Source organism: Streptomyces sp. NPDC047002 (genome assembly GCF_040704505.1).
GTDB lineage: Bacteria > Actinomycetota > Actinomycetes > Streptomycetales > Streptomycetaceae > Streptomyces.
Genome location: NZ_JBEYWC010000014.1, coordinates 1 through 55437, shown reverse-complemented (window position 1 = coordinate 55437; position 55437 = coordinate 1). Strand labels below are relative to the sequence as shown.

At 72.7% G+C, this 55437-nt stretch carries 52 protein-coding genes, 1 tRNA gene, 2 pseudogenes and 2 riboswitches (1 of these 57 only partly in view); of the genes and pseudogenes, 20 read left to right on the top strand and 35 right to left on the bottom strand.

The window, feature by feature from the left end; genetic code table 11:
* Positions 1-356, bottom strand: the beginning of a protein-coding gene (locus AB0910_RS15665; protein ID WP_366745136.1) for a TetR/AcrR family transcriptional regulator. It extends 367 nt beyond the left edge of the window; only the first 356 of its 723 coding nucleotides appear in the window; it begins with the start codon at positions 354-356; its stop codon lies beyond the left edge, outside the window.
* Between the two features lie 50 nt (positions 357-406).
* On the opposite strand from AB0910_RS15665, the gene AB0910_RS15660 reads away from it, so the two are divergent.
* Complete coding sequence (locus tag AB0910_RS15660) at positions 407-2005, top strand: FAD-dependent monooxygenase (protein WP_366745135.1); 1599 nt, start codon at positions 407-409, stop codon at positions 2003-2005.
* A 111-nt stretch (positions 2006-2116) separates the two neighbouring features.
* Here AB0910_RS15660 and AB0910_RS15655 read toward each other — a convergent pair whose 3' ends face one another.
* A complete protein-coding gene (locus AB0910_RS15655) occupies positions 2117-2695 on the bottom strand; it encodes a TetR/AcrR family transcriptional regulator (protein WP_366745134.1) in 579 nt (192 codons plus the stop codon).
* Between the two features lie 92 nt (positions 2696-2787).
* On the opposite strand from AB0910_RS15655, the gene AB0910_RS15650 reads away from it, so the two are divergent.
* Positions 2788-3813 carry an aldo/keto reductase gene (locus tag AB0910_RS15650; protein WP_366745133.1) on the top strand — a complete coding sequence of 342 codons (1026 nt, stop codon included), beginning with the start codon at positions 2788-2790 and terminating at the stop codon, positions 3811-3813.
* Between the two features lie 367 nt (positions 3814-4180).
* Here AB0910_RS15650 and AB0910_RS15645 read toward each other — a convergent pair whose 3' ends face one another.
* Entirely contained in the window at positions 4181-5413 is a 1233-nt protein-coding gene (locus AB0910_RS15645) for an ROK family transcriptional regulator (RefSeq protein WP_366745132.1), read from the bottom strand.
* A gap of 56 nt (positions 5414-5469) precedes the next feature.
* Here AB0910_RS15645 and AB0910_RS15640 point away from each other — a divergent pair, with 56 nt between their 5' ends.
* Together AB0910_RS15640 and AB0910_RS15635 are read left to right on the top strand one after the other, a co-directional pair.
* A complete protein-coding gene (locus AB0910_RS15640) occupies positions 5470-6582 on the top strand; it encodes a Gfo/Idh/MocA family oxidoreductase (protein WP_366745131.1) in 1113 nt (370 codons plus the stop codon).
* Positions 6579-7067 carry a heme-degrading domain-containing protein gene (locus tag AB0910_RS15635; protein WP_366745130.1) on the top strand — a complete coding sequence of 163 codons (489 nt, stop codon included), beginning with the start codon at positions 6579-6581 and terminating at the stop codon, positions 7065-7067. Before AB0910_RS15640 ends, AB0910_RS15635 begins: the two co-directional genes overlap by 4 nt.
* 180 nt (positions 7068-7247) lie before the next feature.
* On the opposite strand, the gene AB0910_RS15630 is transcribed toward AB0910_RS15635, so the two are convergent.
* From AB0910_RS15630 to AB0910_RS15615, 4 genes are all read right to left on the bottom strand, one after another.
* A complete protein-coding gene (locus AB0910_RS15630; RefSeq protein WP_366745228.1) occupies positions 7248-8105 on the bottom strand; it encodes a fumarylacetoacetate hydrolase family protein in 858 nt (285 codons plus the stop codon).
* A gap of 328 nt (positions 8106-8433) precedes the next feature.
* Positions 8434-9192 (bottom strand): YidC/Oxa1 family membrane protein insertase, encoded by a 759-nt coding sequence (locus AB0910_RS15625; RefSeq protein ID WP_366745129.1) that lies wholly within the window; start codon positions 9190-9192, stop codon positions 8434-8436.
* 214 nt (positions 9193-9406) lie between these two features.
* On the bottom strand, positions 9407-9772 hold the full coding sequence (locus AB0910_RS15620; RefSeq protein ID WP_366745128.1) for a DUF6412 domain-containing protein: 366 nt from the start codon (positions 9770-9772) through the stop codon (positions 9407-9409).
* Positions 9773-9983: 211 nt separating this feature from the next.
* Entirely contained in the window at positions 9984-10514 is a 531-nt protein-coding gene (locus tag AB0910_RS15615; RefSeq protein WP_366745127.1) for a helix-turn-helix domain-containing protein, read from the bottom strand.
* Between the two features lie 219 nt (positions 10515-10733).
* On the opposite strand from AB0910_RS15615, the gene AB0910_RS15610 reads away from it, so the two are divergent.
* Positions 10734-12098, top strand: a complete 1365-nt coding sequence (locus AB0910_RS15610) for an MFS transporter (RefSeq protein ID WP_366745227.1) — start codon at positions 10734-10736, stop codon at positions 12096-12098.
* Positions 12099-12284: 186 nt separating this feature from the next.
* Here AB0910_RS15610 and AB0910_RS15605 read toward each other — a convergent pair whose 3' ends face one another.
* Positions 12285-13796 carry a sodium:solute symporter family protein gene (locus AB0910_RS15605; protein ID WP_366745126.1) on the bottom strand — a complete coding sequence of 504 codons (1512 nt, stop codon included), beginning with the start codon at positions 13794-13796 and terminating at the stop codon, positions 12285-12287.
* Positions 13793-14005, bottom strand: coding sequence for a DUF3311 domain-containing protein (locus AB0910_RS15600; RefSeq protein WP_366745125.1), 213 nt, complete (start codon positions 14003-14005; stop codon positions 13793-13795). Before AB0910_RS15600 ends, AB0910_RS15605 begins: the two co-directional genes overlap by 4 nt.
* Before the next feature lie 95 nt (positions 14006-14100).
* Between AB0910_RS15600 and AB0910_RS15595 the strand changes: the two genes are divergently transcribed.
* From AB0910_RS15595 to AB0910_RS15580, 4 genes are all read left to right on the top strand, one after another.
* Positions 14101-15114 carry an SEC-C domain-containing protein gene (locus AB0910_RS15595; RefSeq protein ID WP_366745124.1) on the top strand — a complete coding sequence of 338 codons (1014 nt, stop codon included), beginning with the start codon at positions 14101-14103 and terminating at the stop codon, positions 15112-15114.
* Between the two features lie 91 nt (positions 15115-15205).
* Positions 15206-18340, top strand: coding sequence for a DUF3427 domain-containing protein (locus tag AB0910_RS15590; protein ID WP_366745226.1), 3135 nt, complete (start codon positions 15206-15208; stop codon positions 18338-18340).
* A gap of 91 nt (positions 18341-18431) precedes the next feature.
* Entirely contained in the window at positions 18432-19151 is a 720-nt protein-coding gene (locus AB0910_RS15585; protein WP_366745123.1) for a phosphoglycerate mutase family protein, read from the top strand.
* Positions 19152-19352: 201 nt separating this feature from the next.
* Positions 19353-19661 (top strand): hypothetical protein, encoded by a 309-nt coding sequence (locus AB0910_RS15580; protein ID WP_366745122.1) that lies wholly within the window; start codon positions 19353-19355, stop codon positions 19659-19661.
* A gap of 273 nt (positions 19662-19934) precedes the next feature.
* On the opposite strand, the gene AB0910_RS15575 is transcribed toward AB0910_RS15580, so the two are convergent.
* A complete protein-coding gene (locus AB0910_RS15575; protein WP_366745121.1) occupies positions 19935-21380 on the bottom strand; it encodes a DUF445 domain-containing protein in 1446 nt (481 codons plus the stop codon).
* A gap of 214 nt (positions 21381-21594) precedes the next feature.
* On the opposite strand from AB0910_RS15575, the gene AB0910_RS15570 reads away from it, so the two are divergent.
* Positions 21595-22992, top strand: a complete 1398-nt coding sequence (locus AB0910_RS15570; RefSeq protein ID WP_366745120.1) for an SGNH/GDSL hydrolase family protein — start codon at positions 21595-21597, stop codon at positions 22990-22992.
* Between the two features lie 36 nt (positions 22993-23028).
* Here AB0910_RS15570 and AB0910_RS15565 read toward each other — a convergent pair whose 3' ends face one another.
* The 4 genes from AB0910_RS15565 to AB0910_RS15550 all read right to left on the bottom strand — a co-directional run bounded on the left by AB0910_RS15565 (position 23029) and on the right by AB0910_RS15550 (position 26754).
* A complete protein-coding gene (locus AB0910_RS15565; protein WP_366745119.1) occupies positions 23029-23907 on the bottom strand; it encodes a DUF1707 domain-containing protein in 879 nt (292 codons plus the stop codon).
* Between the two features lie 85 nt (positions 23908-23992).
* Positions 23993-24997 carry an ATP-binding cassette domain-containing protein gene (locus AB0910_RS15560; protein WP_366745118.1) on the bottom strand — a complete coding sequence of 335 codons (1005 nt, stop codon included), beginning with the start codon at positions 24995-24997 and terminating at the stop codon, positions 23993-23995.
* Positions 24998-25058: 61 nt separating this feature from the next.
* A complete protein-coding gene (locus AB0910_RS15555; protein WP_366745225.1) occupies positions 25059-25823 on the bottom strand; it encodes an ABC transporter permease in 765 nt (254 codons plus the stop codon).
* Between the two features lie 130 nt (positions 25824-25953).
* Positions 25954-26754: an ABC-2 family transporter protein gene (locus AB0910_RS15550; RefSeq protein ID WP_366745117.1), complete on the bottom strand. Its 801-nt coding sequence runs from the start codon at positions 26752-26754 to the stop codon at positions 25954-25956.
* 285 nt (positions 26755-27039) lie between these two features.
* On the opposite strand from AB0910_RS15550, the gene AB0910_RS15545 reads away from it, so the two are divergent.
* The gene (locus AB0910_RS15545) at positions 27040-29556 is read left to right on the top strand and encodes a transglycosylase domain-containing protein (protein ID WP_366745116.1); all 2517 of its coding nucleotides are present in this window, start codon (positions 27040-27042) and stop codon (positions 29554-29556) included.
* Positions 29557-29668: 112 nt separating this feature from the next.
* Here AB0910_RS15545 and AB0910_RS15540 read toward each other — a convergent pair whose 3' ends face one another.
* The 3 genes from AB0910_RS15540 to AB0910_RS15530 form a co-directional block, all read right to left on the bottom strand.
* On the bottom strand, positions 29669-29992 hold the full coding sequence (locus AB0910_RS15540) for a multidrug efflux SMR transporter (protein WP_366745115.1): 324 nt from the start codon (positions 29990-29992) through the stop codon (positions 29669-29671).
* A 33-nt stretch (positions 29993-30025) separates the two neighbouring features.
* Positions 30026-30099: riboswitch (guanidine-III (ykkC-III) riboswitch) on the bottom strand.
* Positions 30100-30111: 12 nt separating this feature from the next.
* On the bottom strand, positions 30112-30414 hold the full coding sequence (locus AB0910_RS15535; protein WP_345648904.1) for a co-chaperone GroES: 303 nt from the start codon (positions 30412-30414) through the stop codon (positions 30112-30114).
* 106 nt (positions 30415-30520) lie between these two features.
* The gene (locus tag AB0910_RS15530) at positions 30521-30847 is read right to left on the bottom strand and encodes a DUF3618 domain-containing protein (RefSeq protein WP_366745114.1); all 327 of its coding nucleotides are present in this window, start codon (positions 30845-30847) and stop codon (positions 30521-30523) included.
* A gap of 195 nt (positions 30848-31042) precedes the next feature.
* Between AB0910_RS15530 and bcp the strand changes: the two genes are divergently transcribed.
* From bcp to AB0910_RS15515, 3 genes are all read left to right on the top strand, one after another.
* The gene (gene bcp, locus AB0910_RS15525) at positions 31043-31510 is read left to right on the top strand and encodes a thioredoxin-dependent thiol peroxidase (RefSeq protein ID WP_366745113.1); all 468 of its coding nucleotides are present in this window, start codon (positions 31043-31045) and stop codon (positions 31508-31510) included.
* Positions 31511-31624: 114 nt separating this feature from the next.
* Positions 31625-33127, top strand: a complete 1503-nt coding sequence (gene proP / locus AB0910_RS15520) for a glycine betaine/L-proline transporter ProP (protein WP_366745112.1) — start codon at positions 31625-31627, stop codon at positions 33125-33127.
* A 79-nt stretch (positions 33128-33206) separates the two neighbouring features.
* A tRNA-Leu gene (locus AB0910_RS15515) sits at positions 33207-33290 on the top strand.
* 75 nt (positions 33291-33365) lie between these two features.
* On the opposite strand, the gene rdgB is transcribed toward AB0910_RS15515, so the two are convergent.
* The 3 genes from rdgB to AB0910_RS15500 all read right to left on the bottom strand — a co-directional run bounded on the left by rdgB (position 33366) and on the right by AB0910_RS15500 (position 35217).
* On the bottom strand, positions 33366-33968 hold the full coding sequence (gene rdgB / locus AB0910_RS15510) for an RdgB/HAM1 family non-canonical purine NTP pyrophosphatase (protein WP_366745111.1): 603 nt from the start codon (positions 33966-33968) through the stop codon (positions 33366-33368).
* 168 nt (positions 33969-34136) lie between these two features.
* The gene (rph, locus tag AB0910_RS15505; RefSeq protein WP_366745110.1) at positions 34137-34871 is read right to left on the bottom strand and encodes a ribonuclease PH; all 735 of its coding nucleotides are present in this window, start codon (positions 34869-34871) and stop codon (positions 34137-34139) included.
* Between the two features lie 109 nt (positions 34872-34980).
* The gene (locus AB0910_RS15500) at positions 34981-35217 is read right to left on the bottom strand and encodes a PTS glucose/sucrose transporter subunit IIB (RefSeq protein WP_345648784.1); all 237 of its coding nucleotides are present in this window, start codon (positions 35215-35217) and stop codon (positions 34981-34983) included.
* A gap of 203 nt (positions 35218-35420) precedes the next feature.
* On the opposite strand from AB0910_RS15500, the gene AB0910_RS15495 reads away from it, so the two are divergent.
* Both AB0910_RS15495 and AB0910_RS15490 read left to right on the top strand, forming a co-directional pair.
* The gene (locus AB0910_RS15495) at positions 35421-36776 is read left to right on the top strand and encodes a PTS transporter subunit EIIC (RefSeq protein WP_366745109.1); all 1356 of its coding nucleotides are present in this window, start codon (positions 35421-35423) and stop codon (positions 36774-36776) included.
* Between the two features lie 198 nt (positions 36777-36974).
* On the top strand, positions 36975-38276 hold the full coding sequence (locus tag AB0910_RS15490) for a PTS transporter subunit EIIC (RefSeq protein ID WP_366745108.1): 1302 nt from the start codon (positions 36975-36977) through the stop codon (positions 38274-38276).
* Between the two features lie 106 nt (positions 38277-38382).
* On the opposite strand, the gene AB0910_RS15485 is transcribed toward AB0910_RS15490, so the two are convergent.
* Positions 38383-39135, bottom strand: coding sequence for an MBL fold metallo-hydrolase (locus AB0910_RS15485; protein ID WP_366745107.1), 753 nt, complete (start codon positions 39133-39135; stop codon positions 38383-38385).
* Between the two features lie 279 nt (positions 39136-39414).
* On the opposite strand from AB0910_RS15485, the gene AB0910_RS15480 reads away from it, so the two are divergent.
* Positions 39415-39876 carry a type II toxin-antitoxin system PemK/MazF family toxin gene (locus AB0910_RS15480; RefSeq protein WP_366745106.1) on the top strand — a complete coding sequence of 154 codons (462 nt, stop codon included), beginning with the start codon at positions 39415-39417 and terminating at the stop codon, positions 39874-39876.
* A 114-nt stretch (positions 39877-39990) separates the two neighbouring features.
* Here AB0910_RS15480 and AB0910_RS15475 read toward each other — a convergent pair whose 3' ends face one another.
* The 10 genes and pseudogenes from AB0910_RS15475 to clpS all read right to left on the bottom strand — a co-directional run bounded on the left by AB0910_RS15475 (position 39991) and on the right by clpS (position 47780).
* Positions 39991-40941, bottom strand: coding sequence for a cysteine synthase (locus AB0910_RS15475; protein ID WP_366745105.1), 951 nt, complete (start codon positions 40939-40941; stop codon positions 39991-39993).
* Positions 40941-41243, bottom strand: a complete 303-nt coding sequence (locus AB0910_RS15470) for a MoaD/ThiS family protein (RefSeq protein WP_366745104.1) — start codon at positions 41241-41243, stop codon at positions 40941-40943. The genes AB0910_RS15475 and AB0910_RS15470 overlap by 1 nt, the downstream gene beginning before the upstream one ends.
* A 169-nt stretch (positions 41244-41412) precedes the next feature.
* Positions 41413-41529, bottom strand: a complete 117-nt coding sequence (locus AB0910_RS15465; RefSeq protein WP_366745103.1) for a putative leader peptide — start codon at positions 41527-41529, stop codon at positions 41413-41415.
* Positions 41530-41598: 69 nt separating this feature from the next.
* Positions 41599-42453 (bottom strand): ABC transporter ATP-binding protein, encoded by an 855-nt coding sequence (locus AB0910_RS15460; protein WP_366745102.1) that lies wholly within the window; start codon positions 42451-42453, stop codon positions 41599-41601.
* A pseudogene (locus AB0910_RS15455) lies at positions 42450-43457 on the bottom strand (iron ABC transporter permease). The gene AB0910_RS15460 and the pseudogene AB0910_RS15455 overlap by 4 nt, the downstream one beginning before the upstream one ends.
* 116 nt (positions 43458-43573) lie before the next feature.
* Positions 43574-44578 carry an ABC transporter substrate-binding protein gene (locus AB0910_RS15450; protein ID WP_366745101.1) on the bottom strand — a complete coding sequence of 335 codons (1005 nt, stop codon included), beginning with the start codon at positions 44576-44578 and terminating at the stop codon, positions 43574-43576.
* A 55-nt stretch (positions 44579-44633) separates the two neighbouring features.
* Positions 44634-44729, bottom strand: a riboswitch (cobalamin riboswitch).
* 42 nt (positions 44730-44771) lie between these two features.
* On the bottom strand, positions 44772-45185 hold the full coding sequence (locus AB0910_RS15445; protein ID WP_366745100.1) for a M67 family metallopeptidase: 414 nt from the start codon (positions 45183-45185) through the stop codon (positions 44772-44774).
* Between the two features lie 81 nt (positions 45186-45266).
* Positions 45267-46763: an amino acid permease gene (locus tag AB0910_RS15440; protein ID WP_366745099.1), complete on the bottom strand. Its 1497-nt coding sequence runs from the start codon at positions 46761-46763 to the stop codon at positions 45267-45269.
* 115 nt (positions 46764-46878) lie between these two features.
* Positions 46879-47475 (bottom strand): DUF2017 domain-containing protein, encoded by a 597-nt coding sequence (locus AB0910_RS15435; RefSeq protein WP_366745098.1) that lies wholly within the window; start codon positions 47473-47475, stop codon positions 46879-46881.
* On the bottom strand, positions 47475-47780 hold the full coding sequence (clpS, locus tag AB0910_RS15430) for an ATP-dependent Clp protease adapter ClpS (RefSeq protein ID WP_366745097.1): 306 nt from the start codon (positions 47778-47780) through the stop codon (positions 47475-47477). Before clpS ends, AB0910_RS15435 begins: the two co-directional genes overlap by 1 nt.
* A gap of 245 nt (positions 47781-48025) precedes the next feature.
* Here clpS and AB0910_RS15425 point away from each other — a divergent pair, with 245 nt between their 5' ends.
* A complete protein-coding gene (locus AB0910_RS15425; RefSeq protein WP_366745096.1) occupies positions 48026-49354 on the top strand; it encodes a nicotinate phosphoribosyltransferase in 1329 nt (442 codons plus the stop codon).
* Positions 49355-49426: 72 nt separating this feature from the next.
* Positions 49427-50029, top strand: coding sequence for an isochorismatase family protein (locus AB0910_RS15420; protein ID WP_366745095.1), 603 nt, complete (start codon positions 49427-49429; stop codon positions 50027-50029).
* 69 nt (positions 50030-50098) lie between these two features.
* Here the strand turns inward: AB0910_RS15420 and AB0910_RS15415 are convergent, their stop codons facing one another.
* Both AB0910_RS15415 and AB0910_RS15410 read right to left on the bottom strand, forming a co-directional pair.
* Positions 50099-50512, bottom strand: coding sequence for a hypothetical protein (locus AB0910_RS15415; protein ID WP_366745094.1), 414 nt, complete (start codon positions 50510-50512; stop codon positions 50099-50101).
* Positions 50513-50637: 125 nt separating this feature from the next.
* Positions 50638-53028: an immune inhibitor A domain-containing protein gene (locus AB0910_RS15410; RefSeq protein WP_366745224.1), complete on the bottom strand. Its 2391-nt coding sequence runs from the start codon at positions 53026-53028 to the stop codon at positions 50638-50640.
* A gap of 457 nt (positions 53029-53485) precedes the next feature.
* On the opposite strand from AB0910_RS15410, the gene AB0910_RS15405 reads away from it, so the two are divergent.
* Positions 53486-53812: a hypothetical protein gene (locus AB0910_RS15405; RefSeq protein WP_366745093.1), complete on the top strand. Its 327-nt coding sequence runs from the start codon at positions 53486-53488 to the stop codon at positions 53810-53812.
* A 65-nt stretch (positions 53813-53877) separates the two neighbouring features.
* Here AB0910_RS15405 and AB0910_RS15400 read toward each other — a convergent pair whose 3' ends face one another.
* Together AB0910_RS15400 and AB0910_RS15395 are read right to left on the bottom strand one after the other, a co-directional pair.
* Positions 53878-54624, bottom strand: coding sequence for an RDD family protein (locus tag AB0910_RS15400; protein ID WP_366745092.1), 747 nt, complete (start codon positions 54622-54624; stop codon positions 53878-53880).
* Between the two features lie 100 nt (positions 54625-54724).
* Positions 54725-55276 (bottom strand): annotated as a pseudogene (locus tag AB0910_RS15395) (RDD family protein); the annotation flags it as partial.
* Positions 55277-55437 lie beyond the last annotated feature (161 nt).

Below are 55437 nucleotides of genomic sequence, written 5' to 3'. Positions count from 1 at the left end.
GGGTACCGCAGGTACTGGTCGCGGACCTGCCGGCACACGTCGCGCACCCGGTCGCGCCAGGCCGCGGGGTCGGGCTCCGGCAGGGCGAGCCCCGCGCACAACCGCCCGATCAGCAGCTCGTCGAGGTCGGCCTTGTTGACGACGTGGGCGTAGAGCGAGGCGGGTCCCGTGTCGAGCGCGGCGGCCACCCTGCGCATGGTCAGCGCCTCGTAGCCGTCCGCGGCGACGAGGTCGAGCGCGGTGTCGACGACCTGCTCGACGGTGATCGGGACCGCGCGGCGCCGCGGGGCACGGGTGGCCGCCGCCGCTCGATCCTGCGGCTGGTGGCGGGCCACGCGTCGCTCTCTCGGGTTCACCGCGCCACTATAACTTGACGCGAACACTGTTCGTATATAGAACAGTGTTCGTGACGAAGGAACGGAAGAAGACGGACGGCCGCCGGAGCGGGACGGCGCGGGACACGGACGTGACCGTGGTGGGAGCAGGGCCCGTGGGACTCCTGCTCGCGGCGGAGCTGGCGCTCACCGGGGCCCGGGTGCAGGTGCTCGAACGGCTGGCGGAGCCCGATCGGACGATGAAGGCCGGGTCGATCAACGTGCCGACGGCCGAGGCGCTGGACCGCCGCGGGCTGCTGGCCGCGGCGGAGCGCGTGCAGCGCGAGGCGTTCGCGCGGATGGCGCCCGCGGGGCCCGGCGCGGGCCGGGGAGGCAGCGGTCGGCCCGTGCCGGGGGCGCGGTTCACCGGGCACTTCGCAGGGATGCCCCTCGACCCGGCCCTGGTGGACTGGGCGGATCCGGAGATCGCCGCGCACGCGGCGGCCGCGGGCGCCCGGGTGGTGCCGCAGCGGGAGCTCGAGGAGCTGCTGGCGGCGCACGCCGGGCGGCTCGGCGTGCCGGTGCGCCGCGGGGTGGAGGTCACCGGATGCGAGGACACCGGCGACGGCGTACGGGTCGCCACCGGCGCGGGCGCGCTGGACACCGGTTGGCTGGTCGGCTGCGACGGCGGGCACAGCACCGTGCGGCGCCTCGCGGGCATCGGCTTCCCCGGCACCGGCCCGGAACTCTCCGGGTATCTGGCGCTCGCCGACCTCGCCGACCCCTCGGTGCTCGCGGAGGGCTGGGTGTGGTCGGCCGAGGGCGCGTACCGCTACGGGCCGCAGCCGGGCCGGGTGGTCACCGTGGAGTTCGGCGCACCGCCGGCGGACCGCGCGGCCCCGGTGTCCCTCCAGGAGGTGCAGGCCGCCCTGCGCCGGGTCTCGGGCACGGACGTCACGCTCACCGCGCTGCGCGGCGCGGCGACCCGCTGGAGCGACAACGCGCGCCAGGCGGCGGCCTACCGGTCGGGCCGGGTGCTGCTCGCAGGCGACGCGGCGCACGTGCACTCGCCGTTCGGCGGCCAGGGGCTCAACCTCGGGGTCGGCGACGCGGTGAACCTCGGCTGGAAGCTGGGCGCCGTGGTCGCGGGCCTGGCGCCCGAAAGGCTGCTCGACACCTACGAGGCCGAGCGCCGCCCGCTCGGCGCCTGGGTGCTCGACTGGACGCGGGCGCAGAGCGCGGTGCTGCGCGGGGACGCCAGGTCGGCCGCGCTGCGGGAGGTCGTGGGCGGCCTGCTGGCCACGGGTGACGGTACGACGTACGCGGTCAAGAAACTCTCAGGCGTCACCCAGCGCCTCGCCCTGCCGGGGGACCATCCGCTGGTCGGCGCCCTCACCCCCGACCTGTGGCTGGCGGACGGCTCGCGGCTGGCCGACCACGGCCACGGCGGCGGCTTCCTGCTGCTCGACCGCACACCGGACGGCGCGTTCACCCGCGCCGCCGCGGCGTGGCACGGGCGGGTACGCGCGGTCACCGACGCACCCGGCGCGCCGGCGGCGCCCGCGGCGCCCATCGGGGTCCTGGTGCGGCCGGACGGCGTCGTCGCCTGGGCCGCCGACCCCGGCGCCGAGGACGCCGCCGGCCTCGACGCGGCCCTGCACCGCTGGGCGGGCCGCCAGGCGACGGCGTAGCCCGCCACCGCCATCGCCGCGCACGGCGGCCCGGGCCCGGCGCCGCGCGCGTCGCACCCGGCGCCACACGCCTCGTGGTCGGAGTCTCCGGCGCTCGGCCGGTCGGAGCCTCTAGCGCTCGGCGCCGTAGCGGAGGCCGTCGATGAGCAGGGCGACCATCCGCTCGTCCGCCGTGCGGTCCTCGCCACCCGTGCAGAGGCGGGACACGGCGTGCAGCAACTCCATGGGGGCGACGTCCCCGCGGACGCGGCCCGCGCACGCCGCCGCGTCGAGCAGGGTGCGCAGCGCGGGCTCGAAGCGCTCCTGGAAGTACGCGGGCAGCGGCTCGAACGCGGGGTTGCCCGAGTGCAGCGCCGCGGCGAGGCCGCGCTTGGTGCCGACGAACCCGGTGAACCGGTGCAGCCAGCGGGTGAGCGCGTCGAAGGGCTCGCACTCGGCGGCGAGCACGGCCGCCTCGGCCGCGCAGGCGTCGACCTCGTGCCGGAAGACGGCCGAGACCAGGTCGGAGCGCTCGGGGAAGTGGCGGTAGAAGGTGGCGAGGCCCACCCCTGCCCTGCCGGTGATCTCCCGCACCGGGGCGTCCACACCCGAGGTGAGGAAGACCTCCCGGGCCGCGGCGACCAGCGCGTCGATGCTCCGCTGCGCGTCGGCGCGCACGCGCCGCGTGCGCTCGGGTGGGGGCGCGCCCATGAGGACCCTCCGCTTGCTAAGTGAGAAGCCGTTCCGTATCGTCTAACCGAGAAGACGTTCCGCTTATGCGATCCTAGCACCGGAGGACAGCGATGAGGTATCGCACGCTCGGCCGCACCGGCATCCAGGTCAGCCCGTACTGCCTGGGGGCCATGATGTTCGGGGCCATCGGCAACCCGGACCACGAGGACGCGGTCCGCATCATCCACAGGGCCCTCGACTCCGGCATCAACTTCGTGGACACGGCCGACGTGTACTCGCAGGGGGAGTCGGAGGAGATCGTCGGCAAGGCGCTCAAGGGCAGGCGGGACGCGGTCGTGCTCGCCACCAAGGTGAACGGCGCCATGGGCGACGACCCCAACAGGCGCGGCACCTCGCGGCGCTGGATCATGACCGCGGTCGAGGACTCGCTGCGCCGCCTGGGCACCGACCACATCGACCTCTACCAGGTACACCGGCTCGACCCCACGGTCGACATCGAGGAGACCCTCTCGGCCCTCACCGACCTCGTGCGCAGCGGCAAGGTGCGCGCGATCGGCTCCTCGGCCTTCCCCGCGTCGGCGATCGTGGAGGCCCAGTGGGTTGCCGAGTCCCGGGGGTTCGAACGCTTCCGCACCGAGCAGCCCGCCTACTCGATCCTCGACCGCGGCATCGAGCGCGAGGTCCTGCCGGTGGCGCAGCGCTACGGCATGGGGGCGCTCGTGTGGAGCCCGCTGGCGCAGGGCATGCTGACCGGCCGCTACCGCAAGGGCCGGCCCGCGCAGACACACCGCGGCGGACTGTTCAGGCACTACACGGACGAGCGCCGCCTGGACGCCGTCGAGCGGCTGATCCCGCTGGCCGGGCAGGCGGGCCTGAAGCTGACGCACCTGGCGATGGCGTTCGCGGTCGCCCACCCCGGCGTCACGTCGGCCATCATCGGACCGCGCACCATGGAGCACCTGGACGACCTGCTCGCGGGCGCCGACATCACCCTCGACGACGCCCTCCTCGACGAGATCGACGCGGTCGTCGCCCCCGGCACCAGTGCGGGCGAACTCGACATGGCCTACACACCCCCCGAGCTCCAGCACGCGCCGCTGCGCCGCCGCCCCCGCGAAGAACGCCCGGCCGCCTGAGCCGACGCGCGGAGGGTCGACGGCCCGGGGCTCCGCAGGGGTTACGGGGCGGCGGCCCAGGACCGGCGCCCGCCGCCGAGCGCGCGCCGCCGAGCCGTCGGGCCGTTCGGGCCGTTCGGACCGCTCGGACCGCTCGGACCGCTCGGGCCGTCGGGCCGCTCGGGCCGCTCGGGCCGTCGGGCCGCTCGGGCCGTTCGGGCCGTTCGGACCGTCGGGCCGCTCGGGCCGTTCGGGCCGCTCGGGCCGTTCGGACCGTTCGGACCGTCGGGCCGCTCGGGCCGTTCGGGCCGCTCGGGCCGTTCGGACCGTTCGGACCGTCGGGCCGCTCGGGCCGTTCGGGCCGTTCGGGCCGTTCGGGCCGTTCGGGTCAGCGCAGGCGGTGGCCGAACAGCGGGGCGAGTACGAGGTGGGCCGCGCCCTCGGCGACCGGGCGCGCCCCGGCCTCGACGGCGGTGACCGGCACGGCACCGGGGGCACGCCCGGCGGGCCGCCCCGCAAGCACCGCGGCGACCCCTGCGGTGAACCGCTCCCGGTGCGCGGCGACCGTGCGCCCGCCGAGCACGACGCGGTCGATGTCGAGCAGCTCGACGAGGTTCGCCGCGCCCTCGCCCAGCACCCGCGCGGCCTCACCGAGGTCGCCGCGCGCGACGGCGGCCAGGCACAGCGCCTCAAGGCAGCCCCGGTAGCCGCAGCCGCAGGGCGGGCCGTCCAACTGGACGACCTGGTGGCCGAACTCGCCCGCCCCGGTCCGCGCGCCGCGGTGCAGCGCGCCGTCGAGCACCAGACCGGCGCCGAGCCCCGTACCGAGGTGCAGATACGCGAACGAGCCGCCACCGCCCCCCGGTGCGGCGAGCCCCAGCGCCGCCGCGTTGGTGTCCTTGTCGAGCGCCACGTGCAGCCCCAGCCGCTCGGCGAGCGCGGCCCGCAGCAGGAAACCGTCCCACTGCGGGAACCCCGTCACCCGGCCGGCCGTCCCGGCCGCGTGGTCGAGCGGCCCCGGCATGGCGACCCCGACCCCGAGCACCCCGCCCGGCGCCCCAGGACCGTCCGGGCCCGCCCGTTCCGCCGGTCCCGGCCGCGCCGCGGCCCGCACCTCCGCGACCCGCCGCACCGCGGCGGCCAGTACCTCTCCGGGCGGCGCGCCGAGGTCGAGCGGCCCCGCGGCGGCGGCCACCGGCCGGCCCGCGAGGTCGACCAGGACGGCCGTGGCCTCGTCCCGGTCCAGGTGCAGGCCGACCGCGTGCGCGGCGCCGGGGACGAGGCGCAGGACCGTGCGCGGCTTGCCGCCCGTGGAGGCGCGGAAGCCCGCGTCCGCCGCGAGCCCCTCCGCCCGGAGCCTCGCGGTGATCTTGCTGACGGCCTGCGGGGTGAGGCCCGTGCGCTCGGCGAGCTCCAGCCGACTGATGCCCTCGTCCGCCGCGGCGCGCAGCAGGCCGAGCACCAGGGCGGTGTTGTGCCCGCGCAGCACCGGCAGATTGGCGCCCGAGGCGGGCGGCTTAGCCGCTGCGGGGCCCGCGGGCCCGGGCACCGCGGGCCCTGCGGCGGCGGGCTCGGGGCCAGGGCCGCGCCGGGCGGGCTGGTGGGGATCCGTGCCGTTCATCGCCGCCATTCTCCCGCGCTCTTGCACTTTGGCAACAGCGTTGCTTAAGTGGAACCATGACTGGCAGCATGACCGGCACATCCGACCGCCCCCTCAGGGTCGGACTCGTGGGGTACGGCCTCGCGGGTTCCGTCTTCCACGCACCGCTGATCGCCGCCACCGAGGGCCTCGCCCTCGACACGGTCGTCACGTCGAGCGAGGAGCGCCGCGCCCAGGCGCGCGCCGAGTTCCCCACCGTGCGGTTCGCCGCCTCTCCCGACGAGCTCTGGCAGCGCGCCGACGAGCTGGACCTCGTCGTCATCGCCTCGCCGAACAAGACCCACGTGCCCCTCGCCACCGCGGCGCTCGAATCCGGCCTGCCGGTCGTCGTCGACAAGCCGGTCGCGGGGACGGCCGCAGACGCCAGGGCGCTCGGCGCGCTCGCGGCGGAGCGCGGGCTGCTGCTCTCCGTCTTCCAGAACCGCCGCTGGGACAACGACTTCCTCACCCTCAGGAACCTCGTCGACGCCGGTGATCTCGGCGAGGTGCAGCGCTTCGAGTCCCGCTTCGAGCGCTGGCGCCCGCAGCTCAAGGGCGGCTGGCGCGAGTCCGGCGCCCCCGAGGAGATCGGCGGCCTGCTCTACGACCTGGGCAGCCATGTCGTCGACCAGGCGCTCACCCTGTTCGGCCCGGTGCGCCTCGTCTACGCGGAGTCCGACGTGCGCCGCCCCGGCGCCGAGGCCGACGACGACACCTTCTTCGCCCTCACCCACACCTCGGGCGTCCGCTCGCACCTCTATGTCAGCGCCACCACCGCCCAGCTCGGCCCGCGCTTCCGCGTCCTCGGGTCGACCGCGGGCTTCGTGAAGTACGGGCTCGACCCCCAGGAGTCCGCCCTGCGCGAGGGCCGCCGCCCCGGGGCGGCCGGCGACGCGCCCTGGGGCGTGGAGCCCGAGTCCCAGTGGGGCAGGCTCGGCGCGGGCGAGTCGCCGCTGACCGGCGGCGGCACGCCCGTACCCACGGTCCACGGCGACTACCCCGCGTACTACGCAGCCGTCGCCGCGGCCCTGCGCGACGGCGGCGCGCCGCCCGTCACTGCGGAGCAGGCCGCGGCGACCCTGGACGTCCTCGAAGCCGCGCGCCGCTCCGCGCGCGAGGGCACCGCCGTCCGGCTGGAGGCCACCGCATGAGCCCCGCGCCCGCCCGCAAGGAGCTGCCCTCCGCCGTCGAGTTGGAGGCCGAGGCCGCCGACCTCGTGCTCCCACGCTTCGGCCACGACGAGGCATGGCGCCTCGGCTCGCTGCTGGTCGAACTGGCCCGCGCCCGGCGCGCCCCGGTGGCGATCGACATCCACCAGGGCGCCCAGCAGCTCTTTCACTGCGCGCTGCCCGGGTCGAGCGCCGACAACGACGGCTGGATCGAGCGGAAGCGCCGCGTCGTGGAGCGCTACGGCGCCGCATCGCTGCTGGTGGGAGCCCGCTTCCGGGCCAAGGGCCAGACCTTCGAGGAGTCCTCCCGGCTCGACCCGGCCCACTATGCGGCCCACGGCGGCTGCGTACCGCTCGTCGTCGGCGGCGCGGGCATGGTCGGCACCGTCACCGTCTCCGGCCTCCCGCAGGCCGAGGACCACGCACTGGTGGTGGAGGCCCTGCGCACCCTGCGCGCCGAACTCTGAAGACCCGCGCCCCGTCTCACGCCGCGCCGCCCCGGCCGACGCCCCCACCGGCCTCCGGTCGCGCGAGCCCGGTGGGACGCGGTGGGCCCGGTGGGACGCGGTGGGCCCGGTGGGACGCGGTGGGCCCGGTGGGACGCGGTGGGCCCGGTGGGCGCCCTGGGCGGGGCGCCCGCCGGGCGGTCAGGCGTCCTTGAACTGCTGGCGCTGCCTGCCCAGTCCCTCGATCTCCAGCTCCACGACATCGCCCGAGCGCAGATAGGGCTTCGGCTCCGGCTGGCCGAGCGCCACCCCCGCGGGCGTGCCAGTGTTGATGACATCGCCCGGGTAGAGCGTCATGAACTGGCTGACGTACCGGACGATCTCCGCGACGGGGAAGATCATGTCGGCGGTCGTGCCGTCCTGCCTGGTCTCGCCGTTGACGCTGAGCCTCAGCGAGAGCGCCTGCGGGTCGGGCACCTCGTCGGCCGTCACCAGCCAGGGGCCGAGGGGGTTGAACGTCTCGCAGTTCTTGCCCTTGTCCCACTGGCCGCCGCGCTCGATCTGGAACTCGCGCTCGGAGACGTCGTTGGACACGGCGTACGCGGCGACATGCCCGAGCGCCTCCTCCGCGGACTCCACGTACCGCGCGGTCCTGCCGATGACGACGGCGAGTTCGACCTCCCAGTCCGTCTTCACGCTCTTGCGCGGGATGAGGACCGTGTCCTCGGGTCCGACCACGGTGTCCGCCGCTTTGAAGAAGATGATCGGCTCGGACGGCGCCTGCGCGTTCGTCTCGCGGGCGTGGTCGTGGTAGTTGAGGCCGATGCAGACGATCTTCCCTATGCCGGTGAGCGGCGCGCCGGTCCGCTGCCCGCCTTCGAGCACGGGCAGCCCGCCTCCCGCCGCGGCGGCCCGGATGCGCTCAAGGGCCGCGTCATCGGCGAGGAGCGCGCCGTCGATGTCGGAGACGAGGCCCGACAGGTCCCGCAGGGTCGTACCGTCCTCGTCGAGCAGCGCGGGGCGCTCCGCACCCGCCGTACCGACACGCAGCAGCTTCATCGTTCCTGACTCCTCTTGGTCGAGCTGATCGAACTGGTCGAGCTGGTCGAACTGGCAGAGCTGGTCGAACTGGTTGAACTGGCGGGACCGGCCGGACCGGTCGGGCCGGCCCTGACCGATGGCACCGATGGCACCGACGGCACCGACGGCACCGGTCAGGTCGGGGGCCCGGTCCTGCCGGCGGGTGCGGCGGCCGGCAGGACCGGGCGGCCCCTCCCGTACAACCGGGCAATCCTTCCCATACATCGGATCTCTCCGCAAGGCCGCGTCTCACAGCCCGGTCACCGACGCGCCCGGCGCCGGGGCGGGACCGCCCCCGCACCGCCCGCTACACGGGGGCCGCGACCGCCCGCCGCGGCGCCTCCCGCTGGAGCAGATACCGCTCCGCCGCCGTCCACACCGTGCTCGTCACCACGTACAGCGCGGCGGCGAGCGGCACGACGGCGACCGTGACCAGGGTGAAGAAGGACAGCAGGGGCATGAGCCGCATCGCCCCGGCGACGGCCCCCGAGCCGGGGACCGAGGCGTCGACGAGCGGGGCCGCACCGGCCTGCTGCCGCCTGGCGCGCACGGCGCCGAACGTGGCGACCGCGCCGATGATCACGAAAAGCGCGGCATACACCAGGCCCGCCGGGCCGAACGGCCCGCCGCGCGCGAGGGCTTCGCTCCAGCGGTCCCCGAGGGGCGCGCCGAGCAGGGAGTGGCCGAGCAGTTCATTGGGACGTCCTCCGATCTCCGAGCTGTAGAACACGCGGTACATCAGGTAGAAGGCGGGCAGTTGCAGCAGCATCGGCAGGCACCCGGCGAGCGGGGAGACCTGCTCCTCCTCGTAGAGCCTCGTCGTCGCGCGCTGGAGCTTCTGCGGGTTCTTCGCATGGGTGCGGCGCAGCTCGGCCAGGCGCGGCGCGAGCTCGGCCCGCGCCCGCTGCGCACGGGCCGAGGCACGGGAGAGGGGGTGGGCGGCGAGGCGGACGAGGACGGTGAACAGGACGATGGCGACGGCCACCGCCGAGCCGTGGAACAGCGGCCCGAGCGGGCCTGCGAGAGCGTCCACCAGGCGGGCGAACGCGGAAATGATCGTGGACAAGGCTGTGCCCTCCGAGGGTCACGTCGAACCGGGCGAACCGGCCACGGACCGAAGTCGAACCGGCGTGGATGCGGCGTGACGGCCGGCGCGGGCAGCAGTCGTGCGCGGGCAGGCGGGCGGGCCCCTGCCCCCTCGCCTCGGGGTGGCGCACCGTGTGCCACCGGCGGAGACGGAGGAGGGGCGGGATCCGCAACGCCCGGCGCGAATGCCGGAGTTACGCGGCCGTCGGAGGGCGGCGGCCGGGCGCTCGGGGGCGGGTGCGCCCCCTGGCGTCGGGATCCCGCTGGGGAAGGAACGCGGTGCGTATCGCGCGGTCGCGCATGGCCGTGCGCACCCGGTGGCGCGGCACCGGCGGAGCCGTCCGGGCGGCGGCGACCACGCACAGCGCGAGCGCGACGCAGGCGGCGGCGGTCGCGGCGACCGCAACGGCCGAGGGCATCAGGAGGCCGGGCGAGGACAGCAGTATCTGGGCGAGCACCAGGAACACCAGGGCTCCGGACCACAGTCCGGACGACCGCACGCCACGCCGCGCGGAACTCTCCGCGCCCGCGCGGGACACCCGCGCCACCGATCGGCGCATCAGCACTCACCTCCCCCTTCCGGACCGGCACTTCGGACCGCCGCTCGGACTACCGCCCGGGCCGGCGATCCGGCGTGCCGCTCTCAGACTGCCACGGGCTTCAGACTGCCACGAGGGGGCCGCGGCCGTTTCCCGGGCCCTGTCTTCTTGGACACGCGCCGGCCGGAAACGTCACGCACCCGCGGCAACCGCATCCCCCTCGCCGGCTGCCCTACCCGCGCTCGACGTCGAGCCGGGTGAGGAGCCTGTGGGGCCGCAACAGGGCCCGGCTCACCGGGTTCTCCGGCTCCGGGTCGAGGTCGCGGCCCGGCACGAGGAGCACGTCCTCGACCGGCACGACGCGCCCACAGGCCGTGCACTGCCCGTGCGGGTCGAGCTGCGCGCCGCAGTCCGCGTGGACGAAGGAGCGCAGCGTCGGCACCCCGTCCACGTGCGCGGTCCCCCACGTGCCGAGCGACAGCAGGACCGGCCAGAGCGCGACCCCCCGCTCCGTCAGGACGTACTCGTCGCGCGGGGGCGACTCCTGGTACCTGCGCCTGTCCAGCACGCCCGCCTGTTCGAGGGCGCGGAGCCGCGCGGCCAGCACGGCGCGCGGGATGCCGAGGTGGGCCAGGAAGTCGTTGTACCGCGTCACGCCGTAGAAGGCGTCCCGCACGACCAGGAGCGTCCAGCGCTCGCCGATGACCTCAAGGGCGCGGGCGATGGAGCAGTGCTGCTGCGCGTAGTCCTTTCCCAGAGCCATGGCACCCACCCTACTCTCCTAGGTTCATTCATCGAACCTACCGTGTTACGGTCGTTCCGTTCGAAGGTTCGTTGAACGAACTCACAGCTCCCGTCCCCGGGCCCCTGTCACGGAGGCACAGCCATGCCCCGCCCTTCCGACCCCGTCACCACTGACGCCACTGACACCGCCGCCGTCACCGCCGCCACCCGCCCCCAGGAGGCCGCCGAGGGCAGGACCATGGCGCACCCCGGTGTCTCGCCGAACGCCCGCGGCACCCTGATCGCCACCCTGGCCGCGACCTTCGTGGCGCTGATGGGCTACACGGCGCCGCTGCTCACCGTGCCGGCGCTCGCCACCACCTTCCACACCTCGCTGTCGGCCCAGGCGTGGCTGCTCAACGGCACCCCGCTAGGCCTCGCCGCCCTGCTGCTGGTGGCCGGGGGCCTCGCCGACGACTTCGGCAGGCGCAGGGTGTTCCTCGCCGGGACCGTGACGCTCGCGGTCACCACGGCCCTCAGCGGCCTCACCGACGACACCCTCCTCTTCACCCTCACCCGCGTCGCCCAGGGCGCGGCGAGCGCGGCGATCCTCGCGACCAGCCTCGGCCTCATAGCCCACGCGTTCCCCGCGGGCCCCGCCCGCCTCAGGGCCACCGGGGCCTGGGGCGCCACCGTCAGCGGCGGCATCGCGCTCGGCCCGCTCCTGGCCGCCGCACTGAACGGTTTCGGCTGGCGCGTGCTCTACGCGGTGCTCGGCGTGGCCGCCCTCGCCGCGGGCGGCTACGCGTCCCGCGTCCTCTCGGAGTCGCGCGCGCCGCACCGCGCCCGCCCCGACCTGCCGGGCGCCGCGGCGCTCGGGCTCGCCTTCACCGCCCTGCTCACGGCGCTCACCCTGGGCCGCAACGGCTGGCTGTGCCCGTCCGTCCTGCTGCTCCTCGCCGCGACGGCCGCCCTGCTCGGCGTCTTCGCGCTGATCGAGCGGCGCACGGCCGCACCGCTGCTCGACCTGGGGCTGCTGCGGCACGCGCCGTTCCAGTCGTCGGTCATCGGGGCGCTGTTCACCGGGCTCGCGGTGATCGGGTTCTTCAGCTACCTGCCGGTGGTCGTGGAGGGCGCACTGCGCCTGTCCGTCCTCCAGACGGCGTGGATCGTACTGCTGTGGGCCGGGACCGCGGCGGTCGTCGCGTACCAGGCGAAGCGCCTGCACGCGCGGTTCGCCGTGCGGCACCAGATGGCGGCCGGGTTCCTCCTGCACGCCGTCGGCATCCTCGGCATGCTGGGCGCGGTCGGCGCGCTGTCCGAGGCGCGGCTGCTGCCCGGCGTGTTCGTCGCGGGGCTCGGCAGCGGGTTGCTGAACGCCGCGCTGCCCAGGCTGTCCGTCGAGTCGGTGCCCGCGCTGCGTACCGCGATGGGCTCGGGCGCGAACAACACGGCGCGCTACATCGGCTCGTCCGCGGGTGTCGCGCTGACGCTGGCGCTTGTCACATCGGCGGGCACCGCCGCCCACGGCCTGGACATCGCCATCGCGGTGATGGCCGGGGTGTCCGTGCTCGGCGCCCTGCTCGTCGTGGCGCTGCGCGGACGCGGGGCCGCGGCGGCCTGAGCGGCGCCGGCGGCGACGCGGGCGCCCCGAAGGTGGGCCCGCGGGACCTGGCCCCGCGAGCCCCCCGGTGGCGGCCGCCCCGACCAGCCGGGAGTCCTCCCACGGCGGGTGCCCCGACCCGGCGGGCGCCCCGACCCGGCAGCGGCCGCGACAGGACCCCACCGCCGCGCCGGGCGCCCGCCCGGCCTACGCCGCCTCCGCCCCGCCCAACCCGACCCCGTCGTCGGCGAGCACCTCGGCGTCGGGGCGGGTGTCCGTCGCTGCGGATGCGGCGCCGGCCCCCGCGTACGTGAGCGAGAGCGCCACCAGCAGGTTGGCGGCGAGCCCGACGATGCCCGCGTTCACGCCCCACACCGGGTCGTGGCCGCCGAAGACCAGCACGCACACCAGCGCCACTCCGGCCGCGAGGCCGCCGAGCCCCGCGACGAGCGTGAAGCGCCGCCACACCAGCCCCAGCAGCACCATCGGCAGGAGCTGCGCCATCCCCTCGTAGCTGATGAGCGACAGCCGCACGAGCGTGTCGGGTGCCGCGTACGTGAGGACGAGCGCGAGCCCGCCCGCGATCACCACCACGGCCCTCGCCGCCGCGCGCTGCCGCCGCTCGCCGCTCAGGCGCGGCACGAGCGACAGCACGCTCCTGCCCCACATCGTGCCGATGACCAGCATGAACACCGCCATCGGGACGATCGAGGAGAGCGCGGCCGCCACCCCGACCACACCCACGGCCCAGGCGGGCAGCGCGTCCACGACGAGCCGGAACAGCGCGAGATCCGCATCGGAACCCGCGAGTCCGGGAACCACGAAGGTCGCGGCGAGCCCCAGCAGCATCGGCACGAAGAGCAGCACGTTGTACGCGGGCAGGAACACCGCGTTCCGCCGCAGTGTGTCGGCGCTCCGCGCGCCGAGGTACCCTGCGACGGTCGTCGGGAAGATGACCACCGTCACCGCGTTCATCAGCGACGTGGTGACGAACCAGGCGGTGCCCATCGTGCTGTGCCCGTGGCCCGGCAGGGTCAGCCACGCGGACCGCTCCCGTACGACGCGGTGCAGGAAGTCCCCGTACCCGTCGAAGTAGTGCAGCGGCACGTACACCACGAGGAAGGCCAGGGTCCCGATCACCAGCACGTCCTTCAGCACCGAGACCCAGGCGCTGCCGCGCAGCCCGCTGACGACGACGAAGGCGGTGGTGACCGCGAAGCCGATGAAGTAGGCCCAGTCCAGGCTGATCGTGCCGTACGAGATGGTCGAGACGACCACCCCCATGCCGGTGATCTGGAGCTGGATGTACGGCAGCAGGAAGACCGTCGCGAGCAGCGCGGTCAGGGCGCCGAGCCAGGGCTTGCCGTACCGGTGGGCGATCAGGTCCGTGATGCCGACGAGACCGTGCCGCTTCGCGTACGACCAGAGCATCGGGCCCACCACGTACCCGACGGCGTAGCCGCAGGACATGTAGGCGATGACGTACAGGACCGGCGCCCCGAAGTCGTAGCCCCAGCCGGCGCCGCCGAGGTAGCTGAAGCTGGTGTAGCTCTCCCCCGCCATCAGCACCCAGATGAAGACGGCCCCCAGGCTCCGGCCGCCCACCGACCACTCGGTGATGCCGCCGCCCCGGCCGCGCCCGCGCACGGCGAGCAGGCCGAGGACGACGGTGAGGACCATGAAGGCCCCGAACACGGAGGTCGCGACGGCCGCGTTCACCGCTTCCCCCGCCCGGCAAGCGCCCTGCGGTCGCCCCGGTAGGCGGCCCAGACCGCGAACGGGGTGGCCACCACGGAGCCGAGCAGCCAGAACGCGAGGAACGGCAGGCCGCCGACCAGGGGATGGACCCGGTTCACCCAGGGCGGGGCGACCAGGAACAGCACAAAGGGGACGAGGAGCCAGAGGAGGTGGGGACGTCGTCGCAGCACCCGAGGACCCTAACCGCACGGCCGTGCACAAAGGAGCCCCGGACCTCACCCCCTCCTCCCACGCCGCAGCCCGTCTCCAGCAGTACGGTGTGGCCATGCGCCCCGACATGCCTGCCGACCACACGACGGAAGCCGAGCGCCTGCTGCGCACCGCGGCCCGCTACCCCGAGGACCAGGAGCCCCTGCTCCTCCAGGCGGCCGCCCACTTCGAACTGGCCGGCGCCAGAGACCGGGCCTCCGGGCTCTACGACCAGCTCCTCACGGCCGGGCAGGACCGGCCGGCCGCCGAGCACCCGCAGCTGGTGAAGGCGCTCAAGGCGGCCAACCTCTGGGAGATGGGCCACGAAGGGGAAGCTCGCGCGATCATGGACGGCGTCCAGCTCGCCGCCCCGCTCGAACCCACGCCGTGGGAGATCATCGCGGGCTGCCTGGAGCGGCACGACGAGCCCGAGGCCGCGCACGACATCTTCACCGAGGCGCTGAACCTGCTGCTGACGCCGGGCGAGGAGGTCCCGTACGCGACCCACGCGCTCCTCATCGGCCGCCACCGCACCCGCCGCGTGCTCGGCCTGCCCCACGACGCCTGGGACACGCTCGCCGACAAGGTCAACCCGACGTCCGTACCGCTCGACGAGCTCCACGACCCGAAGCGGCTGTGGGCGCTCGGCTCGGACAACCCTGACGAGCTCCAGGCCGAGATCAACCGGCTCCGCGCCGAACTCGGCTCGTACCGCACGGCCCTGTCGCGGCCCTTCCCCGTCGCGGTCCTGCACTGGCCCGAGGCCGAACTCGCCGAGCTGATCGCGGCGTACCCGCCGCTCGCCGAGGAGTACCCCTCCCACGAGATCCACCTGGCGCGCGTCGAGACCGCCCTGCGCGAGCTCGCCGCCGCCGGCACCCCCAATCTGGGCGTCGTCACCGGCACGGTCCCCTCGTACGAGGCCTTCGCGGCCTCCGAGGCGCTCCCGCCGACCACCGCCTCCCTGCTCCCCCTCTACGCCACCACCCTCGCCGCCCGCGGCCGCGCCGTCCCCTGGCCCCCGCCCCGCAACGCCACCTGCTGGTGCGCGTCGGGCAAGCCGTACCGCCTGTGCCACGGGGCGGCGTGAGGGCTCAGTCGGTCTTCCCCTCTCACCACGTCTGTCAGGGCAAGCTGGTAGAACGGCATGACTGGCGTCGGCGCGATGAGGGAGATGCGGGATAGTGGACACACGGGCTGGCTCTCCTGCTCTTGGCCTCTACGAGCAGTTGATCACCTTGCGGCTCGAAGAACGCTTGGCAGACCTCGACGGCACTGAAATACACGCCATTGAAAAGGTTGTGGGTACCGAATCAGTGCCACACGTACTGGCTCGCCATGTGGCCGAGACCGTGCGGGAAGTGCTTCAAAGACTGCCAGAATTGGAACGGGTTCACGCTGCGAACCACATCTTGGAAGCGATTAGCACACTACCGGGGGCGCGCGAGTGGGTCGACTTGGTCGCGAGCGGACCTCGTCAACTCCTAGCCTTGGCAAGGAGACATGCACCCGGCGTCTACGAGGTCCGTCCCGCTACTCCCCTCTCCGATGCAGCTCTGCTCACCAATGCACCTGAGGACCCAAGTCTTGGTTTCGAGTTGCGTGCCGAGCTCGCAACAGCAAACCGAGTTGACCTTTTGTGCGCCTTTGTAAAGTGGCATGGTATCCGCCTCTTGGAGAGCTCTCTTCGCTCCGCTAGGGACCGCGGCGTGCCGGTACGCGTGATTACTACAACGTACATGGGGGCCACTGAGCAGCGGGCGCTTGACCGCCTGGTGGAAGAGTTCGGGGCAGAAGTAAAAATTAATTATGAGATTCGCTCGACACGCCTCCATGCCAAGGCATGGCTCTTCCGGCGCGACTCCGGCTACGATACCGCCTACGTAGGCAGCTCGAATCTATCTCGTGCCGCGCTAGTAGACGGCTTGGAATGGAACGTCCGCCTCTCATCCATCGCAACTCCCGATGCCCTGCATAAGTTTGAGGCAACGTACGATTCCTACTGGAGTGAACCTGCCTTCAAAACATACAACCCAAATTCCGATGCATCACAGCTGAAACTGGCGCTTGATCAAGCAGCCATCGGTGACTCAGGCGCCAGCATCCGAAAGATCAGCCTTTCGGGCTTGGATGTTCGGCCTTATCCGCACCAGCAGGAAATGCTTGAACTTCTTGAGCTCGAACGGACCGTTCACAAGAGGAACAAAAATCTTTTGGTAGCGGCTACTGGCACCGGCAAGACAATCATGGCCGCTCTCGATTATAAGAATCTCCGCAAGAAGGCAGGAAGGGATCTTCGACTCCTTTTCATCGCCCATCGCAAGGAGATCCTCACTCAATCCCAGCGAGCATTCCAGGAAGTTCTCAGCGACGGAAATTTTGGGGAACAGCTCGCAGACGGCCAAGTCCCAGGTGACTGGAATCATGTTTTTGCTAGTGTCCAATCGCTGACACGTCGCTCGCTCGAAGACATCACCTCCGATCGTTTTGATGTCATTATTATCGATGAGTTTCACCACGGCACTGCAGATACCTATCGAAGGATTGTTGGGCACTTCAAGGCCAAAGAACTACTTGCGCTCACAGCGACACCTGAGCGCACAGACGGATTTACTATTCAAGACGAGTTCTTTGACGGGAGAATCGCCGCCGAAATGCGCCTATGGGAGGCGCTAGAAAAGGATCTCCTGACGCCATTTCATTATTTCGGAATCGCCGATTCAACCGACCTCTCTACCGTACGCTGGTCCCGCGGATCTTACGATAAAGAATCCCTCAGCGAAACGCTGACCGGAAACGAAAACCGCGCACGTACCATCATTAAGTCGGTGGTTGAAAAAGTGGCCGATCCTTGCCGTATGCGTGCTCTCGGATTCTGCGTAAGCGTTGCACACGCGCGCTATATGGCCGACTACTTTCAGCAGGCAGGAATTAATTCCGTCGCACTCTCAGGTGAGACACATCGCGATGACCGCGCAAAGGCACTGGCCGATCTTGCCGCAGGAAGAATTCAAGTCATCTTTTCAGTCGATCTTTTCAATGAAGGGCTGGACGTACCGAGCGTTGACACGCTTCTCCTGCTGCGCCCGACTTCCAGCGCCACACTCTTTCTGCAGCAACTGGGCCGTGGATTGCGTCGATGCGACGGGAAAGCCGTGCTGACCGTGTTGGACTTCATTGGCCAACACCGCCAGGAATTCCGTTTCGAGAATCAATTCAAAGCAATGACGGATCTGTCCAAGCGCCGTCTCATCTCTGCGATCGAGGCCGACTTCCCAAGACTCCCTTCCGGTTGCGCCATTATTCTTGAGAAGAAATCCAAGGAGCGTATCCTTCGGAATATTCGCCAGCAGGTGGAAGCCAATATAAGCCAGCTCGCCACGGAAGCACGTAGCTATCGCAGCTTGCGACTTGCAGAATACCTACAGGAAAGCGGGCGTGATATTTCGGAACTATATCGCGCCGGTCGCTCCTGGACTAAGGTACTACGCAAGGGTGGGCTGCTCTCTACGCCGGAAGTCCCCGGCGAGGGCGCACTACTAAAAAGAGTTTCAGCTTTCCTTCATGTCGATGACCCTGACCGGGTCGAAACCTACACTCGCCTTCTCGCAGAGGACGCACCGGCCTACCACGACCTATCAATGGAAGATCAATCATTTGCCCGCATGATGTTTTTCAATTTCTGGCCGGATGCAGGTGGATTCACCACGTACACAGCTGGGCTCAACGCACTGAGACCACAAGAAACTGTACGCGAAGAAGTGCGTCAAGTTCTTGCTTACAGTGGTAATCGCCTGAACCATCTCACTTCCTCATTGGACTCTACAGATAACGCTTTTCCACTCCGTATTCACGCCTCCTATAATCGATCAGAGATTCTTTCAGCAATCGGTGACGCGTCCATCGACGGTCACCTTCCTGCCAACTCTGGCGGCGGGGTGTGCTGGTGCCCTCGCACTCGAACAGACGCCCTACTGATCACACTTGAGAAGGACGAGAAGGACTTCTCCCCTCAGACGCGGTACAAGGATTACGCCCTCAGCGCCACACAATTTCACTGGGAATCCCAAGGCAGAACCTCCGAACATTCCTCAACAGGCTTGAGGTATCAAAAGCACAAGGCTCAAGGAAGCCAGGTTCTTTTGTTTGTCCGTCGGTTCAAGTACATCGACGGAACTCGCCCACAGCCTTGGATGTTTCTAGGCCGCGCCGACTACAACAGCCACAAGGGCAGCAATCCCATGGGCATCATCTGGGATCTCCATACGTCACTCCCAGCCGACGTGCAGACATACGCAATCATCGCCACCGCCTAACAGACGATCCAAGACACATACAGAGGAGGAGCGGCAGGTGGGCGAGCGTGGCGCGGGGCAACGGGGCCCGGGGCTCCGGCGGTTGAGTGTGGTGCGGCATGGGGAGAGCGTCGCGAACGCGGTGTTCGCGCGGGCCGTGGCCGCGGGGGACGCCGGGCTCGTGGTGGAGGGCACGGACGCGCAGGTGGGGCTGACGGAGCGCGGGGTGCGCGAGGCCGGGGCGCTGGGGCGGTGGCTCGCCGGGGCCGGCGCGGAGCGGCCCGGCCTCGCGGTGGTGTCGCCCTATGCGCGGGCGCTGCGGACCTGGGAGGAGATGGCGGGCGCGGCCGAGCGGGCGGGGGCCGAGGTGCCTGCGGCGCTGGTGGACGAGCGGCTGCGGGACCGGGAGACGGGGGTGCTCGAACTGCTGCCGCCGCCCGCCGTCGCGGCGCGCGCGCCCGAGGAGGCGGCGCGGCGCGAGCGCCTCGGGGACTGGTTCTACCGGCCGCCGGGCGGGGAGTCGCTCGCCGATGTGGTGCTGCGGGTACGGGACTTCCTCACGGAGCTGCGGGCGGAGCCGCCCTGCGCCCATGTCCTGCTGGTGGCCCACGACTCCGTGGCGGTCGCGGTCCGGCAGGTGCTCGCCGGCATCGGCGCACCGCCCCCGGCGGACGCGCCGGTGCCCAACGCCTCGGTGTCGGTGTGGGAGCGCGATCCCGGGGACGGCAACGGGGACGGTGCCGGGGACGGCGGGCGGCTGCGGCTCGTGGAGTTCGGCGGCGTACGGCATCTCGGCGCGGGGCACGGGCCCGGCCGCGGCCCGGGGGCGTGACGCCCGGCCGGGGCGTGCGGCGGGCCCGAGCCGCGGGCTGCGTCCGGGAGTGGCGCACTTCTCGCCGGGGAGCGGGGCGGCCGGGCGGGTGCGCTGGTTAGGCTCGGCCGTGTTCACAGTGTGAAGACCGGTCACCCGGCGGCGGCGGCGCGTCGCCGGCGGGGGCCAGCGAGGACGGCAGAAGTGGCGAAGGTGGCAGCGTTGGCGAAGGTTCCGGGGGCGGCCCCAGCGGCGGCCGCCGCGGCCGGCGGGCTGGTCGGCGGGTTCGCCGTCGCCCGGTGGACGAAGAAGCGGCAGCTGGGCGGCGTGGCGCTGCTCGCCGGGGGCACGGCGGCGGCGTGGCAGTGGCAGCGGGCTTCCGGCACGGCGGCGACGGCCGGGCTGAGCGCGGCCTACCTGGCCGCGTTCGCGGGGTCGCACCTGCTGGCGAAGAAGATCGGGGCCTGGCCCTCGGTGTTCACCGTGGCGGGCGGTGTCGCCGCCGCCTCCTATGCCGTGACACGCCGCTGACCGCACGCCGCGCGCCCGGCCCCTCCGCGGGCGCCCGGCCCCTCCGCGGGCGCCCGGCCCCTTCGCAGGCGCCCGGCCCCTGGCCCCTCCGCGCGCGCCGGGCGCGCGCGGAGGGGCCGCGCCCGGAACGCGCGACCTGACCTGGGCGGTGCCGGGCCCGCGAGGCCGCCGGAGCGCTCCGCCGCCCGCCCCAGGCGCCGGGCACGGCCGCTCAGGGGCCCGGCGCCCCGGCCGCGCCGCAGGCCGGCCGGTCGGCGCACCGCCGGTCGGGTGTCAGGCGCCCAGGGCCTGGGAGAGCGTGTAGATCAAGAGGCCGGCCAGGGCGCCGACGACCGTGCCGTTGATGCGGATGAACTGCAGGTCGCGGCCGATGTGGGCCTCGATCTTGCGTGACGTGTCGTCCGCGTCCCAGCTCTTGACGGTGTCGGTGATCAGCGACGTGATCTCGCCGCGGTACGTGGAGACCACGTAGGAAGCCGCGTCCTCGACCCAGCCCTCCAGCTTGCCCTGGAGGCGCTCGTCGCTCGCGAGCCGCCTCCCCAGGCCGAGCAGCGAGGAGCGGGCGCGCAGCCGCAGCGCGCTGCGTTCGTCCTCGGCGGCCGAGATGATCATGGAGCGTACGGAGGACCAGGCCGAGGCGATGACGTCCTGGACCTCGGGGCGTGCGATCAGCTCCGACTTCAGCCGCTCGATCCTGCCCCTGGTCTCCGTGTCCGACTGGAGGTCGGACGCGAAGTCCTTGAGGAAGCGGTCGATCGCGCCGCGCGCCGGGTGCGAGGGCATGTCGCGCATCTCGGTGACGAAGCGCAGCAGCTCCTTGTAGACGCGGTCGCCGATGCGCCGGTCCACGAATTTGGGGGTCCAGCCGGGCGCCCCGCCCTGCACGGCGTCCATCACCGAGTCCTCGTGGGCGATCAGCCACTGCCTGCCGCGTACGCAGATCAGGTCGACCGCGCGGTGGTGCGCGCCGTCCGCGACGACCCGGTCGAGGGTCTTGCCGATGACGGGTGCGACCTCGGCGGCCTCGGCGCGCCGGGTGATGGCGTCGCCGACGACCGCCTGCACGTCGGAGTCGCGCAGGACGGTGATCGCGCCGCGCAGCGCGGTCGCGAGCTCCTCGGTGACCCGGTCGGCGTGCTCGGGCTCCGCGAGCCAGGCGCCGATCCTGCGCCCGATGCCGAGGGCGCGCAGCCGGGCGCGTACGACGTCGGAGGAGAGGAAGTTCTCGCCGACGAACTGGGCGAGCGAGGCGCCCAGTTGGTCCTTCTTGTTGGGGATGATCGCCGTGTGCGGGATGGGCAGGCCGAGGGGTCTGCGAAACAGCGCGGTCACGGCGAACCAGTCGGCGAGCGCGCCGACCATGCCCGCCTCCGCCGCCGCGGCCACATAGCCGGTCCAGCCGCCGGCGCCCGCGTGCCTGCCCCAGGTGGCCAGCGTGTAGACGGCGGCGACGAGGACGAGCAGCGCGGTCGCCGTGGTCTTCATCCGCCGCACGCCCCGGCGCTTCTCCTCGTCCGCCGCGGTGTACGAGAACGACGGCAGGCCGCCGCCGGCCCGCCCGCGCCCGGCCGCGCGAGGAGCCCCCTCCCCGCCGACCGCCGGGCCCCGGGGGCCCTCGGCCCCACCGCCCTCCGGGCCGCCGTCCGCACCGGCCGCCCGGGTCCCGGCGTTCGCCGCCGAGTCGCCTTCGGCGCCCCGCCCCGTCTCACCGCGTTCCATCCGCTCCACCCGTCCGTGCCCGTCCCTGCCCGTAGCCGCTCCACCCGTGTCCTTACGCGAACGCACACGCTCGCACACGGCACGTAATCGACCGGCTCCTTGGAACCTCCTGTACGCATTGTCCCTCTTGACTGGTGACTCCCCGAGCGCGCGCCGAGTTCCCCCGCCGTGCTGGATGATGGTGCTGTAGACAGAGGCGAGGTGAGACCAGGGCATGACGAACCAACGTGGCCTGGCCCTGTTCGGAGCGTTGATCGCCCTGGTGGGCCTGGTGTGTGCCGGCATCTTCGTCGGCCTCGGGCCGGGGCGCGGCCTCGCCCACCAGGTGTCGGCGGGGCTCGCCGGGCAGGACGGCTCGGGGCCCGCGGTCTCGACGGACGGGCGCAACAGCGGGGCGGGCGGCACGGGCACGGGTACCGGCACCGGCCGGCTGCCGCACCAGGCGGCCCCCGCGGCCTCCGGCGGCTGGGTCGGCACCTGGGCGGCCGGCGCCGCGGGCGCCGAGCCCGACGCGCCCCGCGGGCTGCCCGACCAGTCCATCCGCAACGTCGTGCACACCAGCATCGGCGGCAGCGCCGCCCGCATCACCTTCTCGAACCTCTACGGCACCGCGCCGCTGCTGGTCGCGCACGCCTCGGTCGCGGTCGCCGAGGGCGGCGGCCCCTCCGCCGTGCCCGGCACCATGCGGCGCCTGGTCTTCGGCACGGCGCGGACCCCGCAGGTCACGATCCCGGCGGGCCGGCAGGCCGTGAGCGACCCGGTGGCGCTCGCCGTGCCCGCCGACGCCGACCTGCTGCTGACGCTGTACACGCCCGCCGCCGGCGGCCCCGCCTCGTACCACTCGCACGCGCAGCAGACCTCGTACGTCGCGCGCGGCGACCGCACGGAGGAGACGTCGGGCGCCGCGTACGCCGTGCCGACGCCGTACTGGCGCTACGTCACCTCCGTGGACGTGGAGAACCGGCAGGCCGCCGGCACGGTCGTGGCCTTCGGCGACTCGATCACGGACGGCATCGGCTCGCTCGTGAACGGCAACCACCGGTGGCCCAACTTCCTCGCCGACCGCGTGCGGGACAGCTCCTACGGCCGCTACGGCGTGGTGGACGAGGGCATCGGAGGCAACCAGGTCCTGCGGGACGCCTCCGTGCTGCGCAACGGCCGCAGCGGCGTGGTCCGCTTCGCCGAGGACGCGCTCGGCCGGCCAGGGGTGCGGGCCGTCTTCGTCGACCTCGGGGTCAACGACATCCTGCACGGGCACGAGCTCAGCGGCGCGCCCATCGTGGCGGGGCTGCGCGACCTGACCCGGCAGGCGCACGCGCACGGGGTGCGGGTGGTCGGTTCGACGCTCACGCCGTTCGGGGCGCACGTGGGCTACAACGCCACGAAGGAGCGGGTGCGGAACGAGGTCAACGCGGCGATCCGCGGCGGTGGCGTGTTCGACGCGGTCGTCGACTTCGACCGGGTGCTGCGCGACCCGTACGCCCCCGACCGGCTGCTGCCCGCCTACGACTCGGGCGACGGGCTGCACCCGAGCGACGCGGGCTACCAGGCGATGGCGTCCGCCGTCGACCTGCGCTCCCTGCTGGGCACGCACACACCGACCGCGACCTGAGCCCCGGCCCTGCCGGGGCCCGCAGCGGCCCCCGGCTCAGAGTTCCTTGCCGCCGGGGCGGCCCCTGCGGCGCTCCTCCTGGCGCGCCCTGCGCTCCTCGCGGATCTCGTCGTGGCGCGCCCTGCGCTCCTCGCGACGCTCCTCCTGGCGGGCCCTGTGCTGCTCGTGGCGGGCCATCCGCTCCTCGTAGGACTCCTGTCCCGCGGCGAGCCGCTCGCGCTTGCGTGCCTCCTTGAGGCGGCGGCGCTCCTGCTTGCGCAGCTTGCGCTCGACGCCGACGCCACCCATCAGCGCGAGGCCCGTCACGATGACCTTCGGGGCGTCGGGTCCCGGCGCGATGTCGGCCACGTCGTCCCGGTCGGGCACCGCGCCGAAGCCGCCCATGAAGCCGAAGCCGCGCACCTCGACGTCGAGGTCGGGTGGCACGGTGACCTGCACGCCGCCCATGACGGCGACGCAGCGGATCACGGTCAGCGGCGCCTCGAACCGCGCCTCGCGCAGGTCGATCTCGCCGCCGCCCATGAACACCGTCGCGTTGAAGCGGCGGCCCACCGTCCAGTTGCCCTTGCGGCCGAAGCCGCCGAGGAAGCCGAAGCCGCCGCGCGAGGTGGCGGGCCCGCCGACCCGCTCCGCCCAGCGGCCCGCGGCGGCGGGCTCCGCCGCGGTCGACGCGACGACGCCGCCGGCCCGCGCCGTGCCGGGCTCCGGCAGGTCGCGCACGAGGGGCACCAACTCCCCGTGCGTGCGCGCCCCGTAGGCGAGGCCGAGCCGCTCGTCGAACTCCGCCATGTCGAGCCTGCCCTCGGCCACCGCGTCCCGCAGCCGCTCGGCGACCTGCTCGCGCTCCGCGTCCGACGCCCTGGTCTCCGGTGGGTGGGCCGGCTCGGCACGGCGCTCGGGCGGTTCGCTCGTCATGGCGGTCAGCCTAGCCAACGGCCGGGGCCCGGCATACGGTCGCGCGGCCGCCGGGACCCGGCCCCGGCAGCGCGGCGGGGAGGCGTCAGGCGCCCGCCCGTTCGCCGTACATCCTGGCGATCACGGACTCGATGTCCGGCTCCCGCACCGAGAGGTCGACCAGCGGGTAGGCGGCCGCCACCCGGGCCACCAGCGGCGCGGCCGACTGCGTCGCGGGGAACGCCAGATACTGCCGGGTGCCCTCCACCCGCACCACGCGCACACCGGGCGTGCCGGGCAGTTCGACGGGCGGCGTCTCGCGCTCCAGGTCGACGACGAGGGTGCGTTCGCCGCCGCCCGCCTCGTGGAGCCCCGCCGTCGAGCCGTCGTAGAGCAGGCGGCCGTGGTCGATCACCATGACCCGCCCGCAGAGCTGCTCGATGTCCTGGAGGTCGTGGGTGGTCAGCAGCACCGTGGTGCCCCGGTCGCGGTTGAGTTCGCGGAGGAACTCCCGTACGCGGGTCTTGGAGATGACGTCGAGGCCGATCGTCGGCTCGTCCAGGTACAGCACGTCGGGGTCGTGCAGCAGGGCGGCGGCGATGTCGCCGCGCATCCGCTGGCCGAGCGAGAGCTGCCGTACGGGCACCCTCAACAGGTCGCCGAGATCGAGGAGTTCGACACACCGGTCGAGGTTGGCGCGGAACCTGGCGTCCGGCACCCGGTACATGCGGTGCGCGAGCCGGTACGAGTCGATCAGCGGCAGGTCCCACCAGAGCATGGTGCGTTGGCCGAACACCACGCCGATGCGCGAGGCCAGCCTGGTCCGTTCGCGCGCCGGGTCGATGCCGGCGACCCGCACCCGGCCGCCGCTCGGCGTCAGGATGCCCGTCAGCATCTTGATCGTGGTCGACTTGCCCGCGCCGTTGGGGCCGATGTAGCCGACCATCTCGCCGCGCGCCACGCGGAAGCTGATGCCGTCGACCGCGCGCACCCGCTGTCGCTCGCGGCGGAACCTGCCGGCCCGCCGCCGCACGTCGAACACCTTCTCCAGGCCGTCGAGTTCGATGAACCCGTCGTCCGCCGCCCACTGTCCTGTCCCGTCGCCGCCCACTGCCCGCACTCTCCCTCCGTCGCCGTCCCAAGCCGTCACCGCGCCCGTACCGTCCGCCGCCTCAACTGCCCGTGCTGCGGTACGACCTGACGCCGAGCCGCCACAGCGCGCCGGCCCCCGCGCAGCACACGGCGGCGACCGCGGGCGCGAGGAAGGCCGTCCACCGCGGCAGGCCCTCCGGCATCGGGCGGTCGAGCACGTAGAGCGCGGGCAGCCAGTTGACGAAGGCGAGCGGCACCACGAACGTCACCCCGCGCACCAGGTCCTGCGCGAACAGGCCCGGCGGGTACTGGAGCAGCGTCGTGCCGCCGTAGGTGAACGCGCTCTGCACCTCGGCCGCGTCCTGCGCCCAGAACTGGAAGGCGGCGCCCACCACGAACACCGCGGCGAAGATCAGGGCCCCGCACAGCAGCATCACCGGCAGGAGCGCGACGCGCACCGGGGTCCAGTCGATGCCCGCGGCGGCGAGCGCGTAGCCGAGGACGGCGCCGCCCTGCACCACCCGGCCGATCCGCCGGGCGGCGAAGCGGTCCGCGGCGACCTGCGCGAGCACCGGCGCGGGGCGCAGCAGGAAGGTGTCGAGCGTGCCGTCGCGCACCCGCGCGCCGAGGCGGTCGGTCGAGCCCAGGAAGAGGTCGACGAGCCCGAAGGAGGTGGCGGAGGTGCCGTACAGGAAGGCGATCTGGGCGAGCGAGAACCCGCCGAGCGCGTGGACCTGCGAGAACATCAGCAGAATGGTCACGAAGTCGAAGGCCGTCGCCACGAGGTTGCCGAGCGCGGTCACCGCGAAGGACAGCCGGTAGGTGAGCTGCGACCTGATGCCCATGGCGACGATCAGCCCGTACGCCCGCAGGCCCTCCCGCAACCGTCCCGGCGCCGTCCGCCCCTCCGCCGCAGGTGCGCCCTGCGGCGCGAGCGCGTCGAGGGGCGCGCCGATGCCGCCCGTGCCCGTGTCCTCAGCCACCCTGGACCACCAGCCTGCGGGTCGCCGCGGTCTGGAGCACCCGGCCGAGCGCGAGCAGCACGACGGCCCAGGCCGCCTGGAACCCGTACACGCCTGCCACCGCCCAGCCCCTTTCCGTGCCGAGCAGCACGTCGGCGGGGAGCTGGAGCTGCGCCGACCACGGCAGGGCGCGCGCGACCTGGCCGAGCAGGCCGGGGAAGACGTTCAGCGGCAGGAGCATCCCCGACCAGAAGGTGGCCGCGAGCCGGGACAGCTGGAGGGCGCCGGTGCCGTCGAGGAGCCAGAAGCCGCTGAGGCCGACGACGTAGCGGATCGCGAAGCTCACCACGTTGCCCAGCAGGACGGCGCCGAGGAAGGCCGCCCAGACCAGCGGGTCCGCGGGCAGCGCGAGGTCGAAGAAGAGGGCGCCCACGGCCACCGGCACCGCGCCGCGCGCGAGCAGCTGGAAGACGGCCCTGCCGAGGTCCTGGGCGAGCCACCACAGCTGCAGGTCGGCGGGGCGGTAGAGGTCGACGGCGATGTCGCCCGAGCGGATGCGGTCGAGCAGGTCGTCCTCGAAGCCGCCGCCCATGATCCCGGAGGCGGCGAGCAGCCCCTGGCTGACCCAGACGTACGTCATCGCCTCGGCGAGTCCGTAGCCGCCGAGGTGCGGCCGCAGGTGCCAGAGGGCCGTGTAGGTGTACGCGATGATGAAGCCGAAGGCGGTGTTGGTGAACAGGCCGGCGACGGTGGCCGTCCGGTACGTCGCGTACCGGCGGAACGCACCCGCCCAGACGACGGCGTACAGCCGCACGACGCCCCCTCTCCCCCATCCGCCCTGACCCAAACGAAAGACCCTAGCCGACCCGCCCTCCGGGAGGCGACGGATTTTCCCCGGGCCGGGAGGCCCGCCGGATCCTCCGCCGGATTCCCTCAGGGGACCGAGGCGCATGAGAGCCAATCGGGGGCAGAGGGGCCACAGGTGCGGTGCACACCGGGCGAAGCATGGGAGAAAAGAGACACCGCACCAGCGCACCCGATACGACACCGTTATGCCGGAGCGTGCACCTCCGGGCGCGGTTGAGGAGTCTTCCCACACATGAGTGACGAGCCATCCCAGCAGGGCGGCGACCAGCCGGGGCCCGCGGCGGGCGCCGGGGACGCGTCCCCCGCGGACGCCCCGCCGCAGCGCCCGGGGAAGCGGCGGCGCACCGGCTGGCGCAGGGCGCTGCCGACGTGGCGCATGGTGCTGTTCGGGGTGCTGGCCCTCCTGGTGCTCGTGGTCGGCGGCTTCATCGCGGGCTACAACCTGGTGGACATCCCGCCCGCCAACGCGGCGGCGACCGCCCAGTCCAACGTGTTCCTGTACAAGGACGGCACCCAGATCGCCCGCGACGGCGACGTCAACCGGGAGAACGTGCCGCTGTCGCAGGTGCCGTTGACCGTGCGGCGCGCCGTGCTGGCTGCGGAGGACCGCGACTTCTACGGGGAACCCGCGGTCGACCCGCTCGGCATGGTGCGCGCCGCCTGGAACACCCTCACGGGCAAGGGCACGCAGGGCGGCTCGACCATCACCCAGCAGTACGTGAAGAACTACTACCTGGGCCAGGAGCAGACAGTGGTCCGCAAGGTCAAGGAGTTCTTCATCGCGGTCAAGCTCAACCGCGAGCAGTCCAAGGAGCAGATTCTCCAGGGCTATCTGAACACCAGCTACTTCGGGCGCAACGCCTACGGCATCCAGGCGGCCGCGCAGGCGTACTACGGCAAGGACATCGGCGGCACCGACGGCCTCGGCACCGCGCAGGGCGCGTACCTGGCGTCGCTGCTCAACGCGCCGAGCGAGTTCGACGTGGTCGCGCACCCGGAGAACCAGGGCGCGGCGAAGGACCGCTGGAACTACGTGCTGGACGGCATGGTCAAGAAGCACTGGCTCAGCACCCCGGCCCGCGCGAAGCTCGCCTTCCCCACGCCGAAGCGCTACGCGGGCCCCTCGCGCGCCGGCCTGTCCGGGCAGCGCGGCTATGTCGTCGAAGCGGTCAAGGACTACCTCACGAGCAACAAGATCATCGACGAGGACACCCTCGCGAGCGGCGGCTACCGGATCACCACCACGCTCCAGCGGTCCAAGCAGGACGCGCTGGTCCAGGCGGTCGACGACAACGTCAACTCCAAGCTGGACAAGGACCGCAAGGCCGACAGGAACGTCCGGGTGGGCGGTGCGTCGGTCGACCCCGCGACGGGCGACGTCGTCGCCCTGTACGGCGGCATCGACTACACGAAGCAGTACGTCGACAACGCCACCCGCCGCGACTACCAGGTCGGCTCCACCTTCAAGCCGTTCGTCCTCGCCTCGGCCATCCAGAACGGCTCGCGGACGCAGGGCGGCGAGCGCATCACACCGAACACCACGTACAACGGCGACAACCACCGCATGGTGCAGGGCCCCGACGGGCCCACCGGCTACGCCCCCGCCAACGAGGACGACCGCGACTACGGCGACATCAGCGTGCGCACCGCGACCAACAAGTCGGTCAACGCGGTGTACGCGCAGCTCGCCGAGGACGTCGGGCCCTCCACGGTGGAACACACCGCGGTCGGCCTCGGCATCCCCGCCACCACCCCCGACCTGACGGCGACCCCGTCGATCGCGCTCGGCCCGGCCACCGCGAGCGTCCTCGACATGGCCCAGGCGTACGCGACGCTCGCCCACCACGGGCAGCGGCAGGCGTACTCGCTGGTCGCGAACGTCACCAAGAACGGCGACAGGATCTCCCTGCCGCACCGCCCGGCCACCCGGGCCGTCAGCAGGCAGGCCGCGGACACCACGACGTCGGTGCTGCGCTCGGTGGTCGACAGCAGCGACGGCACCGGCACCGCCGCGCAGGCCGCGGGGCGCCCCGCGGCGGGCAAGACCGGCACGGCGGAGGACGACCAGGCGGCCTGGTTCGCCGGGTACACACCTGACCTGACGACGGTCGTCTCGCTGATGGGGGCCGACCCCGACACCGCGAAGCACAAGCCGCTGTACGGGGCGCTCGGCCAGGCCCGCATCAACGGCGGCGGGCCGCCCGCGCAGATCTGGGGCCAGTACACGGCGGCCGCCCTGAAGGGCTCAGCCGCCAAGAAGTTCGACCTGCACCTCCAGCGCGGCGCCGCGCAGCACGACGAGCCCTCCGACCGCCCGTCGGACCGGCCGACCGGTTCGAGTTCGGCGCCCGCCACCACAGGCGGCGACGACGGCGGCGCGGACGACGGCGGGCAGAACGGCGCGGGCGGCGGCACCGGCGGCGCGGACGACGGCGGCGCCACCGGCGGCGACGACGGCGGTTCGGGCGACGGCGGCCAGAGCCCCGCGGGCGGCCAGACAGGCGACGGCGGCACGGAAGGCGGGGGCGGCACCGGAGGCACGGACACCGGAGGCGGCGCGGGCGGCGACAACGGCGGCGGCACGGACGGCGGGACGGGCGGGAGCGGTGACAACGGGGGCGGCACGGGCGGCGGCACCGGCGACGGCGGCGGCACGGACGGCGGCGGTCCCGGCGGCGCCGGCGGCCCGACCGGCGGGCCCGCGGAGCCTCCGGGCGGCAGCGTCCCCGGGCTCACCCGCACCGGCTGACGGGGCGCCAGCCGGCCGCGGCGGCCGGTGAAGTGCCCGCCTCCCGCCGCCGAGGCGACGGCCGGGGCGGGCGCTTCCCCCGGGCGGGACACGGCCCACCGGCGGGCGCGGTCTAGCCGTCGCCCGAGGTCGCCTCCAGACCGACGACCGCCACGACCAGCAGGCAGACGAAGAAGATCCGGGCCGCGGTCACCGGCTCGTGCAGCACGGCCATGCCGACGACGGCCGCGCCGACCGCGCCGATGCCGACCCACACGCCGTACGCGGTCCCGATCGGCAGGGACTTCGCGGCCTGCGCGAGCAGCACCATGCTCGCGGTGACACCGACGGCGGTGAACACGCTCGGCCACAGCCGGGTGAACCCGTCACTGAACTTCAAAGCGATCGACCAGACGACCTCGAGGGCCCCGGCCACCAGCAACAACACCCACGCCACGACGGCACCTCCGGCAGAGCGGACTGCGAACAGGGTGCGTCGTCTTTGCCTTCGCCCGGTACGGCGCGTCTCGTCGGGCGTTCCCCCCGACCGTAGCAAAGGCCCCGGTCGTGGCGCCGCTACAGGTAGAGCCCCGTCGCGTCCTCCGAGCCCTCGAACCGGTCGGCGGCCACCGCGTGCAGGTCGCGCTCGCGCATCAGCACGTACGCGACGCCGCGCACCTCGACCTCCGCGCGGTCCTCCGGGTCGTACAGCACCCGGTCGCCGGGCTCCACCGTGCGCACGTTCTGGCCCACGGCCACCACCTCGGCCCAGGCGAGCCGCCTGCCGACCGCCGCGGTCGCCGGGATCACGATGCCGCCTGACGAACGCCGCTCGCCCTCCGGGATGTCCGTTCTGACCAGCACGCGGTCGTGCAGCATCCGGATGGGCAGCTTCTCGTGGGTGTTCTCGCTCACGGCGAAGAACCTACCCGGCGGGGCCGCGGCGGCCCGCCCCAGGGTGGGCGGCCGCCGCGGCCCCGTACGCTCAGCGGCCGCGCCGCCGCAGCGACACCGTCAGCAGCCCGGCCACGCCCACCAGGAGCAGCGCGGCCGGCACGACCCGTTCGAGGCGTGGCGCGCCCTCGTCGTCGACGAACTGCGCCTTCACGTCCGAGACCACGCGGTTCACGGCCACGAACGCGCGGCCCGCCGTCTGGTCCACCGTGGAGGCCACCCGGGCCCTGGCGTCGCCCACGATCGTCTTCGGGTGCACCCGCACCCCGATCTCGTCGAGCGTCTCGGCAAGCTGCCCCCTGCGGCGGACGATGTCCGCCTCGATCTGCGCAGGGGTCCTCGCATCGGCATCCGACACCGCGCCGCCTCCGTCGTCCCTCGTCGTGTTTCCGGTACACCCGCACCGACCTGTGGGCCACAGTCTGTCAGTTCCGCCGCCCCCGCACCCGTCGGCACCCCCGTTACGCTCGGCGGCGTACATCCCGGCGTGCGCTCGGGCACGGCGTGGTGTACGCCGTACCGCACGACTTCCCGCACCTCACGGAGAAATCCCATGAGCGAACGCCTCAGCCCCGGCGACACCGCCCCCGACTTCACGCTTCCCGACGCCGACGGGACCAGCGTGTCGCTCGCCGGCCACCGGGGCCGCAAGGTCATCGTGTACTTCTACCCGGCCGCCCTCACCCCCGGCTGCACGAAGCAGGCCTGCGACTTCACGGACAACCTGGACGCCCTCGCGGGATCGGGTTACGACGTCATCGGGATCTCCCCGGACAAGCCGGAGAAACTTGCGAAGTTCCGCGAGAAGGAGAACCTGAGAGTGACGCTTCTCAGCGATCCCTCGAAAGGCGTCCTTGAGTCGTACGGCGCCTACGGGGAGAAGATGATGTACGGAAAGGCGGTGACCGGCGTCATCCGCTCGACGATCGTCGTGGACGAGGAGGGCAAGGTCGAGCGGGCCTTCTACAACGTGCGGGCCACGGGCCACGTCGCGAAGATCATCAAGGACCTGGGAATCTGACACACCCGCCACACCATGTGACCGGGGTCGCACTTCGGTGCGGCCCGGGTTTGCGGACGCTTGAAACGCGCAGAAGGTTCCACTGGACTTTGTTGTACGCAGAAAGGAACCGCCATGGCCGGCCAGGACTACGAAGAGGTGGCCGACCGGGCTGCGGTCCGGCGCCACCCCACCCTGTTCCGGACGATCAAGCAGCGGCGCAACCCACGTCTGCGCAGGTCGGACATTACTGTCACGGATGAGGCGGCGGTTAAGCGGGCGGTCAAAGCGGCGGCGCTCGGCAACGCCATGGAGTGGTACGACTTCGGTATCTACAGCTACATGGCAGGGACGATCGGCAAAGTCTTCTTCCCCGGCGGCCACGGCTCGGTCCAGCTGCTGCTGACCTTCGCCACCTTCGCCATCTCCTTCCTGGTGCGGCCGCTCGGCAGCGTGGTCCTCGGCCCCCTCGGCGACAAGCTCGGCAGACAGCGGGTGCTCGCGCTGACCATGCTGATGATGGCGTTCGGCACGTTCTTCATCGGCGTCCTGCCCTCGTACCACTCCATAGGCCTGTGGGCGCCCGCGCTGCTGATCCTGCTCCGTCTCGTGCAGGGCTTCTCCACCGGCGGCGAGTACGGCGGCGCGTCCACCTTCATCGCCGAGTACGCCCCGGACAAGCGCCGCGGCTTCTTCGGCAGCTTCCTGGAGTTCGGCACGCTCGCCGGCTACGTCGGCGCCGCGGGGCTCGTCACCCTGCTCACCGTCACTCTCGGCGACAGCGGCCTGGAGGGCTGGGGCTGGCGCCTGCCCTACCTGCTTGCGGGACCGCTCGGGATCATCGGCCTCTACCTGCGGCTGAAGCTCGACGAGACGCCCGCGTTCCAGAAGCTGTCCACGGAGAACGTCCGGGTGCGGGCGTCCGAGGCCGCCGACACCGTCGAGACCACCGCCAAGGGCGACCTCGCCAAGATCTTCAGGAACTACTGGCGGCCGCTTGTCCTGTGCGTCGCCCTGGTCGCCGCGTACAACATCACCGACTACATGCTGCTGTCGTACATGCCGACGTACCTCTCGGACGAGCTCGGCTACGGCACCACCCACGGCCTGCTGATCCTGCTGGGCGTGATGGTGGCGATGATGCTGCTGATCAACCAGGTGGGGCGGCTCAACGACCGCTACGGCAGGAAACCCCTGCTGCTCGCGGGCATGCTGGGCTTCCTGGTGCTCTCCATACCGTCGTTCCTGCTGATCAGGGAGGGCAACATCATCCTGATCATCATCGGTCTCGCGATGCTGGGCCTCTCGCTGGTCTGCCTGCTGGGGACCATGTCGGCGGCCCTGCCCGCGCTCTTTCCCACCCAGGTGCGCTACGGCGGCCTCTCGATCGGCTACAACGTCTCCACCTCGCTGTTCGGCGGTACGACCCCGCTGGTCATCACCGCCCTCATCGACATCGGCGGCACCAACCTGATGCCCGCCTACTACGCGACGGGCGCGGCGATCGTGGGCGTCATCGCCGTCCTGTTCATGAAGGAGACGGCGCAGCAGCCCCTCCAGGGCTCCCCGCCCTCGGTCTCCACCCCCGAGGAGGCCGCCGAGCTCGCCCACGAGCAGGCGCAGGAGCCCCGCTTCTGACCGCGGCGCCCGCGCCGCGTGGGCGCCACGCGGCGCCGTAGACTGAGGGCCGCCGGGCGCCGCACGCGGCCGGCGCTCCGCGGTGGTGGCGCAACGGCGACGCAGCAGACTTAGGATCTGTGGCCCTTGACCGGGCTTGAGGGTTCGAATCCCTTCCACCGCACGGCAACGGCCCGGGGCGGCGTCGGTACGGACGCGGCCCCGGGCCGTCCCGCACGGTGGGCGGCGCGCCCGCGCCTCAGGCGACCAGTTCCACGATCGCCGGGACCAGCGCGCGGAAGGCCTTGCCGCGGTGGCTGATCGCGTTCTTCTCCGCCGCGGTCAGCTCGGCGCAGGTGCGGGTGGAGCCGTCCGGCTGGAGGATCGGGTCGTAGCCGAAGCCGCCCGTGCCCGCGGGGGCCGTGCGCAGGGTGCCCGGCAGGGCGCCCTCGACGACGTGCTCCGTGCCGTCGGGCAGGGCGAGCGCGGCGGCGCAGGCGAAGTGGGCGGCGCGGTGCGGTTCCGCGATGTCGGCGAGCTGCGCAAGGAGCAGTCCGAGGTTGGCCTGGTCGTCGCCGTGGCGCCCCGCCCAGCGCGCGGAGAAGATGCCGGGCGCGCCGCCGAGGACGTCGACGCAGAGGCCGGAGTCGTCGGCGATCGCCGGGTGGCCCGTGGCGCGGGCGAGGGCGTGCGCCTTGAGCAGGGCGTTCTGCGCGAAGGTGACGCCGGTCTCCTTGACGTCGGGGATCTCCGGGTAGGCGTCTGCGCCGACGAGTTCGTGGGTGAGGCCGCTGTCCGCGAGGATGGCGCGGAGCTCGGTGATCTTTCCGGCGTTGCGGGTGGCGAGGATCAGGCGGGTCATGCGCCCAACCTATCCGGGCGCGGGACGGCCGCGGGATCCGCCCGCCGAGGGGCCTGGCCCGCGGCCGGGGACGCCGCCGAGGTCTGGACGGACGCACCGCTCTCGCCGTGCGCCCGCACCTGTAACGACGTACGGGGGCGTCTTTTGGTTCCCGCTTTACCTTGTGCTTTACCTTGCGGTGTCCGCGAGCGCCTCGGTCTGGAGGCGGGCGAGGTCGGTGCAGCCCGCGGTGGCCAGGTCGAGCAGGGTGGTCAGCTCCTTGCGGTCGAAGGGCTCGGCCTCCGCCGTGCCCTGGATCTCGACGAAGCGGCCGTCGCCGGTGCAGACGACGTTCATGTCGGTGTCGGCGCGTACGTCCTCCTCGTAGCACAGGTCGAGGAGCGGGGAGCCGGCGACGATGCCGACGCTGACGGCGGCGACGGTGCCGGTGAGCGGCTCGCGCCCGGCCTTGACGAGCTTCTTGCCGCGCGCCCAGGTGACGGCGTCGGCGAGGGCGACGTAGGCGCCGGTGATGGCGGCGGTGCGGGTGCCACCGTCGGCCTGGAGGACGTCGCAGTCGAGGACGACGGTGTTCTCGCCGAGCGCCTTGTAGTCGACGACGGCCCGCAGGGAGCGGCCGATGAGGCGGCTGATCTCGTGGGTGCGGCCGCCGATGCGGCCGCGTACGGACTCGCGGTCGCCGCGGGTGTTGGTGGAGCGGGGCAGCATCGCGTACTCGGCGGTGACCCAGCCCTCGCCGCTGCCCTTGCGCCAGCGCGGCACGCCCTCGGTGAAGCTGGCGCTGCACAGGACGCGGGTGTCGCCGAAGGAGACGAGGACGGAGCCCTCGGCGTGCTTGCTCCATCCGCGTTCGATGGTGACGGGGCGGAGCTGTTCGGGGGTTCGGCCGTCGATACGAGACATGGCGCCGAGCCTATCGGGCGCCGGTGCGCGGCAGGTCCCGGCGGGTGGACGCGCGCGGGCCCGCCCCCAGCGCGGGGGCGGGCCCGTGGGCTGCGGCGGGCGGCCCGCGTCAGTCCATCATGTCCTCGATGTCGGAGGCGATGGGGTCGGCGTCGGTGCCGATGACGACCTGGACGGCCGTGCCCATCTTGACGACGCCGTGGGCGCCGGCGGCCTTGAGCGCCGCCTCGTTCACGAGGGAGGCGTCGTTGACCTCGGTGCGCAGCCGCGTGATGCAGCCCTCGACCTCGACGATGTTGTCGAGTCCGCCGAGCCCGGCGACGATCTTCTCAGCCTTGCTGGCCATGGTGTCTCCCTGTGTCCCTGGCGCCTTGCCGTACAAGCGTATTGGCCTGTCGAAGCACCGGCATACTGAATGTTTTGTCACGGTAACGCACGGTTGGCCCAACTTCTCGGGCGCGTTCCGGTCCCGTGCCGAAAGATGTCGACCATCGGTGGACCGCGGGCATTCCGCAACTGGTCTACACCATTATGGCCGGGGAGGCACCCATGGGCGGCGACGGGGCGGTGCGGGGCCCGGGGGCGCCGGGAGCCCCGCGCAAACACTGGTGGCAGGGCCTCTTCCAGGGCCTGCAGAAGATGGGCCGCAGCCTCCAGCTGCCGATCGCCGTCCTGCCCGCGGCGGGCATCCTCAACCGGCTCGGCCAGCCCGACGTATTCGGCGACCAGGGCCTCGGCTGGGACGGCGTCGCGAAGGTCTTCGCCGCCGCGGGCGGCGCCCTGCTCGACTCCTCGCTCGGCCTGCCCCTGCTGTTCTGCATCGGCGTCGCCATCGGCATGGCGAGGAAGGCGGACGGCTCGACCGCACTCGCCGCCGTCACCGGCTTCCTCGCGTACTACGCGGTGCTGCACGCCTTCCCGCTCGACTGCGACGGCGCGGCGCGCTTCACCGGCGCAGGGGTGTGGTCGGGCGTCTGCGTGACGCCGGACGGCACGGCGGTGACGCAGGCCTCGTACCAGAACCCCGGCGTCTTCGGCGGCATCGTGATGGGGCTGCTCACGGCGTGGCTGTGGCGCAGGTTCCACCGGGTCAGGCTGGTGGACTGGCTGGGCTTCTTCAACGGGCGGCGCCTCGTGCCGATCATCATGGCGTTCGTCGGGCTACTGGTCGCCTCGCTCTCGGTGTGGGTGTGGCAGCCGATCGGCGACGGGCTGACCGACTTCTCGAAGTGGCTGGTGGACGCGGGGGCCTGGGGTTCGGGGATCTTCGGCGTGGCCAACCGCGGGCTGCTGGTGTTCGGGCTGCACCAGTTCCTGAACACCTTCGTGTGGTTCCAGTTCGGCGACTACACGAAGCCGGACGGCACGGTCGTGCACGGCGACGTGAACCGCTTCCTCGCGGGCGACCCGAGCGCGGGCCAGTTCACCACGGGCTTCTTCCCGATCATGATGTTCGCGCTGCCGGCCGCCGCGCTCGCGATCTACCACTGCGCGAAGCCGAGCCGCAGGAAGGCGGTCGGCGGCCTGATGCTCTCGGTGGCCCTGACGTCCTTCGTGACGGGCGTCACGGAGCCGATCGAGTACTCGTTCCTCTTCGTCGCGCCGCTGCTGTACGCGATCCACGCGGTGCTGACCGGCGTGTCGATGTTCGTGAGCTGGCAGCTCGGCGCGAAGGACGGCTTCAGCTTCTCCGCCGGGCTGATCGACTACGTCATCAACTGGGGCCTGGCGACCAAGCCCTGGCTGCTGATCCCGGTCGGCCTCGCCTTCGCAGTGGTCTACTACACCGTCTTCCGGGTGCTGATCACCAAGCTGGACCTGCCGACACCGGGCCGCGAACCGGACGATCCCGATGATCCCGGTACGGAGGAGGAGCAGACGGTGACCGGGGACACCCGGCCCTGACCTGCGGCGCCGCTCACCCCGCCCCCGCCGGGCCGCCGCCGTACGCCCGGTGGTCACGCTTCGGAGTAGATCTTTATCCAGGCCATATTCGAGGGTTCCAGGCACGGCCGCCCCCGTGTTACAACAGGTCTAAACCACTCAATGGTTTAGACCTGTTCTCATGGGGCGCGCGGCGTTCCCTGTGCATGGAGGAAGTTGATGAGTACGGCCACCGCCCCGGCGGCGCCCGCGAAGAAGCGGGGTTCCGGACTGTTCCAGGGGCTGCAGAAGGTGGGCCGCAGTCTCCAGCTGCCGATCGCCGTCCTGCCCGCCGCGGGCATCCTCAACCGGCTCGGCCAGCCCGACGTCTTCGGCGACCAGGGCCTCGGCTGGGACAGTGTCGCGAAGGTCTTCGCAGGCGCGGGCGGCATGCTGCTCGACGCCTCGCTCGGCCTGCCCCTGCTGTTCTGCATCGGCGTCGCCATCGGCTTCGCCAAGAAGTCGGACGGCTCGACCGCGCTCGCCGCGATCGTCGGCTTCTTCACGTACTACGCGGTGATCCACCAGTTCCCGGTCAAGGACGGGATGGGCGGCGCCACCTACATATCCAACGGCCTGCTGGCCGGCGAGTGGCAGAAGGGCGGCGTCGTCACCAACGCGTCCTTCCAGAACCCCGGCGTGCTCGGCGGCATCGTCCTCGGCCTGCTGACCGCGGTGATCTGGCAGCGCTACCACCGCACCAAGCTCGTGGACTGGCTCGGCTTCTTCAACGGCCGCCGCCTGGTGCCGATCCTGATGGCGTTCGTCGGCACGGCGCTCGGCGTCGTCGCGGTCATCGGCTGGCAGCCCATCGGCGATGCGATCACCAGCTTCGGCAACTGGATCACCGGGCTCGGCGCCCTCGGATCCGGCATCTTCGGCCTGGTCAACCGAGGTCTGATCCCCATCGGCATGCACCAGTTCGTCAACACGGTGGCCTGGTTCCAGCTCGGCGACTTCACCAACCACGCCGGCGTCGTCTCGCACGGCGACATCAACCGCTTCCTCGCGGGCGACCCGAGCGCAGGACAGTTCACCTCGGGCTTCTTCCCGATCATGATGTTCGGCCTGCCCGCCGCCGCGCTGGCGATGGCGCACACCGCGCGCCCCGAGCGCCGCAAGGTCGTCCTCGGCATGATGCTCTCGCTCGCCGCGACCTCGTTCGTGACCGGTGTGACCGAGCCCATCGAGTTCTCGTTCATGTTCATCGCGCCGCTGCTGTACGCGCTGCACGCGGTCCTCACCGCGATCTCGATGTTCGTGACCTGGTCCCTCGGCGTGCACGACGGCTTCACGTTCTCCGCAGGCGTGATCGACTACGCCCTCAACTGGAACCTCGCGACGAAGCCGTGGCTGATCATCCCGATCGGACTGGTCTTCGGCGTCGTCTACTACGTCGTGTTCCGCTTCGTGATCGTGAAGTTCGACCTCAAGACCCCCGGCCGCGAGCCGGAGGAGGAGATCGAGGACATCACCAAGTAGCCGCGGACGGCCGCCCCCAGGGGCGGCGCCCGGCACCGGCGCGAAGGCGTCCGCCGCTCCCCCTCGGGGCGCGGCGGACGCCTTCGCGCGTCCCTGGCGGCCCCCGCTACAGCTCGTAGACCGCGCCGGGCACCGCGAGCTCGGAGGGGCCCGTGTACACCTCGCGCGCGTCCTCCAGATTGCGCCTGGCGTCCGTCCACGGCGGGATGTGCGTCAGCACGAGGCGCTCGGTGCCCGCGCGTACCGCGTGCTCGCCGGCCTCCCTGCCGTTGAGGTGGAGGCCCGCGATGTCCTCCTTGCCGTACGTGAAGGCGGCCTCGCACAGGAACAGGTCGGTGCCACGCGCCAGGTCGACCAGCGCATCGTCGGCCCCGGTGTCCGCCGAGTAGGCGAGCGAGCTGCCGCCGTGCTCGACGCGGATGCCGAAGGTGTCCACGGGGTGTGCCATCCGCTCTGTACGGACCGTCAGCGGGCCGATGTCGAACGTGCCGGGCTCCAGCGTGCGGAAGTCGAAGACCTCGCTCATCGACTTGTCGCTCGGTGTGTCGTCGTAGGCGGTGGTGAGCCGCTGCTCGGTGCCCTCGGGGCCGTAGACCGGGATGGCGTCGCAGCGCCCGCCCTCGTACCGGTAGTAGCGGGCCACGAAGTACGCGCACATGTCGATGCAGTGGTCGGCGTGCAGATGGCTCAGGAAGATCGCGTCGAGGTCGTACAGACCGATGTGGCGCTGCAACTCGCCGAGGGCGCCGTTGCCCATGTCGAGGAGCAGCCGGAAGCCGTCGGCCTCGACGAGGTAGCTGGAGCAGGCCGATCCCGCGGCGGGAAAGGAGCCCGAGCAGCCGACGACGGTGAGCTTCATGGAGCGTGAACCTCCGTGGCGTGGACGGTGGGCGACGGGGGTCGTTCGGTGACACTGCGAGCACGGTGCGTGAGGGAGCGTACGGCCCGCGCGGTGGAACGGCGGTCGTGCGGGGGTGGTTCGATCTGTCGAGCCTAAGGCGCGACCCGGCGGGCCGCTTCCCCACGACGGCGCGTTGTGGGGGAAGTCACCGGCAAGTCCACTCTTCCCGGTGTTCCCGGTGTTCCCGGTGGCCCCGGTGTTCCGGGAGTCCGCGCGCGGGCCGGGTACGGTCGGTGCATGACGTCCTGGTGGTGGGTGGCGCTGATCGCCGTGGTGGCCGCCGCGCTCGTGGCCTCGGTGGTGGACGGGCGGGCGCGCGCGGGCCGCAGCCGCAGGCAGTGGCGCGCGGCCACCCGGCCGCCGGGCCGCCCCGGGCAGCCGCAGCGTCCCGGGCGGCCGCGGCCGGGCGAGATCTGGTGGGCCGCCGTGCCCTACGAGGACGGTCCTGGCGAGAAGGACAGGCCGTGCCTGGTGCTGTCGGCGCGCGGCGACCGGATACGGGTCGCGAAGATCACCACGAAACACCACGCCGAGCGGCCCGGCGTGATCGCGCTGCCGCCCGGTACCGTGGGCGACGCGCGGGGGCGGCCGAGCTACCTGGAGACCGACGAGGTGCGCGAGGTGCGGCCCGGCGCGTTCCGCCGCCGCGTCGGCGCGGCCGACCCCGCGCTGTGGGAGCGGGTGCGGCGGCTCGGCTGACGCCCCGGCGCGCCCCCGCACACGCGGACGCCGGCGCCGCGGCCGCCTGAGGGGCGGTCAGGCACCGGCGCCCGTGCGGTGTCGCGGTGCAGGACCCGGCGGCGGCCGGGCCCGCTACGCCCAGAGCTGGCCCTGGAGCGTCTCGATGGCCTCCTCGGTGGTGGCGGCCGTGTAGACGCCCGTGGAGAGGTACTTCCAGCCGCCGTCGGCGACGACGAACGCGATGTCCGCGCTCTCGCCCGCGGCGAGCGCCTTCCTGCCCACACCGATGGCGGCGTGCAGCGCGGCGCCGGTGGAGATGCCCGCGAAGATGCCCTCCTGCTGGAGGAGTTCGCGGGTGCGGGTGACGGCGTCCGCCGAGCCGACGGAGAAGCGGGTGGTCAGCACCGACTCGTCGTACAGCTCGGGCACGAAGCCCTCGTCGAGGTTGCGCAGGCCGTAGACGAGGTCGTCGTAGCGCGGCTCGGCCGCGACGATCCGCACGTCCGGCTTCTGCTCGCGCAGGAAGCGGCCGACGCCCATCAGCGTGCCCGTGGTGCCGAGGCCCGCGACGAAGTGGGTGACCGACGGCAGGTCGGCGAGGATCTCGGGCCCTGTGGTCGCGTAGTGCGCGCCCGCGTTGTCCGGGTTGCCGTACTGGTACAGCATCACCCAGTCGGGGTTCTTGCCCGCCAGGTCCTTCGCCACCCGCACGGCCGTGTTGGAGCCGCCCTCCGCGGGCGAGGAGATGATCTCGGCGCCCCACATGCCGAGCAGGTCGCGGCGCTCCTGCGAGGTGTTCTCCGGCATCACGCAGACCATGCGGTAGCCCTTGAGCTTGGCCGCCATCGCCAGGGAGATGCCGGTGTTGCCGCTGGTCGGTTCGAGGATCGTGCAGCCGGGGGTGAGCCTGCCGTCCTTCTCGGCCTGCTCGACCATGTGCAGGGCGGGCCTGTCCTTGACGGAACCGGTCGGGTTGCGGTCCTCAAGCTTGGCCCAGATCCGCACGTCGTCGGAGGGGGACAGCCGGGGCAGCCGCACCAGGGGCGTGTTCCCGACCGCCGCGAGCGGGGCGTCGTACCGCATCAGGCCGGGCGCTTCGCGAGGGCGCCGCCGGCGACCGCGGGGAGGATGGTGACGTTGTCGCCGTCGGAGAGCTTCGTCTCGATGCCGTCCAGGAAGCGGACGTCCTCGTCGTTCAGGTACACGTTGACGAACCGGCGCAGCTGGTTGCCCTTCTCGGCGTCCACGATGCGCTCGCGGATGCCGGAGTGCCGGGTGTCGAGGTCGGCCAGGAGCTCGGCGAGGGTGGTGCCGCTACCCTCCACGGCCTTGGCCCCGTCGGTGTACGTGCGGAGGATGGTCGGGATGCGGACCTCGATGGCCATGACGTCGGTCTCCTGTCGTCCTGTTCGGGGCGGCTGCCTGACGGGTCCTGGCGGTCCCGGGGCCGCTTCCCGCGGCGTCGCACGGCGGTTGGCCACCGCGCGGGGAAGGGTGCTTGAGGGGGTGGTTGAACTGATGAACGGCCTGCTGGGCCCGTGCGGGGCCCGCGCTTCAGCAGTCCGCGCCGCCGGGACAGATGGCGCTCGCGAGGCGGCACAGGTCGACGTGCAGCCGCGCCACGAGCAGCGGTGTGCTCGGCGTCGTCTCATTCACGTCATGGGGAACCATGCGGTCATCGTATCGATTCCCGCACGGGGTCCAGAGAGGTCATCTCGCATCGCGGACGGCAAGCATTCGTCATACGGACGGCCGCGTGCCGCCCGGGGCCGGTGGGGCGGTCAGCGGCGCGGGGCCGGTGTCCGGCAGGTAGACGACGACCGGCGCGCCGGTGACGGGGTGCGGCGTGATCGCCGCGCCGACCCCGTAGACGTCGGCGAGCAGCCCGGGAGTGAGGACCTCGGCCGGCGGGCCCGAGGCGACGACGCGGCCGGCGCGCAGCACGTGCAGCCGGTCGCAGTAGTACGCGGCGAGGTTGAGGTCGTGCAGCGCGAGCAGGCAGGTGGTGCCGCTCCGGGCGACCAGGCCGAGGACGTCGAGCTGGTGGCGGATGTCGAGGTGGTTCGTCGGCTCGTCGAGCACCAGCAGCGCGGGCCGCTGCACCAGGGCGCGGGCGACCAGGACGCGCTGCCGCTCGCCGCCCGAGAGGGTGGGGAACGCGCGGTCGGCGAGCGCGGCGGCGCCGGCCCTGGCGAGCGCGTCGGCGGCGAGGGCGGTGTCGGCGGCGGTGTCGCCCTCCCAGAACCGCTTGTGCGGTGAGCGGCCCATCGCGACGACCTCCCTGACGGTCAGTTCGATGTCGGCGCGCCCGTCCTGGGGCACGGTCGCGACGCGCCGGGCCCGGGCCTTGGCGGTGAGGGCGGCCAGGTCGTCGCCGTCGAGGAGGGCGCGGCCCGCGGTGGGGCGCAGGGTGCCGTAGAGGCAGCGCAGCAGGGTGGTCTTGCCGCTGCCGTTGGGGCCGACGAGGCCCACGGTCTCGCCGGGGGCAGCGGTGAGGTCGACGCCGTCGACCAGGCGCCGCCCGCCGGTCTCGTACGTCATCCCCTCGACGGTCAGCCGCGCGGGCGCGGTCCGGCCGGCCGCGTCGCGCGTCATACCGCCGCCCCCTCGGGCCTGCGGCGCATCAGCCAGAGGAAGAACGGGCCGCCGATGAGCGCGGTCAGCACGCCGACGGGGAGGTCCTGGGGCGCGGCGACCGTGCGGGCCGCGAGGTCGGCGACGACCAGCACGACGGCGCCGCCGAGCGCGGCGACCGGCAGCAGGGCCCGGTGGGCCGCGCCGACGGCGCCGCGCGCCGCGTGCGGCACCAGCAGGCCGACGAAGCCGACCGCGCCGCTCGACGCCACCAGCACGCCGGTGACCAGGGAGGCGAGGACGAAGACTGCGGCGCGGAAGCGGCCGGTGTCGAGGCCGAGCGCCGTCGCGCCCTCCTCCCCCGTGAGCAGCAGGTCGAGCGGGCGCCCGAGCGCGATCAGCGCGCCGGTGCCGAGCAGCAGCACGGCGGCGGGCAGCACGAGCGTGCCTCAGCGGGCGCTGCCGAGCCCGCCGAGCGTCCAGTAGAGGGCCTCCTGGAACTGCTCGGGCCGCGCGGAGAGGGTCAGGACGAGGGTGGTGAGCGCGGAGAGGATGTACGAGACGGTGACGCCGGCGAGGACCAGCCTGCCGCCGGTCATGGCGCCGCCGCGGCGGGCGAGCCCGTACACCAGGGCGAGCGCGGCCAGGGATCCGGCGAAGGCGGCGGCCGGCATGGCGACGGTGGTGGTGATCCCGCCGCCGACGCCGACGACCAGCACGAGGACGGCGCCGGCCGAGGCGCCGGAGGAGATACCGAGCAGGAACGGGTCGGCGAGCCGGTTGCGCACGAGCGCCTGGAGCACGGTCCCGACGACGGCGAGCCCGGCGCCGACGACCGCACCGAGCAGCACGCGCGGCAGCCGCACGTCCAGCACGATCGTCCGCAGCGGCCCGGGCGCCGCCGTCCCGGTGAGCGTGCGCACGACCTCGGTGGGCGGGACGCGCACGGACCCGAGCGCAAGCCCGGCGACGACGGCGAAGGCGAGCGCGACGACCAGCCCGCCCACCACGAGCGGATACCGCATCCGCCCGCCGCCGGGCCGCGGCGCGTGGGCGGCCTCCGGGACGGTGGCGGGGGCCGGGCCGGACGGGGCTCCAGGACGGGTGGCGGGGGCCGGGCCGGACGGGGGCATCCGCGCGCCTACCGTGCGGGCTTGGGGTGGAGCTGGCGTGCGAGGTCGCCGATGGCGCCGGGGCCCCGGACGCCGAGCACCACGTCGGACAGCGGCATCACGGCGAACCGCTTGTTCTTGATCGCGGGGACGTCCCGCAGCACCGGGTCGTCGAGCAGCCGCTTCTCCTTCTGCGCGACGGTGGTGCTGCCGTAGTCGTAGATGACGACGACCTGCGGCTTGCGGGCGACGACCTGCTCCCAGGAGGTGTCGGAGAAGGGCTTGGGGAGGTCGGCGAAGACGTTGGTGCCGCCGGCGCGGGTGATGATCTCGTTGCCGATGCCGGTGCCGCCCGCGGTGAAGGGCGCCTTGTCGCCGCTGTCGTAGACCATGACGGGCACCGGCTCGACGCCCTTGAGCCGGTCCGCGGCCGCGGCGACGGTGGCCTTAGCCCGGCGCACCCAGGCCGCGGCCCTGCCGGGGACGCCGAAGGTCCTGCCGACCTCGGTGACCTCGCGGTAGAGGTCGTCGAGCGTGACCTTGCCCTTGGCGCAGCTCTCGATGTCGAGGCGGGTGTCGATGCCCGAGCCCTGGAGGTCGTCGCGGGCGCGCCCGTCCTTGGCGTCGAAGGCGCTGGCGTAGCCGCCGTAGACGAAGTCGGGGTTCGCCGCGAGCAGCTTCTCCTTGGAGGGGTACTCCTCGGCGAGGACGGGGACGGCCTTGTACGCCTTCGCGTAGGCGGGCGCGATGTGGTCGTCGAGGTAGGCGGTGCCCACCATGGAGCGGCCGAGCCCGAGGGCGAGCATGATCTCGGTGGCGTGCTGGTTGAGGGTGACGGCCCGCTTCGGCGGCGCGTCGTAGGTGGTCCGCACGCCGCAGTTGGTGACGGTGTACGGGAAGCCGGTCCCCACCGGCACGCGGCCGTCGCCGGGAGCGGCCGCGTCCCGGTGGGGGCCGGCCGAGCAGGCGGCGACGGGTATGAGCAGGGCGGCTGCGGCGAGGGCGCGCAGACGCACGGGCAGGGCTGACCGCACGGGTTCCTCCTCGGGGATGTCCACGTCCCCTGGCTGGCGGGAGAGGGCGGCAGGTCAGTTCCTGGCTTCCGCGGGGCCCGGCGCGCGCGGCTGCGCGGCCGTCCCCGCGGTCACAGTGGCGGGACCGTGCCGGATTCGCACCGGCTTCCTGGGTCCTGCCGCCTCGGGTTCTACGGGTGGTCCTGGCAGTCTCTCAGACGACCTGGACGTCTTCCTCGGTGACCTCGCCGTCCACGATGCGGTACGAGCGGAACTGGAAGGGGCCCGCGCCGTCGGTGTCGGCGGTGGAGACGAGGACGTAGTGGGCGCCTGGCTCGTTCGCGTAGGAGATGTCCGTGCGCGAGGGGTACGCCTCCGTCGCGGTGTGCGAGTGGTAGATGATCACGGGCTCCTCGTCGCGGTCGTCCATCTCGCGGTACAGCGTGAGCAGGTCGCCCGAGTCGAACTCGTAGAAGGTGGGCGACCTCGCGGCGTTGAGCATCGGGATGAACCGCTCGGGCCTGCCGCTGCCCGCAGGGCCCGCGACCACACCGCACGCCTCGTCGGGGTGGTCGCGCCGCGCGTGCGCGACGATCTGGTCGTGCAGCTCCTGGGTGATGGTCAGCATGAGGGAAATATAAGCCGGGCCCCGCGCGGCCCGGCAGGCCGGCCCGGGGCCGCGGAGACAGGAGGTGCGCAGGCGGGGAGGCTAGTCGGCGGGGGCCGCTGCCGGGTCCGTGCCGTCGCCCGCCGGTCCTTCGCCGCCGGGTCCCGGGGCCGGGACCCGGCCGGGCAGGAGCCGCCGGTCGTCGGGGAGGTGCGCGCCGCGCCGCTTCAGCACCTGCCAGCCGACGCCGAGCCCGGCGGCCCACAGGGCGCCGACGTAGAGGCAGACCCGGGTCTCGGTGCCGTACGCGATGAGCGCGGTGACCAGCGCGAGGAAGGCGAGCGCCACCCAGCTGAAGAGGGTGCCGCCGGGCGCGGGGAAGGCGGAGGCGGGCAGCAGGCCGCGGGCGACGGCGCGCCGGTAGCGGATGTGGCTGACGAGGATGACCGACCAGGTCCAGATGCCGCACGCGGTGGCGACGGAGGTGACGTAGCCGAACGCCTGCTGTGGCACGAGGTAGTTGAGGACGACGCCGACGCCCATCACGGCGACGGAGACGGCGGTGCCCAGCGCGGGCGCCCGGCGCGCGTTGAGCCGGGCGAAGGCGCGCGGCGCGTGCCGGTCGGCGGCGAGGCCGCGCAGCATGCGGCCGGTGGAGTACATGCCCGAGTTGCAGGAGGAGAGCGCGGCCGTCAGCACGACGAAGTTGACGATCCCCGCGGCGAGGGGGATGCCGATCTTCTCGAAGGCGTGCACGAAGGGGCTGGTCCCCGCAGAGAACTCGGTCCAGTCGACGACGGCGAGGATCACCGCGAGCGAGCCGACGTAGAAGACGACGATCCGCCAGGGCAGCGTGTTGATGGCGCGCGGCAGGATGCGCCGCGGGTCGGCGGACTCCCCCGCGGTGACGCCGACGAGCTCCACGGCGACGTACGCGAACATCACGCCCTGGAGGGTCAGCAGGCTGGAGCCGACGCCGTGCGGGAAGAAGCCGCCGTGCGCCCAGAGGTTGTCGGGCGATGCGGTGGGCCCCGCGTCGGAGAAGCCGAGGGTCAGGACGCCGAGGCCGATGACGATCATGCCGAGGATGGCGGTGACCTTGACCATCGAGAACCAGAACTCGACCTCGCCGAAGACCCGTACGGAGATGAGGTTGACGCCGAACAGCACGACGAGGAAGAACAGCGCGCCCGCCCACTGCGGGATGCCCGACCACCAGAAGTGCAGGTAGATGGCGGCGGCGGTGAGCTCGGCCATCGCGGTGACCACCCACATCAGCCAGTACGTCCAGCCGGTGGCGTAGCCGTAGAAGGGGCCGAGGAACTCCCGCGCGTAGGAGGCGAAGGAGCCGGAGACCGGCCGGTAGAGGAGGAGTTCGCCGAGCGCCCGCATGATGAAGAAGATCACCAGGCCGGCCACGGCGTACATCAGCACGATGGAGGGGCCCGCCTGGGCGATGTTGGCGCCCGCGCCCATGAAGAGGCCGACGCCGATGGCGCCGCCGATCGCGATCATCTGGACCTGGCGGCCGCCGAGGCCGCGCTGGTAGCCCTCTTCGGGGGCGGCGGGGAGCGGCGGGGGCTCCGGTCGGGAAGTCATGGGTACAGCCCAGCGGACACAGCACGGAAAACCGCGCATATCATCCGTAAAGCAGTCGGATAATTACCCCACCCGGCCGAAGATCACGCCCGCGGGCCCGGCCCCCGACCCCGCCTCACGGCATGAGGGTCTCGATCAGCGTCTCCTGGAGCGCGCCGAGCCAGAGGTATGCCATCACCATGGGCTTGCGCGGGTCGGAGTCCGGCAGCCGGTACAGCTCGCCGTTCTCGTCCTCGTCCGTCACCTCAAGGCGGGTGCCGATGGTCAGCCGCAGGTCGTTGAGGGTACCGAGCCACTGCCCCGACTCGTCGGGGGTGAGCTTGAGCACGCCCCCGCCGTCGCCCTCCGCGGCCAGCGCGTCGAGGGAGCGGATCACGGCGAGCGCGTCGGTGCGCTTGCGGCCGCGCAGGTCGTTCTCCGTGAAGCGGCGGAACTCGGCGGAGTAGCCCCGCAGTCCCTCGCCCTCCCGGCCCGGCTTCGCCGGGTCCCCGTACGCGTCGGGGAAGAGGCGGCGCAGCGCGGGGTCGGACGGCGGCTCGCTCGGTCCTTCGGTGAACAGCGAAGCGAGCGGGTCGTCCTGCTCCGCGGGCTCCTCGCCCGGGCCGATCAGCTCGGCCAGCTGGAGGGAGAGCGAGCGGAGGATGGAGATCTCGACCTCGTCGAGCGCGACGGCCGCGCCGCCGCCCGGGAGGGGCTCGAAGTGCCCGGCCATCAGTCGCGGTCCTGGGAGAGCGTGGCCCACAGGCCGTAGCCGTGCATGGCCTGCACGTCGCGCTCCATCTCCTCGCGGGTGCCGCTGGAGACCACGGCCCTGCCCTTGTGGTGCACATCCATCATCAGCTTGTGCGCGATCTCTTTCGAATAGCCGAAGTACGTCTGGAAGACGTAGGTGACGTAGCTCATGAGATTGACCGGGTCGTTGTGCACGACGGTCACCCAGGGCACGTCCGGCTCGGGGACGACAGAGGTCTCCTCTGCCGACTCCGGCCGCGTGATCTCGCTCGGAGCAACACTCACGGTTCGGGACGACCTTCTCTTCCATGCCGGGGCGAGGGGCACCACCTCGTCACGGTGTGCCGCGATTCACAGCCTCGTGTACCCCATGCTGCCACCCGGAGGGGGCCGTCGCACAAACGGCCCTGGTGAGCGGCGCCCGCCACGCGATGCCCGGCTGACGGGCGCCGTGCGGCCCGCGGGCGGCGCGGCGGCGCCGCGAGGGGGAAATCGTCACTCTGACGAGTAAGGGGGGTAGCATCCTTCATATGAACACTCCGGACCTGGGACTGCCGGTGGATGTGCCCTCCACCGCCCTGTTCACCGACCAGTACGAACTCACGATGCTCCAGGCCGCCCTGCGGGCCGGCACGGCGGAGCGCCACTCGGTGTTCGAGGCGTTCACCCGGCGCCTGCCCGAGGGGCGGCGCTACGGCGTGGTGGCCGGCACGGGGCGGGTGCTCGACGCGGTGGAGAACTTCCGCTTCGACCCGGGCGTGCTCGGCTACCTGCGCGAGCAGGAGGTCGTCGACGAGCGGACGCTCGACTGGCTGGCGGACTACCGCTTCACCGGCGACATCTGGGGCTACCCCGAGGGCGAGGTGTACTTCCCCGGCTCGCCCGTCCTGCGCGTGGAGGGCTCCTTCGCCGAGTGCGTGCTGCTGGAGACGGTGATCCTCTCGATCCTCAACCACGACTCGGCGATCGCCGCGGCCGCCTCCCGGATGTCGGCCGCCGCAGGCGGCCGTGGCCTGATCGAGATGGGCGCGCGGCGCACCCACGAGCTGGCGGCGGTGGCCGCATCGCGCGCCGCGTACGTGGGCGGCTTCGACAGCACCTCCGACCTGGCGGCCGGGTTCCGCTACGGGATCCCCACGGTCGGCACCAGCGCGCACGCCTTCACGCTGCTGCACGACTCGGAGCGCGACGCCTTCCGCGCGCAGGTCGACTCGCTCGGCCGCGGCACGACGCTGCTGGTCGACACGTACGACGTGGCCGAGGCGGTGCGCACGGCCGTGGAGGTCGCGGGCCCCGAGCTCGGCGCGGTGCGGATCGACTCGGGCGACCTGCTGCTGGTCGCGCACCGGGTGCGCCAGCAGCTGGACGAGCTCGGCGCGGTGGACACCAGGATCGTGGTCACCTCCGACCTGGACGAGTACGCCATCGCCTCGCTCGCGGCCGCGCCGGTGGACGCCTACGGGGTGGGCACGCAGCTGGTGACCGGCAGCGGCCACCCGACCTGCTCCATGGTCTACAAGATCGTGGCGCGCGCGCAGTCGGCCGACGCGCAGGCGCCGCTCCAGCCGGTGGCGAAGAAGTCGCTGGGCGGCAAGACGTCGCTCGGCGGCCGCAAGTGGGCCGCGCGGCGGCTCGACGCCGAGGGCGTCGCCGAGGCCGAGGTCGTCGGCACAGGACCCGTGCCGCAGGAGCTGGCGGGGCGGCAGCTGCTCGTCCAGCTGGTCAAGGGCGGCGAGGTGGTGGCGCGCGAGTCGCTCGACGCGGTGCGCGAGCGGCACATCGCGGCACGGGCGGGGCTGCCGATGTCCGCGATGCAGCTGTCGCGGGGCGAACCCGTGCTCCCCACGGAATTCGTGTGACGATATGAGTGACGGCTTGGGCACGGCGCGCCCGGAGGACACCGGGCAGGGACCGAATGGGGGGCTGCGGCCATGCAGCGCGCGCTGATCGTGGTGGACGTGCAGAACGACTTCTGCGAGGGCGGCAGCCTCGCCGTGGGCGGCGGCGCCGATGTGGCAGCGGCCATCACGGAGCTGATCGCCCAGTCCACGGCGGGCTACCGCCATGTGGTGGCCACCCGCGATCACCACATCGACCCCGGCAGCCACTTCGCACGGCCGCCCGCCACCCCCGACTACGAGCACACCTGGCCCGTGCACTGCGTGGCAGGGACCGAGGGCATCGGCTTCCACCCGAACTTCGCCCCCGCCATCGCCTCGGGCGCGGTCGCCGCGGTCTTCGGCAAGGGCGAGTACTCCGGGGCGTACAGCGGCTTCGAGGGCGCCGACGAGAACGGCCTGGCGCTCGCCGAGTGGCTGCGCGAGCGCCGGGTCACCGAGGTCGATGTCGTCGGCATCGCCACCGACCACTGCGTGCGGGCCACGGCGCTCGACGCGGCACGCGAGGGGTTCGCGACCCGTGTGCTGCTCGACCTGACGGCGGGAGTCGCGCGCCGCACCACCGACCGCGCCCTGGACGAGCTGCGCGCGGCGGGCGTCGCGCTCACCGGCGAGCCGGTGGTCAGCGCCGCCTGAGGCCGGGGCCGGGCCCCGGGGAGACGTGCGGGCCGGCGGCCCGCGCACGGGGAGCGGCGCGCCCGAGGGTCAGCCGCCCGCGCGCACCCGGGGCGCCGGCGGTATGTGGCGCCAGGGCGCCATGGGCTTGCGGGCGAGGCCGGGCCGCGCGGGCCCTGGCTGCCAGGTGCGGCCCGGCCTGAGCAGGGCCCGGATGGGGCGCCAGAGCGCGTCGGCGTCGCTCGGGCACTGGGGGGTGGCCCGCCAGAGCAGGCCCTCGGGGTGGTGCAGGACCGCTGTGACCTCGTCGGGCGTCGGCGGTTCCGCGTTCCCTCGCAGGTAGACGGCGCGCAGTCCGAGGTTGCGCAGCCTGGTCAGGGCTCGCGCGCGGTTCTGCGCGTGGACCAGGACCCGTACCGTGCCGCCCTCGGACGCGGGTCTCGGCACGGTCAGCGCGACCACCACTCTGCCGTTCGGGAGCCTGCTGAAACCTCCGCCAGCCATGATCCTTCCTCTCCCCCCGCGAGACCCCGTGTCAATAAGAGATGCACAGCTGCACCTAAACACGATCGGCCGCCGCCCGCTAGAGGGGCAACGGCCGATCATGGTTTGACCTGGAGTTATACCGCTTAACGGGCCGACGGTCCCACATGGAGTGTCATGGTCGCGCCACTGATGGGCTGGCTCAGGATCGTGATCCTCGTGCGGGTGTCAGGAACCTTGACGCTCCCCTGGGGGTTCGCCGGGTCCCAGTACCCGCCCCGGTGGTCGTCGAAGGCGACCACTCCGGACTGCGGCCTGATCCGGGTCGGCCGGTCCGCGTTGTGGAGCGTGAAGCCCGGCGTCGGGTACCAGCTGAACGGCGCGTCGAACGGCTGGATCCGGTTGCGCATCACCGTCCCGTCCGACCAGCGCAGCGCCTTCGGGTGTGCGTCCACCGGCAGGATCAGCCCCTCGCCCGGGTGGACGCTCGTGTTGTTGTCGGCCTGCGAGGTGTCCCAGTACCAGACCAACATGCCGTTCTGGTACGCGTAGTGCTCGACGGTGAGGTCCTTCGGCTCCGTGAAGCCGAAGTTGTACGGGCCGGTGCGCAACGTCCGGTCGTAGCTGGTGTACTGGCGGTTCTCCACGACGTAGTACTGGTCGTAGTCCTTGGTGAAGGACCCGCCGATGCGGGAGAAGCCCGCCGCGGTCCAACCGCCGTCCGCCGTCTCGGCGTTGTCGGTGAACAGCGGGGTGCCGTCCGCGACCACCGAGAGCTCGTCGGCCGCGAAGCCCTTCTGCGCGACGCCGCCGTCCGTGAGGTAGCGGAAGCGCAGGTCGAACTTCTGCCCCGCGTAGGCGTCGAGCGGGTAGACGAGCTTCTTGTACGCGCCGGACGTGCCGGTCAGCGCGGGCTTGTCGCCGCCGTCGCGCGGGATGGCCGCGCCGTCGGCGGTGCCGTCCAGCGGCACCCAGTCGGCGCCGCCGTCCGTCGACACCTCGGCGTAGAGGTAGTCGTAGCCGGACTCGATGTCCCACCAGCCGTCCAGCGTCAGCGAGCCGGTCGACTTGCCCGTCAGGTCGACCGGACGGGTCAGCGTGTTCTTGAGGTTGTCCCCCATGCCGCTCCACCACTGGGCTGCGCCCTGCGCGGGCTCGACGACCGTGGTCGTCTTCTCCTTGGGCGGCAGGGTCACCACCAGCGCCTGCGGGTCCTTGGTGTTGTACTCGGACACGCCGAGCTTCACCGTGGAGCTCTTGGCCGCCTTGGCGCGCGCGTAGTCGAGCCAGCCGAGTTGGAGCTTGTCCCACGCGGACATGTCGCCCGGCAGGTCGCCGATCGCGTCCTTGCCGGTGCCGAGCCACGAGCCGGCCGACATCAGGTCCCAGAAGGCGGTGGAGTTCTCGCCGCCCGCGGTGTCGTAGTTGTCGGGCAGGCCGAGGTCGTGGCCGTACTCGTGGGCGAAGACGCCGAGTCCGCCGTTCTCCGGCTGCATCGTGTAGTCGCCGACCCAGATGCCGGTGTCGCCGATCTGCGTGCCGCCCGCCCTGTTGTCCGCGGGGCCGGTCGAACCGGCGTCGGAGCCGTACGCGTACCAGCGGTGCGCCCAGACGGCGTCGGTGCCCTGCGCGCCGCCGCCCGCCGACTCGTCCTCGCCCGCGTGCACGATCTGGAAGTGGTCGATGTAGCCGTCGGGTTCGTTGAAGTCGCCGTCGCCGTCGTAGTCGTAGCGGTCCCACTGGTCGTACTGCGCCAGGTCCGCCTTGATGTCGGCGCTCGACTCGCCCTTGGCCTTCTGGTCGGCCACCCAGGCGTTGACGCCGTCGCGCACCGCGTCCCACACCGAGGGACAGGTGGTGCCGCCGCAGTAGTTCGAGCCGTAACGGGCCTCGTTGTACGGGACCTTGACCCAGTCGGTGACCTCGCCGTCGACGGAGTAGCGGCCCGAGGACTGCTTCTCGTAGTACGTCTTGAGCGACTCGCGCTGCGCGCCCTTCGCGTCCTTGCCGGTGCCGAAGTACAGGTCCTTGAAGTGCTTCTGGTTGTAGTCGGCCTGCCAGGCGGTGGAGTTGTCCACCGCGCGGTCGGGCTCGGCTATCGCGTTGTGCGCGGGCCCCGGTGTGCCGCCGTACTGCGTCGCCGGCGGCTTCGGACCCTCGGGCCCGTCCGGGTCGTACGTCGTGGTGTCGTCGACCTTGTCGCCGAACTCCACGAGGATCGTGAAGATCCGGTCCGTCTTCTCCCGCCCCAGCTCGACGTACTTGCCGCCGCCGAGCTTCACCACGCTCGACGGGCCGCGCTTGACGGCCGTGCGGTGCCCCGAGAGCACCTGGCCGAGCGCCGCCTTGCGCTCGCCCTCCTGCCGCTTGGTGAAGGGGCCGGGCAGATCGTGCTCCGCCTCGCCTGGCTGCGGCGCCGGGTCGCGGCGCTCCACCTGCTGCGGGGCGGGGGGCTCCTGGGCCTGTGCTGTGGTGAAGGCGGATGCCGTCGCCGCGGTCACGGCGAGCACCGCGGCCACCGCCGCGGCGCGCCGCACCCGTCTCGCCGGTCTCGCCGGTGCTGTCCTGGTCACTCGCTGGTGTCCTCCCCCGCGTCCCGGCGGCGGCCGTCCGTCCTTGTGGGGACCGTCCGTCCGGTACGCGCCTGTACCCGGCCTGTGCGCGCGCTGTACGCGCGTCAAGTGGCGCTATTGGACCGGAGTTGACGAAGAAATGACAGTCTTGACTTGTTCACGACGATTCCAGTATGGAAAGCGGAACATTCGATGATCTTTTCTTGGTGTCGCCGAAGGGCGCTCCCCACCGGGCGGCGGCCCCGCGCCGGGCGCACCGGGCACCGCGGGGGCGGTCGCATGAATCCGTGCGCCCCCCGTGCATCCGTACCGTGGGTTAGGTCACGCTTACCGCACGTTCGCGTCGGGCAACCAGAGTCGTAGGGCCGCGCCGCCGGTGCGGCCCGCAGGCACGCACCCGCTCTTGAGGGACGGAAACGCCATGCCGCGTCCTAACGCCGCACAGCTCGCCTACGGTTCAGCCACGGTCGTCTGCTCGGCCGTCGCCATGCTCCTGCTGTCGGGCGCCCCGGCCGGCGTCGGCACCGTGGTCATCGGTGTCGCCGCCCTCGCCCTCGGACTGCTCGTGGCGCTCTCGGTGCCCGCGCCGCGCCGGGCGCGGGCGGCGCGGGAGGCCGCGGCCCAGGGCGCGTCGAGGCCCGCAGAGGGCTCGATGGCGACGGCGGCGCCGCGGGTCGGCGCGCCCCGCGCGCACGCGGACGCCGGATACGGCGTGGCCCGCGTGGGCGGGCACGCGGCGCGCCGGTAGCCGCAGGGCCGCCGCCACGTGGGCCCCAGGCCGTGACGACGACCGTCAGGCCGTGACGACGACCGTCAGGCCGTGACGACGACCGTCTTCGCCGCCTTGTCGTGCCAGCCCTGTTTGTACGGGCGGCTCGACACGACGGTCAGCGCGATGACGATCCACCAGATGCAGTAGCAGCAGACCAGGGCGGGCAACCAGAGGACGGTCGCCCGCAGCAGCGAGGGGCCCGTGCCGGGCACGGAGCCGTCGGCGAGCATCCCGACCCGCAGGCCGAGCCACCGCTTGCCCAGCGTCTGCCCGCGCGAGCGCGTCATCAGGGTGTCGTAGCCGATGTACACGACGAGGGAGATCAGCGTCCACAGCCACTGCGTGCCGGTGTTGAACTCGTCACCGAGCCGGTCGGCCTCGCTCTGCCCGTTGGACGTCGACAGGTCGAAGCCGTTCGCGGCGAGGGAGATGACCGCGAGCGGGATGGCGATGATCAGCGCGTCGATGATCCGCGCGGCGAGGCGCGTGCCGAACGGCGCGAGCGGCGGCATCCCGGCGAGCGGATCGGCGCCGCCGTAGGGGGCGCCGAAGGAACCCCCGCCGTACGGGCCGCCGCCCTGGCCCCCGCCGCCGTAGGGTCCGCCGCCGTACGGGCCCTCGCCCCCGCCGTAGGGGCCGCCGGGGCCCTGGGGCGGCGGCTGGCCGTACGGGCCCTGGCCCGGGGGCTGCGCCGAGTCCCCCGGCGGCGGCTGCCGCGGCGGTTGCGGCCGCTTCAGGAAGGGGTCGTCCTCGGGCGGCTGTCCGGACGCCGGCTGGTCGTTGCTCATGGGGGCAGTGCACCTCGCGGCGCGGTGCCCCGCCAACCCTCGGCGCCGTTCGGGCGAACGAACGGCCGGATCCCGGCGTACGGCGCGGATCCCCCGCCCGTCAGCCGACCGGGCCCGCCACGAACGTGCGGGCGGCCTTGTCGTGCCAGCACTGCCGCCAGGGCCGGTCGAACACGCACCACAGCGCGTTCAGCACGCCCACGGCCACCATGCCGAGCACCCCGTACAGCAGCCAGCGCACCAGCGCCCTGCCGAAGCGCGGCGGCTCGAACGCCTCCATGTCGAGGACCCGCAGGCCGCAGACCTTCTTGCCCAGGGTCCGCCCCCACCTGGCGGTCGGCAGCGCCTCGTAGAGCGCGCCGAAGACCAGCACGGCCACCACGGCGACGGCCAGATATCCGCCGGTGGTGCCGTCGAGCAGATAGACCGTGACCGTACGGCCCGACTGGCGGGCGGCCTCGATCTTGTCGTCGAGATGGGCGCGGGCGCGCAGCGCGAGCGGCACGGCGACGGCACAGGCGACCGCGCCGAGGACGACGGAGTCGATCAGGCGCGCGAGGAACCTGCGGCCGAGCCCTGACGGGCGCGCGCTCGCCTGGGCCCTTGCCGCGGCCTGGAACGGGTCGTCCTTCGGCGGCTTCCACGGCACGACCTGCGGCTCGCCCCCGCCCTGCGCGGGCACGGCGGGCGCCGCGGCGAACGGCACCGGGGGCGCGGCCTCAGCCAGTCGGTGATGCGGGCCTTGGCCTCGGTGACGCCCAGGCCGTCCAGGGTGATGCCGTCGCCCGCCGAGTTGACGAGGACCGCGTCGTA

Excerpts from the sequence above, each read along its gene's own strand:
- AB0910_RS15655 (WP_366745134.1), bottom strand. The coding sequence starts at position 2,695 with ATGGGCGCGCCCCCACCCGAGCGCACGCGGCGCGTGCGCGCCGACGCG.
- AB0910_RS15650 (WP_366745133.1), top strand. The coding sequence starts at position 2,788 with ATGAGGTATCGCACGCTCGGCCGCACCGGCATCCAGGTCAGCCCGTAC.
- AB0910_RS15645 (WP_366745132.1), bottom strand. The coding sequence starts at position 5,413 with ATGAACGGCACGGATCCCCACCAGCCCGCCCGGCGCGGCCCTGGCCCC.
- AB0910_RS15640 (WP_366745131.1), top strand. The coding sequence starts at position 5,470 with ATGACTGGCAGCATGACCGGCACATCCGACCGCCCCCTCAGGGTCGGA.
- AB0910_RS15635 (WP_366745130.1), top strand. The coding sequence starts at position 6,579 with ATGAGCCCCGCGCCCGCCCGCAAGGAGCTGCCCTCCGCCGTCGAGTTG.
- AB0910_RS15630 (WP_366745228.1), bottom strand. The coding sequence starts at position 8,105 with ATGAAGCTGCTGCGTGTCGGTACGGCGGGTGCGGAGCGCCCCGCGCTG.
- AB0910_RS15620 (WP_366745128.1), bottom strand. The coding sequence starts at position 9,772 with ATGCGCCGATCGGTGGCGCGGGTGTCCCGCGCGGGCGCGGAGAGTTCC.
- AB0910_RS15615 (WP_366745127.1), bottom strand. The coding sequence starts at position 10,514 with ATGGCTCTGGGAAAGGACTACGCGCAGCAGCACTGCTCCATCGCCCGC.
- AB0910_RS15610 (WP_366745227.1), top strand. The coding sequence starts at position 10,734 with ATGGCGCACCCCGGTGTCTCGCCGAACGCCCGCGGCACCCTGATCGCC.
- AB0910_RS15595 (WP_366745124.1), top strand. The coding sequence starts at position 14,101 with ATGCGCCCCGACATGCCTGCCGACCACACGACGGAAGCCGAGCGCCTG.
- AB0910_RS15575 (WP_366745121.1), bottom strand. The coding sequence starts at position 21,380 with ATGGAACGCGGTGAGACGGGGCGGGGCGCCGAAGGCGACTCGGCGGCG.
- AB0910_RS15570 (WP_366745120.1), top strand. The coding sequence starts at position 21,595 with ATGACGAACCAACGTGGCCTGGCCCTGTTCGGAGCGTTGATCGCCCTG.
- AB0910_RS15565 (WP_366745119.1), bottom strand. The coding sequence starts at position 23,907 with ATGACGAGCGAACCGCCCGAGCGCCGTGCCGAGCCGGCCCACCCACCG.
- AB0910_RS15555 (WP_366745225.1), bottom strand. The coding sequence starts at position 25,823 with ATGGGCATCAGGTCGCAGCTCACCTACCGGCTGTCCTTCGCGGTGACC.
- AB0910_RS15545 (WP_366745116.1), top strand. The coding sequence starts at position 27,040 with ATGAGTGACGAGCCATCCCAGCAGGGCGGCGACCAGCCGGGGCCCGCG.
- AB0910_RS15535 (WP_345648904.1), bottom strand. The coding sequence starts at position 30,414 with ATGCTGCACGACCGCGTGCTGGTCAGAACGGACATCCCGGAGGGCGAG.
- bcp (WP_366745113.1), top strand. The coding sequence starts at position 31,043 with ATGAGCGAACGCCTCAGCCCCGGCGACACCGCCCCCGACTTCACGCTT.
- proP (WP_366745112.1), top strand. The coding sequence starts at position 31,625 with ATGGCCGGCCAGGACTACGAAGAGGTGGCCGACCGGGCTGCGGTCCGG.
- rdgB (WP_366745111.1), bottom strand. The coding sequence starts at position 33,968 with ATGACCCGCCTGATCCTCGCCACCCGCAACGCCGGAAAGATCACCGAG.
- rph (WP_366745110.1), bottom strand. The coding sequence starts at position 34,871 with ATGTCTCGTATCGACGGCCGAACCCCCGAACAGCTCCGCCCCGTCACC.
- AB0910_RS15500 (WP_345648784.1), bottom strand. The coding sequence starts at position 35,217 with ATGGCCAGCAAGGCTGAGAAGATCGTCGCCGGGCTCGGCGGACTCGAC.
- AB0910_RS15495 (WP_366745109.1), top strand. The coding sequence starts at position 35,421 with ATGGGCGGCGACGGGGCGGTGCGGGGCCCGGGGGCGCCGGGAGCCCCG.
- AB0910_RS15490 (WP_366745108.1), top strand. The coding sequence starts at position 36,975 with ATGAGTACGGCCACCGCCCCGGCGGCGCCCGCGAAGAAGCGGGGTTCC.
- AB0910_RS15485 (WP_366745107.1), bottom strand. The coding sequence starts at position 39,135 with ATGAAGCTCACCGTCGTCGGCTGCTCGGGCTCCTTTCCCGCCGCGGGA.
- AB0910_RS15480 (WP_366745106.1), top strand. The coding sequence starts at position 39,415 with ATGACGTCCTGGTGGTGGGTGGCGCTGATCGCCGTGGTGGCCGCCGCG.
- AB0910_RS15475 (WP_366745105.1), bottom strand. The coding sequence starts at position 40,941 with ATGCGGTACGACGCCCCGCTCGCGGCGGTCGGGAACACGCCCCTGGTG.
- AB0910_RS15470 (WP_366745104.1), bottom strand. The coding sequence starts at position 41,243 with ATGGCCATCGAGGTCCGCATCCCGACCATCCTCCGCACGTACACCGAC.
- AB0910_RS15465 (WP_366745103.1), bottom strand. The coding sequence starts at position 41,529 with ATGGTTCCCCATGACGTGAATGAGACGACGCCGAGCACACCGCTGCTC.
- AB0910_RS15460 (WP_366745102.1), bottom strand. The coding sequence starts at position 42,453 with ATGACGCGCGACGCGGCCGGCCGGACCGCGCCCGCGCGGCTGACCGTC.
- AB0910_RS15445 (WP_366745100.1), bottom strand. The coding sequence starts at position 45,185 with ATGCTGACCATCACCCAGGAGCTGCACGACCAGATCGTCGCGCACGCG.
- AB0910_RS15440 (WP_366745099.1), bottom strand. The coding sequence starts at position 46,763 with ATGACTTCCCGACCGGAGCCCCCGCCGCTCCCCGCCGCCCCCGAAGAG.
- AB0910_RS15435 (WP_366745098.1), bottom strand. The coding sequence starts at position 47,475 with ATGGCCGGGCACTTCGAGCCCCTCCCGGGCGGCGGCGCGGCCGTCGCG.
- AB0910_RS15425 (WP_366745096.1), top strand. The coding sequence starts at position 48,026 with ATGAACACTCCGGACCTGGGACTGCCGGTGGATGTGCCCTCCACCGCC.
- AB0910_RS15420 (WP_366745095.1), top strand. The coding sequence starts at position 49,427 with ATGCAGCGCGCGCTGATCGTGGTGGACGTGCAGAACGACTTCTGCGAG.
- AB0910_RS15415 (WP_366745094.1), bottom strand. The coding sequence starts at position 50,512 with ATGGCTGGCGGAGGTTTCAGCAGGCTCCCGAACGGCAGAGTGGTGGTC.
- AB0910_RS15405 (WP_366745093.1), top strand. The coding sequence starts at position 53,486 with ATGCCGCGTCCTAACGCCGCACAGCTCGCCTACGGTTCAGCCACGGTC.
- AB0910_RS15400 (WP_366745092.1), bottom strand. The coding sequence starts at position 54,624 with ATGAGCAACGACCAGCCGGCGTCCGGACAGCCGCCCGAGGACGACCCC.